General features: G+C 63.5%; 69 protein-coding genes (2 of these 69 cut by a window edge). 14 read left to right on the top strand and 55 right to left on the bottom strand.

All coding sequences use genetic code 11. From position 1 onward, the window contains the following. From BcanWU425_RS16160 to BcanWU425_RS37710, 13 genes are all read right to left on the bottom strand, one after another. Positions 1 to 3695 carry the 5' portion of a host specificity factor TipJ family phage tail protein gene (locus BcanWU425_RS16160; protein WP_231190672.1) on the bottom strand. Its footprint begins 94 nt before the window's first position, so 3695 of the gene's 3789 nt are visible here — the first part of the coding sequence; the start codon lies at positions 3693 to 3695; the stop codon falls past the left edge of the window. Positions 3696 to 3781: 86 nt separating this feature from the next. Beyond that, positions 3782 to 4195 (bottom strand): hypothetical protein, encoded by a 414-nt coding sequence (locus BcanWU425_RS16155; protein ID WP_231190671.1) that lies wholly within the window; start codon positions 4193 to 4195, stop codon positions 3782 to 3784. Further along, complete coding sequence (locus tag BcanWU425_RS16150; RefSeq protein WP_231190670.1) at positions 4195 to 4722, bottom strand: DUF1833 family protein; 528 nt, start codon at positions 4720 to 4722, stop codon at positions 4195 to 4197. The genes BcanWU425_RS16155 and BcanWU425_RS16150 overlap by 1 nt, the downstream gene beginning before the upstream one ends. Continuing rightward, positions 4722 to 5096, bottom strand: a complete 375-nt coding sequence (locus BcanWU425_RS16145) for a hypothetical protein (RefSeq protein WP_231190669.1) — start codon at positions 5094 to 5096, stop codon at positions 4722 to 4724. The genes BcanWU425_RS16150 and BcanWU425_RS16145 overlap by 1 nt, the downstream gene beginning before the upstream one ends. 3 nt (positions 5097 to 5099) lie before the next feature. Next, on the bottom strand, positions 5100 to 7694 hold the full coding sequence (locus BcanWU425_RS16140) for a hypothetical protein (RefSeq protein WP_231190668.1): 2595 nt from the start codon (positions 7692 to 7694) through the stop codon (positions 5100 to 5102). Continuing rightward, on the bottom strand, positions 7694 to 8404 hold the full coding sequence (locus tag BcanWU425_RS16135) for a hypothetical protein (protein ID WP_231190667.1): 711 nt from the start codon (positions 8402 to 8404) through the stop codon (positions 7694 to 7696). Before BcanWU425_RS16135 ends, BcanWU425_RS16140 begins: the two co-directional genes overlap by 1 nt. Then, positions 8382 to 8612: a hypothetical protein gene (locus tag BcanWU425_RS16130; protein WP_445818656.1), complete on the bottom strand. Its 231-nt coding sequence runs from the start codon at positions 8610 to 8612 to the stop codon at positions 8382 to 8384. Before BcanWU425_RS16130 ends, BcanWU425_RS16135 begins: the two co-directional genes overlap by 23 nt. Positions 8613 to 8725: 113 nt before the next feature. Beyond that, the gene (locus BcanWU425_RS16125; protein ID WP_231190659.1) at positions 8726 to 9199 is read right to left on the bottom strand and encodes a hypothetical protein; all 474 of its coding nucleotides are present in this window, start codon (positions 9197 to 9199) and stop codon (positions 8726 to 8728) included. Positions 9200 to 9339: 140 nt separating this feature from the next. Beyond that, positions 9340 to 10590, bottom strand: a complete 1251-nt coding sequence (locus BcanWU425_RS16120; protein ID WP_231190657.1) for a phage tail tube protein — start codon at positions 10588 to 10590, stop codon at positions 9340 to 9342. Between the two features lie 56 nt (positions 10591 to 10646). Next, positions 10647 to 11105 carry a hypothetical protein gene (locus BcanWU425_RS16115; protein ID WP_231190656.1) on the bottom strand — a complete coding sequence of 153 codons (459 nt, stop codon included), beginning with the start codon at positions 11103 to 11105 and terminating at the stop codon, positions 10647 to 10649. 9 nt (positions 11106 to 11114) lie between these two features. Beyond that, the gene (locus BcanWU425_RS16110) at positions 11115 to 11465 is read right to left on the bottom strand and encodes a hypothetical protein (protein ID WP_231190655.1); all 351 of its coding nucleotides are present in this window, start codon (positions 11463 to 11465) and stop codon (positions 11115 to 11117) included. 492 nt (positions 11466 to 11957) lie between these two features. Beyond that, complete coding sequence (locus BcanWU425_RS16105; RefSeq protein ID WP_231190654.1) at positions 11958 to 13157, bottom strand: hypothetical protein; 1200 nt, start codon at positions 13155 to 13157, stop codon at positions 11958 to 11960. A 661-nt stretch (positions 13158 to 13818) separates the two neighbouring features. Beyond that, positions 13819 to 13992 carry a hypothetical protein gene (locus BcanWU425_RS37710; RefSeq protein ID WP_445818655.1) on the bottom strand — a complete coding sequence of 58 codons (174 nt, stop codon included), beginning with the start codon at positions 13990 to 13992 and terminating at the stop codon, positions 13819 to 13821. A gap of 216 nt (positions 13993 to 14208) precedes the next feature. Here BcanWU425_RS37710 and BcanWU425_RS16100 point away from each other — a divergent pair, with 216 nt between their 5' ends. The 3 genes from BcanWU425_RS16100 to BcanWU425_RS16090 all read left to right on the top strand — a co-directional run bounded on the left by BcanWU425_RS16100 (position 14209) and on the right by BcanWU425_RS16090 (position 15957). Beyond that, positions 14209 to 14418 (top strand): hypothetical protein, encoded by a 210-nt coding sequence (locus BcanWU425_RS16100; RefSeq protein ID WP_231190653.1) that lies wholly within the window; start codon positions 14209 to 14211, stop codon positions 14416 to 14418. A 121-nt stretch (positions 14419 to 14539) separates the two neighbouring features. Further along, positions 14540 to 15145, top strand: a complete 606-nt coding sequence (locus BcanWU425_RS16095) for a hypothetical protein (RefSeq protein WP_231190652.1) — start codon at positions 14540 to 14542, stop codon at positions 15143 to 15145. An 89-nt stretch (positions 15146 to 15234) separates the two neighbouring features. Then, positions 15235 to 15957 carry a class I SAM-dependent methyltransferase gene (locus tag BcanWU425_RS16090; RefSeq protein WP_231190651.1) on the top strand — a complete coding sequence of 241 codons (723 nt, stop codon included), beginning with the start codon at positions 15235 to 15237 and terminating at the stop codon, positions 15955 to 15957. Between the two features lie 335 nt (positions 15958 to 16292). On the opposite strand, the gene BcanWU425_RS16085 is transcribed toward BcanWU425_RS16090, so the two are convergent. The 39 genes from BcanWU425_RS16085 to BcanWU425_RS15895 form a co-directional block, all read right to left on the bottom strand. After that, a complete protein-coding gene (locus tag BcanWU425_RS16085; RefSeq protein WP_231190650.1) occupies positions 16293 to 17645 on the bottom strand; it encodes a hypothetical protein in 1353 nt (450 codons plus the stop codon). Next, positions 17642 to 18439: a hypothetical protein gene (locus BcanWU425_RS16080; protein ID WP_231190649.1), complete on the bottom strand. Its 798-nt coding sequence runs from the start codon at positions 18437 to 18439 to the stop codon at positions 17642 to 17644. Before BcanWU425_RS16080 ends, BcanWU425_RS16085 begins: the two co-directional genes overlap by 4 nt. A gap of 12 nt (positions 18440 to 18451) precedes the next feature. Next, entirely contained in the window at positions 18452 to 18901 is a 450-nt protein-coding gene (locus BcanWU425_RS16075) for a hypothetical protein (RefSeq protein WP_231190648.1), read from the bottom strand. Positions 18902 to 18903: 2 nt separating this feature from the next. After that, positions 18904 to 19551: a hypothetical protein gene (locus BcanWU425_RS16070; protein ID WP_231190647.1), complete on the bottom strand. Its 648-nt coding sequence runs from the start codon at positions 19549 to 19551 to the stop codon at positions 18904 to 18906. Beyond that, positions 19548 to 20168, bottom strand: coding sequence for a hypothetical protein (locus tag BcanWU425_RS16065; RefSeq protein WP_231190646.1), 621 nt, complete (start codon positions 20166 to 20168; stop codon positions 19548 to 19550). The genes BcanWU425_RS16070 and BcanWU425_RS16065 overlap by 4 nt, the downstream gene beginning before the upstream one ends. Beyond that, complete coding sequence (locus BcanWU425_RS16060; protein ID WP_231190644.1) at positions 20162 to 20704, bottom strand: DapH/DapD/GlmU-related protein; 543 nt, start codon at positions 20702 to 20704, stop codon at positions 20162 to 20164. The genes BcanWU425_RS16065 and BcanWU425_RS16060 overlap by 7 nt, the downstream gene beginning before the upstream one ends. 3 nt (positions 20705 to 20707) lie before the next feature. Continuing rightward, positions 20708 to 20965: a hypothetical protein gene (locus tag BcanWU425_RS16055; protein WP_156948876.1), complete on the bottom strand. Its 258-nt coding sequence runs from the start codon at positions 20963 to 20965 to the stop codon at positions 20708 to 20710. 77 nt (positions 20966 to 21042) lie between these two features. After that, positions 21043 to 21423 carry a hypothetical protein gene (locus tag BcanWU425_RS16050; protein ID WP_231190642.1) on the bottom strand — a complete coding sequence of 127 codons (381 nt, stop codon included), beginning with the start codon at positions 21421 to 21423 and terminating at the stop codon, positions 21043 to 21045. 101 nt (positions 21424 to 21524) lie between these two features. Next, positions 21525 to 22067 carry a hypothetical protein gene (locus BcanWU425_RS16045; RefSeq protein WP_231190640.1) on the bottom strand — a complete coding sequence of 181 codons (543 nt, stop codon included), beginning with the start codon at positions 22065 to 22067 and terminating at the stop codon, positions 21525 to 21527. Positions 22068 to 22164: 97 nt separating this feature from the next. After that, complete coding sequence (locus tag BcanWU425_RS16040) at positions 22165 to 23643, bottom strand: phage major capsid protein (protein WP_231190638.1); 1479 nt, start codon at positions 23641 to 23643, stop codon at positions 22165 to 22167. 127 nt (positions 23644 to 23770) lie between these two features. Beyond that, entirely contained in the window at positions 23771 to 24508 is a 738-nt protein-coding gene (locus BcanWU425_RS16035; protein WP_231190636.1) for a head maturation protease, ClpP-related, read from the bottom strand. 8 nt (positions 24509 to 24516) lie between these two features. Then, the gene (locus tag BcanWU425_RS16030) at positions 24517 to 25494 is read right to left on the bottom strand and encodes a hypothetical protein (RefSeq protein ID WP_231190634.1); all 978 of its coding nucleotides are present in this window, start codon (positions 25492 to 25494) and stop codon (positions 24517 to 24519) included. Next, positions 25487 to 26869, bottom strand: coding sequence for a phage portal protein (locus BcanWU425_RS16025; protein WP_231190633.1), 1383 nt, complete (start codon positions 26867 to 26869; stop codon positions 25487 to 25489). The genes BcanWU425_RS16030 and BcanWU425_RS16025 overlap by 8 nt, the downstream gene beginning before the upstream one ends. Position 26870: 1 nt before the next feature. Then, positions 26871 to 27074 (bottom strand): hypothetical protein, encoded by a 204-nt coding sequence (locus tag BcanWU425_RS16020; RefSeq protein WP_231190632.1) that lies wholly within the window; start codon positions 27072 to 27074, stop codon positions 26871 to 26873. Then, a complete protein-coding gene (locus BcanWU425_RS16015; protein WP_231190884.1) occupies positions 27067 to 29004 on the bottom strand; it encodes a terminase large subunit domain-containing protein in 1938 nt (645 codons plus the stop codon). Before BcanWU425_RS16015 ends, BcanWU425_RS16020 begins: the two co-directional genes overlap by 8 nt. Before the next feature lie 2 nt (positions 29005 to 29006). Then, positions 29007 to 29636 (bottom strand): hypothetical protein, encoded by a 630-nt coding sequence (locus BcanWU425_RS16010; RefSeq protein WP_231190631.1) that lies wholly within the window; start codon positions 29634 to 29636, stop codon positions 29007 to 29009. A 94-nt stretch (positions 29637 to 29730) separates the two neighbouring features. After that, on the bottom strand, positions 29731 to 30090 hold the full coding sequence (locus tag BcanWU425_RS16005; RefSeq protein ID WP_231190630.1) for an HNH endonuclease signature motif containing protein: 360 nt from the start codon (positions 30088 to 30090) through the stop codon (positions 29731 to 29733). Between the two features lie 320 nt (positions 30091 to 30410). After that, complete coding sequence (nusG, locus tag BcanWU425_RS16000; protein ID WP_231190629.1) at positions 30411 to 31073, bottom strand: transcription termination/antitermination protein NusG; 663 nt, start codon at positions 31071 to 31073, stop codon at positions 30411 to 30413. 504 nt (positions 31074 to 31577) lie between these two features. Beyond that, on the bottom strand, positions 31578 to 33851 hold the full coding sequence (locus tag BcanWU425_RS15995; protein ID WP_231190628.1) for a DNA primase family protein: 2274 nt from the start codon (positions 33849 to 33851) through the stop codon (positions 31578 to 31580). After that, positions 33848 to 35047: a DUF7146 domain-containing protein gene (locus tag BcanWU425_RS15990; protein WP_231190627.1), complete on the bottom strand. Its 1200-nt coding sequence runs from the start codon at positions 35045 to 35047 to the stop codon at positions 33848 to 33850. The genes BcanWU425_RS15995 and BcanWU425_RS15990 overlap by 4 nt, the downstream gene beginning before the upstream one ends. Continuing rightward, the gene (locus BcanWU425_RS15985; RefSeq protein ID WP_231190625.1) at positions 35047 to 35349 is read right to left on the bottom strand and encodes a hypothetical protein; all 303 of its coding nucleotides are present in this window, start codon (positions 35347 to 35349) and stop codon (positions 35047 to 35049) included. Before BcanWU425_RS15985 ends, BcanWU425_RS15990 begins: the two co-directional genes overlap by 1 nt. Further along, complete coding sequence (locus BcanWU425_RS15980) at positions 35346 to 35816, bottom strand: hypothetical protein (protein ID WP_231190623.1); 471 nt, start codon at positions 35814 to 35816, stop codon at positions 35346 to 35348. Before BcanWU425_RS15980 ends, BcanWU425_RS15985 begins: the two co-directional genes overlap by 4 nt. Next, positions 35816 to 36100, bottom strand: coding sequence for a hypothetical protein (locus tag BcanWU425_RS15975; RefSeq protein ID WP_231190621.1), 285 nt, complete (start codon positions 36098 to 36100; stop codon positions 35816 to 35818). Before BcanWU425_RS15975 ends, BcanWU425_RS15980 begins: the two co-directional genes overlap by 1 nt. A 5-nt stretch (positions 36101 to 36105) precedes the next feature. Beyond that, positions 36106 to 38013 (bottom strand): ParB N-terminal domain-containing protein, encoded by a 1908-nt coding sequence (locus BcanWU425_RS15970; RefSeq protein WP_231190619.1) that lies wholly within the window; start codon positions 38011 to 38013, stop codon positions 36106 to 36108. A 15-nt stretch (positions 38014 to 38028) separates the two neighbouring features. Next, the gene (locus BcanWU425_RS15965) at positions 38029 to 38190 is read right to left on the bottom strand and encodes a hypothetical protein (RefSeq protein ID WP_231190617.1); all 162 of its coding nucleotides are present in this window, start codon (positions 38188 to 38190) and stop codon (positions 38029 to 38031) included. Further along, on the bottom strand, positions 38183 to 38533 hold the full coding sequence (locus BcanWU425_RS15960; protein WP_231190615.1) for a hypothetical protein: 351 nt from the start codon (positions 38531 to 38533) through the stop codon (positions 38183 to 38185). The genes BcanWU425_RS15965 and BcanWU425_RS15960 overlap by 8 nt, the downstream gene beginning before the upstream one ends. Continuing rightward, a complete protein-coding gene (locus BcanWU425_RS15955; protein ID WP_231190613.1) occupies positions 38530 to 38805 on the bottom strand; it encodes a hypothetical protein in 276 nt (91 codons plus the stop codon). Before BcanWU425_RS15955 ends, BcanWU425_RS15960 begins: the two co-directional genes overlap by 4 nt. Further along, on the bottom strand, positions 38802 to 39122 hold the full coding sequence (locus BcanWU425_RS15950; protein ID WP_231190612.1) for a hypothetical protein: 321 nt from the start codon (positions 39120 to 39122) through the stop codon (positions 38802 to 38804). Before BcanWU425_RS15950 ends, BcanWU425_RS15955 begins: the two co-directional genes overlap by 4 nt. Then, positions 39119 to 40174, bottom strand: coding sequence for an MT-A70 family methyltransferase (locus BcanWU425_RS15945; protein WP_231190610.1), 1056 nt, complete (start codon positions 40172 to 40174; stop codon positions 39119 to 39121). Before BcanWU425_RS15945 ends, BcanWU425_RS15950 begins: the two co-directional genes overlap by 4 nt. 3 nt (positions 40175 to 40177) lie before the next feature. Next, positions 40178 to 40909: a hypothetical protein gene (locus BcanWU425_RS15940; protein WP_231190609.1), complete on the bottom strand. Its 732-nt coding sequence runs from the start codon at positions 40907 to 40909 to the stop codon at positions 40178 to 40180. Then, entirely contained in the window at positions 40899 to 41909 is a 1011-nt protein-coding gene (locus tag BcanWU425_RS15935; protein WP_231190608.1) for a DUF5131 family protein, read from the bottom strand. The genes BcanWU425_RS15940 and BcanWU425_RS15935 overlap by 11 nt, the downstream gene beginning before the upstream one ends. Continuing rightward, positions 41909 to 42523 carry a J domain-containing protein gene (locus BcanWU425_RS15930; protein ID WP_231190607.1) on the bottom strand — a complete coding sequence of 205 codons (615 nt, stop codon included), beginning with the start codon at positions 42521 to 42523 and terminating at the stop codon, positions 41909 to 41911. Before BcanWU425_RS15930 ends, BcanWU425_RS15935 begins: the two co-directional genes overlap by 1 nt. 2 nt (positions 42524 to 42525) lie before the next feature. Beyond that, positions 42526 to 42699 (bottom strand): hypothetical protein, encoded by a 174-nt coding sequence (locus BcanWU425_RS15925; protein WP_231190606.1) that lies wholly within the window; start codon positions 42697 to 42699, stop codon positions 42526 to 42528. Beyond that, positions 42696 to 43025, bottom strand: coding sequence for a hypothetical protein (locus BcanWU425_RS15920; RefSeq protein WP_231190605.1), 330 nt, complete (start codon positions 43023 to 43025; stop codon positions 42696 to 42698). The genes BcanWU425_RS15925 and BcanWU425_RS15920 overlap by 4 nt, the downstream gene beginning before the upstream one ends. Further along, positions 43022 to 43360, bottom strand: a complete 339-nt coding sequence (locus tag BcanWU425_RS15915) for a hypothetical protein (RefSeq protein WP_231190604.1) — start codon at positions 43358 to 43360, stop codon at positions 43022 to 43024. Before BcanWU425_RS15915 ends, BcanWU425_RS15920 begins: the two co-directional genes overlap by 4 nt. Then, entirely contained in the window at positions 43360 to 43785 is a 426-nt protein-coding gene (locus BcanWU425_RS15910) for a hypothetical protein (RefSeq protein ID WP_231190603.1), read from the bottom strand. Before BcanWU425_RS15910 ends, BcanWU425_RS15915 begins: the two co-directional genes overlap by 1 nt. After that, the gene (locus BcanWU425_RS15905; RefSeq protein WP_231190602.1) at positions 43782 to 44024 is read right to left on the bottom strand and encodes a hypothetical protein; all 243 of its coding nucleotides are present in this window, start codon (positions 44022 to 44024) and stop codon (positions 43782 to 43784) included. The genes BcanWU425_RS15910 and BcanWU425_RS15905 overlap by 4 nt, the downstream gene beginning before the upstream one ends. A gap of 119 nt (positions 44025 to 44143) precedes the next feature. Further along, complete coding sequence (locus BcanWU425_RS15900; RefSeq protein WP_231190601.1) at positions 44144 to 44317, bottom strand: hypothetical protein; 174 nt, start codon at positions 44315 to 44317, stop codon at positions 44144 to 44146. A gap of 259 nt (positions 44318 to 44576) precedes the next feature. After that, entirely contained in the window at positions 44577 to 44771 is a 195-nt protein-coding gene (locus BcanWU425_RS15895) for a hypothetical protein (RefSeq protein WP_231190599.1), read from the bottom strand. A gap of 247 nt (positions 44772 to 45018) precedes the next feature. On the opposite strand from BcanWU425_RS15895, the gene BcanWU425_RS15890 reads away from it, so the two are divergent. Then, complete coding sequence (locus tag BcanWU425_RS15890) at positions 45019 to 45384, top strand: DUF4145 domain-containing protein (RefSeq protein ID WP_231190597.1); 366 nt, start codon at positions 45019 to 45021, stop codon at positions 45382 to 45384. Positions 45385 to 45388: 4 nt separating this feature from the next. Here BcanWU425_RS15890 and BcanWU425_RS15885 read toward each other — a convergent pair whose 3' ends face one another. Together BcanWU425_RS15885 and BcanWU425_RS15880 are read right to left on the bottom strand one after the other, a co-directional pair. Further along, the gene (locus BcanWU425_RS15885) at positions 45389 to 45571 is read right to left on the bottom strand and encodes a hypothetical protein (RefSeq protein ID WP_231190595.1); all 183 of its coding nucleotides are present in this window, start codon (positions 45569 to 45571) and stop codon (positions 45389 to 45391) included. Between the two features lie 724 nt (positions 45572 to 46295). Then, entirely contained in the window at positions 46296 to 46583 is a 288-nt protein-coding gene (locus tag BcanWU425_RS15880; protein WP_231190594.1) for a hypothetical protein, read from the bottom strand. A 40-nt stretch (positions 46584 to 46623) separates the two neighbouring features. On the opposite strand from BcanWU425_RS15880, the gene BcanWU425_RS15875 reads away from it, so the two are divergent. The 9 genes from BcanWU425_RS15875 to BcanWU425_RS15835 all read left to right on the top strand — a co-directional run bounded on the left by BcanWU425_RS15875 (position 46624) and on the right by BcanWU425_RS15835 (position 50853). Next, positions 46624 to 46932 (top strand): hypothetical protein, encoded by a 309-nt coding sequence (locus BcanWU425_RS15875; RefSeq protein WP_231190592.1) that lies wholly within the window; start codon positions 46624 to 46626, stop codon positions 46930 to 46932. Between the two features lie 56 nt (positions 46933 to 46988). After that, the gene (locus BcanWU425_RS15870; protein WP_231190590.1) at positions 46989 to 47405 is read left to right on the top strand and encodes a hypothetical protein; all 417 of its coding nucleotides are present in this window, start codon (positions 46989 to 46991) and stop codon (positions 47403 to 47405) included. Positions 47406 to 47493: 88 nt separating this feature from the next. After that, the gene (locus BcanWU425_RS15865; RefSeq protein WP_231190588.1) at positions 47494 to 47910 is read left to right on the top strand and encodes a hypothetical protein; all 417 of its coding nucleotides are present in this window, start codon (positions 47494 to 47496) and stop codon (positions 47908 to 47910) included. Between the two features lie 4 nt (positions 47911 to 47914). Continuing rightward, positions 47915 to 48337, top strand: coding sequence for a hypothetical protein (locus tag BcanWU425_RS15860; RefSeq protein WP_231190586.1), 423 nt, complete (start codon positions 47915 to 47917; stop codon positions 48335 to 48337). 83 nt (positions 48338 to 48420) lie between these two features. Then, complete coding sequence (locus BcanWU425_RS15855; RefSeq protein ID WP_231190585.1) at positions 48421 to 48636, top strand: hypothetical protein; 216 nt, start codon at positions 48421 to 48423, stop codon at positions 48634 to 48636. A gap of 4 nt (positions 48637 to 48640) precedes the next feature. Further along, the gene (locus BcanWU425_RS15850; RefSeq protein ID WP_231190584.1) at positions 48641 to 48892 is read left to right on the top strand and encodes a hypothetical protein; all 252 of its coding nucleotides are present in this window, start codon (positions 48641 to 48643) and stop codon (positions 48890 to 48892) included. 212 nt (positions 48893 to 49104) lie between these two features. Continuing rightward, positions 49105 to 49338 carry a hypothetical protein gene (locus BcanWU425_RS15845; protein ID WP_231190583.1) on the top strand — a complete coding sequence of 78 codons (234 nt, stop codon included), beginning with the start codon at positions 49105 to 49107 and terminating at the stop codon, positions 49336 to 49338. Further along, a complete protein-coding gene (locus BcanWU425_RS15840) occupies positions 49335 to 49586 on the top strand; it encodes a hypothetical protein (RefSeq protein WP_231190582.1) in 252 nt (83 codons plus the stop codon). Before BcanWU425_RS15845 ends, BcanWU425_RS15840 begins: the two co-directional genes overlap by 4 nt. A 190-nt stretch (positions 49587 to 49776) precedes the next feature. Continuing rightward, complete coding sequence (locus tag BcanWU425_RS15835) at positions 49777 to 50853, top strand: tyrosine-type recombinase/integrase (RefSeq protein ID WP_231190581.1); 1077 nt, start codon at positions 49777 to 49779, stop codon at positions 50851 to 50853. A gap of 75 nt (positions 50854 to 50928) precedes the next feature. Here the strand turns inward: BcanWU425_RS15835 and BcanWU425_RS15830 are convergent, their stop codons facing one another. Continuing rightward, positions 50929 to 52680: a CYTH and CHAD domain-containing protein gene (locus BcanWU425_RS15830; protein WP_204511597.1), complete on the bottom strand. Its 1752-nt coding sequence runs from the start codon at positions 52678 to 52680 to the stop codon at positions 50929 to 50931. Positions 52681 to 53012: 332 nt separating this feature from the next. Here BcanWU425_RS15830 and BcanWU425_RS15825 point away from each other — a divergent pair, with 332 nt between their 5' ends. After that, a protein-coding gene (locus tag BcanWU425_RS15825) for a helix-turn-helix domain-containing protein (RefSeq protein ID WP_018455343.1) crosses the window boundary here: on the top strand, positions 53013 to 53754 show its 5' portion. Its footprint extends 71 nt past the window's final position; the window shows 742 of its 813 coding nt (coding positions 1-742); it begins with the start codon at positions 53013 to 53015; the stop codon falls past the right edge of the window.

Genomic DNA, 53754 nt, shown 5'->3' with positions numbered 1-53754 from the left:
ACCGTGCCGCCCGTGCCCGTGATCGTCCGCGCGCCCGCCATCGACAGAATGTAATTGCCGGGTCCGGACTGCGCGCTGAAGCCGTCGACCTGAGTGCCGTTGACCGATAGCGCCCATGTCGTGGTGATGGTGGACGGCGTGGACTGCGTATACTTGAACGTGACGTTGGCATAGATCGCGATCGTCTTACCCGACAGGCCGGTTGTGTCGACCGAGAGGTTGAAGCTAAAGAAATTTGTGCCGCTATTGGAAATCGACAGGTCAGACCCGAGAACCTGCACGGATGGCACGGTCACCGCATTGTCAGCAATGCTCAACGATTTGACGCTGGTCGCACCGAATACGCCGGAGTCGGAGGTAAGCTCCCCCGCGCCGATCTTCACCGCCGTGATCGAGCCCGCCACGATTGCACGCGCGTTGAGCGTGCCATCGAGGTACATGTTGGCGCTGGCACCGATGGCCGCCACACCATTGACGGTTCCGACTGTGAAGACACCAAGGGGCGCATTGCCATTGTAGCCGGGCAACTGGATCTGGAACTTGTCGGCCACGATGGTGAACGTGGAAAAGCCGGGACCACCGTTGAGAAGATTGAAGCCGGTCGCGTAGCCATTGACGTTGAGCGTCACAGCGTATTGTGCGGCGGCGTAACCGTTGATGGTCGCGATTGCCGTCGCGCTGTTCTCGACAAAAGCGGTCGTCGATCCCCATGTCGCTGTTGCTGTGGTCGAGAAGGAAGCGAACGCCGCCTCGGTCGTGACGGCGACAATGCGAACATCGTCGATCTGCGCCAGTGCATCGTCGGACCGCGCCGAGATTTGCGTTCGCAATTCCTGCTTGTCGATCGGCGCCCGCGCAGCGACATCGGAGGCGATCGAGGCAATAAGATTGACGGCAGTCTTGATTTCGTCCTGCAACTGATCGCGCAGCGTCGTGACCTGGTATTTGATACCCTCGATCAGTGACTCCAGCCCAACCGTACCGTTCGCAATCGTGATCACCGGTGCTTGGATATCGACGACCGCGTAAGGACCTCGCAGCCTGCCAGGCGTCACCCCCTGCACCCGAAGGCGCAGGGCCGCCAACGTCACGACGACGTTGAAGCCGTTGTCGATTCCCTCGTAGATTTGCGCCCAGGTCTCGCCATCGTCATAAGACACGTCCGCAACGTAGAACTCGGCGCCGGCCGCCGGAAACCAGCTCGCCGAGAGCTTCGGTTCGGCGACACCCTGGCCATAGGACGCATTGAGGCCGACGATCAGAGGCACCTTACTGTCTGACGGGAATTGCGGCCCCGGCAGCAGCGGCGGATCACCGAGGTCGGTGGCGTGCACCCGCTCGTCGTCAACCACCAGCGACAGCGTGCAGAACTCGCCGTTCGGCACGCCGCCGAGCACGACACAAAGCCTGGACTCGCTGACGCCGCTGCCGAGCTCGAACGACGGATATTCGGCGCCGTCTTCGCGTGCGAGCACCGCCGCCAGCGTGGTCGATTGCGCGGCCTCCGCGGCGCTGAGGCTCGCTGCGTTCAGCACGGCCTCGCCAGCATCACCGCCCTCGGTGCAGAGCACAGGGCCGAATGAAGTTCCGTTGGGCTGCCGCAGCCGGATATAGAACGGGCCACTGTCCCAGACCGGCGCCGGCTCGAGGGTCAGGTTGCGGCCGGCGACAGCGACCACGGCGCCGCCATAACCATAGGTCTGCGGCAATTCGGACTGGACGCGAACCACCTGCCCGAAAGTGATTGCCCTCCCCTCGTATTCCACGCCGATCTCGACATTCTCGCGCCGGTAGATCGATTGCAGATAATAGAACGCGCACTCGCGAAAGGCCTGATCGGCATTGCAGATGCCGTCGACCCTTTTGGTCTCGGCGTTAAGAGCCGTGAAGGTCTCGTCATTGGGTGGATATTGCACCTGCGCCGGAAGCCAGGTGCGCTCGTCGATATATTCGAGGATCACCGCATCCGGATCCTCGTCGCCGAGCATCGAGAACGAGACCCCGGTCGACCCCCGCACGATCTCGCGATCGGTCAGCAGCATGGTCGGGATGTCGCGCCATTCGTCGCGAACGATCGACACGGTGTCACCGAGCCAAAAGTGCCGCGTCCGCGAGGCGGTCAGGATCTTGTCGAAGGCGTCCGGCACAGCAACCGCTGTCGCAATACGATAATCAAAGGTATCGCCGCGCGTTGTGCAGCCGGTGGCATGGTTGACCACGGCGTTGAAGTCGACCTTGGCGATCGACAGGCCGGAGCCGTACTGCGAATTCGTCGCCGCGTCCAGGAACGCCCAGGCCGGGTTGCGCGTGGCCTGCAGCTCGAACACGGATCCGGTCCAGACCTGCAGCTTGCGGGTGCCGAGCACGCCGAACTTGTAGGAGCCTTGCGTCGATTGCGAGGCCTTGAGCCGGATCGCAACCGTGGAGACGTCGGGAAAGGAATTGGCACCCTTGAGGAACGATCGCAAGCCGGCCCAGACGGCCACCGTGACGCCGCGAGTATCCTGCAGGCTGTGATCATGACGGCGCAGCTGCACCGCGTACCGCCCCGGCGTCACGTCGACCTTGACCGTGTCGCGCACCGGCGTGCGGCTGCCATACTGCCTGACCACCGAGAACAGCGTCGTCATCGGCCCGGTCGGCACACCGGCGTCGTCGATCGGACAATATTCGGCGGTCAGACCGAAGTTGGAATAACCGATGATGTCCGCATTGTCCCGATCGGCCGTGTAGCAGCCGCCCGGAAACACGAAGTCGATCGCCAGCGACTGTGCCAGCGTGCCGGACGGGTTGGCTGCGAACGGACCAAGCCATGCGCCAGGCGTGGCGCCGCCGCCCGCCACATACTTGCCGCCGAGAATATTGCCTCCCTCCGGCATCTCCTGCCCGGAGACCTCGGAGGACTGGTCCACATTGGTCGGAAACAGCGTGACGTCCGCGCCCGGCTCATAGAAGGCAACTTGCGCACCGGGAAAGGAGGCGGATATGCCGTCATCAGGATCCCAGAACAGCGTGTCATCGAGATATAGCGCCTCGTACTCCATGCTGCCCATGGTCGTCGACAGCAGTACGTTCAGATATTGATCGTTGCCGACGAACTCGCCCCACGGCGTCGCAGCGAAATCGGGATAGGCCTTCAGCCGCCCGTACCATACCGGCAGCGGCTGGCCGAGCCTTGCGGTGTTGCCCTGCGCCTGGACGGAATAGATCTGGTCTTGCGTTGCGCTCGGCGCGTTGGTCGCGCCGGCTTTCGGCGACACCAGGGCATTGATCAGCAGCGAACCGCCGATCCCGATCGCAGCGCCGAGCGCGTAGGCACCAAAGTGCCCCGCCGCAAATGCCGCGCCGAGCAGCCCAGCCGCTGCGCCACCCGTCACGGCCGCTGCGAATGCCGCTACCGCAACCAGCGCAACCAGCCCGATGACCTGCTTCGCGCCGCCATTGCCGCCCCCACCCAGCGGATAGGATACGAAGCGCACATTGTCGTTCGCGGCAATGCGCCGGCGCGCCCATGACTTGCGCAGCACCGCCTCGCCGTTGATTTCGAGGACGGTTGGCAATCCCTTCCTAAACTGCCATCCGTAAACGCGGTCGCGCTTCGCCCATCCCATCCGGCGCAGGAACGCCGATATGGTCTCTCGCGGCCGCGGCTCTGCGCGCGCGACCTCGAGGCCGGGCATGACCAGATGCAGCACCGGGCTTCGCCCAGGCTTCGCCCGGCGCTGCCGACGCGTGCCCGCTCCGGTGCAAGGGGTCGTCCGCCGCTTTGCTGTGCCGTGCATCAGGATCTCGGCTCTAAAAACATCAGATGTTTCCAACCCATCTGCCGCAACGCGAGCGGCGTCTCACAGGCAACACCGGTCTTGCCGTCGCAATGGATCACGCGGCCTTCAGGCCTCAGCCAGACGCCGATATGTGCGGGGAAGCGCGCATGGGCCATCAGCACCAACGCGCCGTCTGAAGCCATCACCAGGCCGCCAGGGCCGTCAGCGACCGCCTGCCACCGGGCCCGCTCCGGATTGCGGTTGAATTCGGCGAGAACCCATCGGCGTGAAAAATCAGAGGGCACGACGAGCCCAGGAAGGTCTCGACCAAACAGCGCCCGCTGGACGTGACACGCGAAGTCCCAGCAGTTGCGTGACTGCCAAGCCCATGGTTCGCCTATCAAAGGCGAGAGAAATTCGGAACGCGACATCAGCCGGGCAGCAAGCTCGGAAACTGCACGTAGTCATAATTTTTGGTGATGCGCGGAAATCGCTTGTTCTGCAGGTTCTTCACCATCACCGTGCCGGACAGCGACGCCCCCACCATCTTGACCCCGCGCAGCTCGAACTCGACGGGCCCGTACGCCGGCTCGGTCAAATCGCTGCCGAGGTACTCGCGGTACAGCACCGAGATATATTCGCGCACGCCTTGCGCGGCGCGGATCTTCGGCACCAGCTCGCGGCCGACATTGTCGATCTTGATCGTCGTCGACGGCGGCTGGCCTTCGCGCTGTTCCGGATAGGCCGCTTCGAACGGGCACGCGATGAAGGTCACGGTCTCGCCGCTGTTGCGAGGCGCACCTAGCTCTATCCCGAAATCCATGTCGTCGAGAACGTTCGCGACAACGCGCGCCGGCACATCGAAAGACGATTGCCAGATTTCCAGCGTGTAGAAGATCCGCGCCGACGGCGGACAGGAGGCATAGGCCTCCATCATGGCTTCGTTGTGGGTCGGCATCAGAGATTGCTCACCCGCAGCTTCATCGAAACAGCGACCGCATCGTTCACCTTGAAGCTATCCTGCGGCTTGCCGTCGGGAGCGAACATGCACGTCTTCGTCACATAGGCCGTCCCGGACCAGACGGGCGCCGTGAACCTTGCGGTCCCGAGATTCAAAGTGTCCTTCCACCACGTCGTGAAGGTCGCGAACTGGGCATTCGTCATCACGATCGTCTGGGAGATCGTCGAAATGTCATCACCAGGCCGCGGCCGCTGGCGCTGGTTGCCGCCCTCCATCTCGGTTGCGACCGGAGGCAACGCCCGCTGGATTGGGCTGCCGCCATCGTCCTGAAACGCGTATGGAACGTCGCTGGGCCAGCTCGGAAGAGGCATGTCTCATTGTCCGGTGAATTGATTGACGCCATACTGGCCTCGGAGAACGCGTCGCCCGGTGCCGGTCGACAGGCTCTTTCCGACCGCTTCATCCATCGCCTTGTTCAGGATGACATCAACGCGCGTGTTGCCGTTGGCGTCGGTTTGCGATGTCTGCGATTTCACGCCGGCCGGGGCGTTGACCACGTTCACGGTCACCTGCGGCGCCCCGCCACCGCCAGCGCCGCGGCCCAAAGCCGCCATCTGGCCCTGCGTGAACACGCCCTCGCCCTTGCGCGCGATGATCGGGACTTCATCGCCAGCGATGCCACCGGTGTGGAAGCGGCTGGCATCGTCGAAATGGGCCGGATGGACGTAGCGGTGAAACGTTGCCTCGGCGCCGACGATACCACCGCTGTGCAGCCCGACCAGCGGCGCACCACCCACTGAGGTCGCCCCGACAGCCCCGGCGATGGATCCGTTGGCGTTGATCGATGGTGTGCCTCCAAACAAGCTGGAGAGATCGAAGCCGCCGCCGAGCCCGCCAAGGCTTCCCTTTAGCGCATTAATGAGCGGACCGACGATCAGGAGTTTGACAATCGCCTCCTCGATGGCCCGAATGATCATCTTGCTCATGTCCTGGAAGCCCTGTCCTATTGACTTGGTCCCATCCAAAATGTCGGTGATCCCGGTCGTCAGCGTACTGGACATTGACGAGGCTATGCCGTTGAGCGCCTCGGTATAGAGATCGGCCTGCGTCTTGACCTTCGCATAGGCATCGGCTGAAGCCCTGATCTGCTTGATCTGGTCTTCATTGAGCGGCTCGCCCGCCTGCAGTTTCTTATTGATGATGTCCTGTGACGTCGCATAGGACAGCGCCGCTTCCGAGCCCATGAACAGCGTTCTGATGCGTAGCTCTTCGGCGGCAGTTGCAGCATCGATCTGGTAGGTTCCGAGCGCCTGCGCCGCGGTCACCTCCTTGATCTTTGCAATCTGCTGATCGGTAAGGCTGGCGCCCTGTTGTTGGGCCTTGGCAAGTTCCAGCGTCTTTGCCCGGAGAATATCCGCCTGCGACGCGGCCGCGCCTAGCGCAGAATTGTGGGCGTTCTGGCGCGCAATCGCGTCGTCCAGCTTCAGTCCGGCAATGCCGCGCGCCAACACGTCGGCGCCGACGCCCGCCTCTTTCGCCTTGACCCCCAGTTCCGAGATCGCGGCATTGAGTCGTTCGCTCGGCGTGGCCGCGGTACCCAGCACTGACACGTAGTTCCGCCATTTGGCCGCTAGCGACTCCGGCGTTTCCGTGCTGCCTCCCGCGGATGGTCGGGTTCGTGGAACGGCATCCGAAATGGCCAGAGCCTCAGCCATCGATGCCTGCCGGTGGGCGTCGTCGATCGATGTGCTTGGACGTCCACCGCCCGAACCGGCCAGGCCAAGCCCGGCCGAGACCGCGAGACCAACGACCGGAATCGGCGCTGTTGCGATCCGCAGATAAATCTGGAGATACCGCTTCAAATCCTCCGACATGGAGAAGTTCTTCGCGATCTCCGAGAGGCTGAGGAAGGCTTTCGCAAACGCCAGCTCGGCCTCCAGCACCGGTCCTGCGAAGATCGACGAAAAATTTTCCCTGGCCTTGCCGGTCGTCTTGGCAATCTGGAGATCCAACTCCGACAGCTTGTCGATCATGTTCCTCTGCAGGCCCTTACCGGCCGCGTCGTAGGCATCAGCCAACGCTTTGACGTCGCCCACCTTGCCGAGGAATTCCGCGACCGTCGGGCCGCCCTTGCCGAGGCCCGCGCGCGCCAGCGCGTTTCGCTCGAAGATGTTGGTGGTCTGTGCGACCGCCTGGCCGTACAGCGTAAAGGCCGTGGCGGTATCGGTTGCGAGTGCCATCTGATCGGCCAGGGCCGGATTGATGCGACGAACCTGCGTGAGCAAGTCGCCGGTGCCGAGCCGGAGCTCCTGAAACCCCGTCGTAAACTTCTGCAGGCCTGCCTGCAGCGTATCGGAGTCGACCCCGAACTTGGTTGCCTCGGAGCGCAGCGCCTGCACCTGGTTGACCGTCAGACCCGTCGCTTCGCTGAAATCCTTCAGCTCGCGCGCCTTCGCCGCAAGATCATGGGCACCCGCAGACGCCAGATAGAACGCCGCAGCCAAACTGCCAAGGGTAGCCGCCGTCGCGAGACCCGCCGGACCTAACGCCGTCAGTGCCTGCCCCACCACACCGAACGAGCCTGCCTGCGCCTGCAGCCGGCCATTGAGGTCGGCCGCGATCACGTTCAACGACCGTTGCGAGCCCGCAAGCTGATCATGCCGCTCACGTGCCGCAGCCAGGACCACATTCGCCCGCTCCTGCAGCGCGGGATTTTGCGATACTGCTGCATTTACCTGACGTTGGATCTTCTCATAATCCTGTTGGGCGCGCACTTGGGCGACATACTTGCGCTCGATCGAGGAAAAGCTCTTGTCAAGCGACAGCGTCGCCTTCTCGGTGTTCGCAGATGCCACGGCAACGCCGCCTTGCGCCCTGGCAAGGTCGTTCAGTTTTTTTGTTGCGTCGGCCGTACCGGTCTCTGTCGTCTGGATCGACAGACGCCGGACGGCCTCTTGCACATCAGCCATTATGCAGCCTTCAGTGTGACAGTGATGGCGGGATAGGTGATCGCGCTGCCCCGCACGCGATCGGGACGCTGACGCTTACTGATGCGGAGCTTGCCGCCGGCGAACGAGCGTGAGACCTGGTCGTTCTTCAGTGTGTATGGATTGGCAAGCGATATCCAGACCGACCTGATCTTGGCAATATTGCCGAACCTCGCCGTTGCATCCTTGGCCGTGCGCTCCGCAATCCTGTTCGGAACCTGAACGACGAAGTCCCGCCCCGAAGTCGTCTTGCCGACCTCGATCTTCCGCGCATACGGCACGACGTTGACGAAGGTGTACACGTCCGCCGGGGGGATCTGTCCGCCCAGCTCGACAACCTGACCGTCGGCCAGAAGCATCCATCCCTCACGGAAGTCGCCGGAGACAAACGGCGAGCGAGCCCTCAGCGTATCGCCGATCCATGCCAGGACGTTGCTGACGATTTCCCACTCGGTGATGATCGACCCACCGTTTGGCCGGACATCTTCAAGCTGACCGCCCTTGCGCCCGTCGACCGTAATCACCTTGGGCGGGACGCGGCCCAAGATACGCTTGTTCTTTTCGTCGGCGCGGGCAATTTCAGTCCGCGCGTAGTCGGCGATCGCGCGGCTCTGGCCTGTCGGCGAAAGATCGCGGCTGACGATCAGATTGATGTCGGTCGCAATCGAATCAATTCTTGTTCTGACCGCCACGCTGCGCCTTTTTTGCCTGCTCTTCGTCTGCGATCACGGCCCGCCGGTATCCAAGCGTGACCAGTACCTTCGCTTCCCACGGCTCCAGGCTCACAGCCATGAACTCGGACCACGCCCGCAATGCTTCCCACGTCACCAGCGCTGGACCAAAGCCGTTCGACGCCAGCCCCATCGATAGCTCGGAGAAAAAGCGCCAGAGATAGGCCAGCGCCTCCGGGCATTCGGCGGCATCATCGATCGCGGCAACCTTGACCTTCTTGCCGAGGGCGGCGAACTGACGCGCCGCCGACTCGGCGTGATCGCCGACTGTCGCGCCGTCGCTCAGCTTTCGCTGGTTGCGGAATTCGTGCTCGGCGAAGGCGTAGAGTTCCTCGACGAGCTCCGAATAAAATTTGCGGCATCATTGAGCGCCACCCACGGCTGGATGAACAGCCAGTGCATGCCCGGCGCCGAATATAGCTCCAGCGCGTTGGCGCGGGTGCAGTCGACGCCGATCTTCTCGCGCGTCACTGGATCGACCAGGTACCAGCCCTTGGTCAGCGCAGCGCACTTGGCGACGTTCTCCTCGAGCTGATCAAAGTCCGGCATGCCGCCCCGGGTGCGTGCGGCCTTCTTGCGGAATACCTGCTGACGATCGCGATCGAAGGCCCGGCCCTCGACACTGTCGGCGGCGAGCACCTCGATGTAGGAGGCCTTGCCGTCCTTGTCGCGCAGCACCTCATCGGTGGTGGCGTCGATGATTTCGACCTTGAATACCTCGGACGTGTTCGCGGCGAGATTGCCGAACTTGCTCATGCTGATTTCCTTTGGCGGAAGGGTGAACGGCCTCGCCCGCCAGCGAGGCCGCTCGGTGACGTCACCGCCCGGTCAGGGCGCATCACTGCGGCCCGCCCGTGCGAGGATCCCCGTGTGCGGCGGGGAACTGTGGATATCGGTTAGGTCGCCTGGGTGTCGACGATCCGGATCGTCGTCGCCTCGTCGCCAGGATTCGTGCCATCGGCCTTCAACGCCTGGAACGGCATCGTGATGGCCTGGCCGCCCTCGCCCGAGGTCGCAACGTCGGCATCGCCGAACTTGACCCGCGGCAGATAGACCGAGATCGCCGGCGAATTCACCGCCGACGTCGTCGTCAGATAGGCGAGGATCGACACCTGGCTTTCGTTGATGAAGTCGTTGATCAACGTGGTGTCCTGGAAGAATGCCGTGGCCTGGCCGGTCACGTTGGCCCGGCCAAGGAAGATCTCGGGCACGAAGTTCTGTCCGACCACCGCATCGCCGGACGGACTCAGCTCCATCTTGATGTTGAGGCCGGTGACGACGCCGACGGCCGCGCCCGACACCATCAGTAAGCCGTTGACCGCCGCGATCAGGCCGGTCGTGGTCTCGGCCGTGGGCGAGGTGTAGAACGGCGCCGAGGCGCCGGAGCCGACAACCATGTTGCGGCCCATGAACGGCACTTCCATCGTCGCCATGCCGCTGGCCGGAAGGTCCATGGTGAAGCCGGCCGCGCGACATTCCGTGAAGAGACGCGAGACGTCGATATCGGAGTTGTAGATCTCGATGCCCCATTTGCGCGACACGAAGCCCGAGGACGGCACGTAGACCGACTTGCCCGTGTTCGTCAGCGAGAAGGACGTATCCGCCGTCATCGTGTCCGGCGCGGGGTAGACCGAGATGTTGCGATTACTGGTGCCGCTAAAGGCGGTCACCAGGAAGTTCTTCGCATTGTTGTCGGGATCCGACAGGTTGGTCGCGCGCAGGATGTCGCCGATCCGCCAGCCGAGTGCCACCGGGTCACCGCCGGCGGCGACAAACTTGCTGGTGGCGTTGTCGGCCGCGATGCTGGTCAGCGCTGACGGCCCCAGCGCAATCAACGCGGCTGACTTCGTGCCCCGGCACGACGCCTCGATGAAGTCGAACCAGGTCGCCGGCGAGAGCTCGCCCGTGATCGATCCCGTGACGCTGCGCTTGCCGTGACGAAAATCCGCGATCTGTCGATCGGTGCGGACTTCGTTCGACTGATAGGTGTCCTTGGCGAGCTTGAGCGACGACGAGACGCGCCGCATGATCTGGCCGCCTGTGACGGCCGGGTCGACCGCCGGCACCGGTTCGACGTTCGATGTGATGACGCCGGTCGAATAGGGTTTGTAGCGGATACTGGCTGATACGCCTTCGGCCAAGCTCATGGCAGATTCCTTTCGGGATGGAATGCGCCGTCGTCACGACGGTGCGGGTTGCGGCTCTAGCCGATCTGGTCGAATGTCAGCACGATCTCGGCGACCGCGCACTGGTAGTTGTTCGGCGCCGTCACGCCGGGCACCGAGATCGATGACCCGGGCCCGACGAAGATCACATCGGCGCTGAACACGCTGATATCGTTGTCGCGAAAGCCGCGCAGCCGTGATGCGATCTGTTCAGCCCGGCCTGATGCCGCATCGGCGCCAGTCTCCGAGCCGATCGGCGAGAACACATAAGCTTCGACAAGCGCGCGGTTGCGAAAAAGATTGCGGCCGCGGCCGCCGCCGAAAGCCGCCGGGCGCCCGCCGGAGCCCTCATTGTTGAAGACGATGAACGCGAACGCTGCGGGCGTATCCGGCAAGGTCGGCGCATCGTCGCCCTGCCAATAGATCGGGAACGCAAACGCGCTGCCGGGCAGCTGGGCTCGGACCGCAGCGCGGGCCTGGGCTTCCGTGGTGCTCATCCCCTTAGCTCAGCCCCTTACCTGCAGCACATAGGCCACCAGAACGTCGCCAAACCGGCGCGTCTTGTCGTCGATTCCCGCAATGGTCAGCTCCTTGCCGCGCACGATGGCCTTGTCGCTCGACAGCAGCGGCAGGCTGACGGCGCCGCTCTCGAGATCCTCGGCGAGCAGGATGAGCTTCCAGTCGCCCTGCAGGATGGGCCCGACGATCTCGTTTGGCGCATACTGTAGTTCGCGGCCGCGGCAGATCTTCTCATAGTGCGCCCGCGGACTGCCCGCACCGTAATACCGGCGGATCGTCACCTGGCTGAAGCGGCTGAGCGCGATCGCGTAGCGCTGCCTTGCCATCTCCGGCGTCATGCGATCGCCCTGCGGAACGGCGCCAGCTTGGCGACGATATCGGGCGGCAGCTCGCCGTCTTCGCCGACGGCGCCGACCCAGTACGTCGCGCTGATCAGATCCGGAATCTCTTCGGAGCGCAGCGTCGGATCCCGCCCCCGCGCCGCCCAGAAGCTCGACACCAGCGCCACGCACGCGCCCTCGATCCCCTTCGGCAAAGTCCGGTTGCTCGCCGGCGGCAGGATATAGCCACCGCCATAAGTCACGACGATGCTCTGCAAGAACACCCAGACGCTCGGATAGCCGTTGCAGAGCGCAAACAGCTCACCCGTGTTCGGATCGATGCGCCAGGTCGAGGCGTCGATCGCGACCCCGTCGACCACCACGCTCGTGATCGAGGCCACCGGCGTCCGGTCCAGGATGAGCTTCTCCGGCGCACTGTCATACTGCTCGTGCCAGAAGGTCTCGACCGCGCTCTCCCGCACCAGGCGAAAGCCGAGCGCCGCCTCGATGTCATCCGAGGCTTCTTCGATCTTTTCCTGCAGGATCGGGTCGCTGGTCGTGGTTCCGCTCGGGATGCCGAGCTCGAGCTTGACGCGTTCCAGCGTCGTGAGCGCTGTATCGCTGGCTGGATTGGCGACGGTCACGACCGATCTCATTCCTGTGCCCTCCCCGGGCTCGTTCCTTGAGCGCGCGCCGAGACGTGGTCCCGGTCAGCGCTGCGAATGGCCGCGTGGCGATGCGCGCCGTTGCGACCTTGCGCGACCGCGCCAGCTCGTCGCCGCGGTTGTACCCTTGCGTGGTCGCGAGCTCGCTGTGCGTCGCCGCCGTCCGGATGGAGTCCGGATCGGCCTCGGCGTCGAAAGCCTCGGTAATGCCGCCGGCGCGGCTATCCATATTGAACACGTTGTCGGGAACGCCGGCGCCGCGGGCGATTGCGCGCCAGATCCGGCGAAAATCAAACGCAGGATACGGAAGCCCCGAGGTCTCGCTGACGATCACGGGCCCGGAGAGCCGCTGGACCAGGCGAAGCTTGCCCCGCTTCGAAACGACGCCGAGACGCCTGAGATCCGCGATCACCATCGGAGCAAGCTTCAGGTCGACCACGACCGGCTTGTTCGTCTTCGATGTCTGGTGCCGCAGGATCAGGTCATCGTCGATCTCCGACCAGAGCAGCCCCCTTACCCACTTCTCGTCACCGACCTCGACGCCAGGACCGCCTTCAGCGAGCTTGCGCGGCAGATATTCGCCGATAGTATCCTTTTGCCGCAGCATGACCTCGAACTGGAAGGCCTGCGCCAGCGCCACCGAGCCTCGCCCGATGTGCCAGGCGCCAGAGCGGATCGAAGCCGCCTGCTCGGCAGTGACGCGCTGCTTGCGCCTTGGCGCGCCCGGAAAGCGCATCGCGGACATCACCTGCCGGATGCGCTTGCACTCCTCGTCATCCAGGATCGCCAAGCCAAAGCCGAACAACACGCGGATCTTCTTGGTGAAGGCGCGGGCTGCCGAGTACTTGGTGCCGTCGAGCCATTGCGCATGCCACTTCAGCAGCGTCCGGCCCTTGATCTTCCTCAGTTTGACGTTGCCGTAGCGCCCGTCGATCTGCCGCAGCAGGTTGCGTTGGTTCTGGCGAGTGGCATAGCGAAGCCTGTGCCAGCCTGACAGCGGGTCGCTCTGATATCGGCGGATGAGCTTACGCAACCTCACTGCCATTCCCTCTCCGACAAGGGAATCAGCGCAGACTCAGCGGGTCAACCTCGGCGTGCGCGCGTCTGGCGGCGGTTGATTCAGAACGGCACAGCGGAGCGACGGAACTGCAAACAAGGTAAACGCAGGTCGCGCACCGGTTCCGAGCGGGTTTGCCTCAACATTCTGGACCGCGCCGAAGCAGCGACAACCTGAGGCAGTACGCCTGACATATTGAAATCCGTTATTTGCCGGTGATAGTCTTCCACTTTTACTCGCGCTTTTGCTCTGACGCTGTCCAGAGAGTGTTTTTTGTGCTGGGGAGGAGATTTATGCGAGGCTCTCGCGCAATCGTTTACGTCGAACAACTTATCGAACTCACTTCTCAGCTCTCAGAATTGGAATATCTTCGAGATCTGGTCGAAGAAGCAGAGCGAAGCGCCCGCGGTGTGCCTCCATTACGCTTGACACATCCTCCGTCGCGCCGCGTTCGAAGTCGCAAAGCAGGCGCCATGTCTGTTCGCCTCCGTCGCCACGCGCCACTAAGCAGGAATGCAGAAGCTAGCAGTCCCCCTGACAACGACAACCAAGTCGATTGGACTTTGCTGGAGCCATTCCCCGACGGATGGTGGGCCTCCTTCTAAGCGCTGGCTTACCGCGCCTTGAGACTGTCCTTCTTACCTCATCGTCACTCACTTGCCTCCACCGCGTTCCCCTTAACTCCATACCGCGCGATCTCAGCACCCGAGGTGTCGACTACGATTACGACGGTGCCGCTAGCGTGGTCGTAGTCAGGATCGCTGCCGATCTCCCAAGCAACACGGGCGCCGTACTGCGCCGCCAGAGCGGCTGAGCTAAACATCTCCCCCGCGTCATCGGCCTGTGTCTCTCCGTTGTGAATGATGGGAAAAAAGTAGCGCTGCACAACAATGCCTCCGTCCTTTAGCCGCGATCATGCCCACATCTCGGGACGGTCGGCACCTGTCTAAAACGACAGGGTTCGTCAAACAGCGCCATAGACCATGGATGGCCCACACATTTAAAGCCCTAGAGACTTTGGTGCGCTCCCCCTGAGGGTGTGGACGGCTACCGCCCTTTTCGCTATCTCGGGCTCATGAGCCAAGAGGACGCAAGACGCTTCCGCGAGCAGGCGAACGAGTGCCGGCAACTGGCGGAGAAAGCCATCAGCCAGGACGCCGCTGAAGCATGGTTGCGGCTCGCCGGGGACTGGATGAAGCTCGCCGAAGCCGCCGAAAAACGCCAAAGTCGGTTCGACAGAGATTTCTGAGCGATCTCGGACAGCTTGCCTGCTGCAGCTAGCTGCCTGAGGAGTGGACACGGAAATACCCAAACGGCTGTGAACTCGTCACAGATGAGGTATGGTCAACCTTTCTATAAAAGGTCACACGATGACAGCGCCGCCCGATCATGCCAAAGACCTCGCGAGCATCTTTCATAAGCTTTTTGGCGGTGATCCCAGGACGCTCGCGATCCTGGCGGCATCCTACATTGAGACCCACCTAGTCGAACTGATCGTCCGTCGGCTACCTGGAATTGATGCGGAAATTCGAAAGCGTCTTTTTGACCCAATTCGAGGGTCAGTTTCGACTTTTGGCGCCAAAATCGACTTGGCGAGAGCGCTAAACGTCCTCACAGATCGCGGCCGTTCTTCAGCGTTGCTTGTCGCGAAGGTTCGGAACAGTTTTGCTCACAACCTTAGGCTATCGAGCTTCGATCATGCGGAAGTCGCCAAATACATCGATAAGATGGAGTACCACAGAGCGATTCAAATGACTCCAGATGGCTCACACGATATCGATAACAAAAACATGACAAGGGAAGAGGTTTTCAGCTATCTGGTTCGCCAGTTTTGCCTCGACATTAGCTTCTCCCTTGGAGGTGGAAACTGGGCAGTGAGCGACCTAGAAGACATCGAGCCCAAGTTGAGGCCGCGGCCGTCGCCTTCCCCAACCCCAACCCCAACAACAGCACCAGAGGGGTTTCTCTATCGTTAACAGATCGACGTAGCGGTTATTGGCTATGTCGGGACTTGCGTTACTCTCCATCTCTGCAACAATGCAACCATTGCGCGATGGAGGTTGCCGTGGCATTTTCAAGTCGTTTTAAGGTGTCAGCCTATAATGAGCATTACGAAGGTGAATATCCCGAGCGCGAGATCGTTTGGCGGAAGATTTGCGCCAGAGACAAGTCCTCGAACCTGAAAACGCTGTTGGGTGACCGGCCCGTCGAGAATGTCCTTGAGGTCGGGTGCGGGACCGGAGCGGTTCTGGCCGCGGTCAAGGAGCTTGGAGTCGGCAGCTCACATATTGGCGTCGATTATGCCGACCCGTCAAAACATCTGGACCCGCAGGCACGTGATCTAGACCTTAAACAGTATGACGGAAAACGGCTGCCATTTCCGGACCGCTCCTTTGATCTCGTGTTTGCAAGCCATGTCGTCGAGCATGTTCCGGAACCGCGCGGGTTCATTGAGGAGATGGCGCGGGTCTCTCGGAAGTTCGTCTATACGGAGGTGCCGTGCGAACTGCATCTGCGAACGTCCTTCCCGGCCATGCAGCGCTCCTTAAATATCGGGCACATCAACGCATACTCGCCCGAGTCCTTCTTGCTGCTCCTCCAGACCAGCGGCCTCGACGTCGAGAAACTCGACATCTTCGATCACTCGTCAGAGGTTCACGCTTTCCAGAAGGGGAAAGCCAAGGCTGCAATTTCGCAGACGCTGCGACGATCCCTGCTGTCCATCGACCGGGCCTTGGCTTCCAGGGTTTTCACCTATCACTGCGGAGCGTTGGCGACAGTCTCCTGAGGGGGAGTAAAAATACCTTTGGATCGCGCCGAGCAACCGTCAGCGTGAACGGCCATTGACAACGGAACTCGCCCATGGGTAGCTGTGGCATTTCAACTATCCCTTTGGTCGAGTTATGCTGTTTCTCGCGGGAATGCTGGTCGGCTCGCTGATAGTTCACGCCCTCCATTACGCCAGGTGCTTCCACGAGAACGTCCGCCGTGTCGAGCGCGGGGATCACTCAGTTCGACTTTTCCCTGACTGGCTCGGCCGAACGGTCGCGAGCGGCCTTTCTGACGAAAGTCGCGAGAGTGCTAGAACACCAATGGGTGAAGAGTTTCGATCTGCACGCTCTGCTAAGGTTGGATCTGAATCAGCGCCGCACAGCAAGGCGGGATCGTAACGGTCTGCCCGAAGTTGATCGGGGTTGGCGCCCCGCCCCATGTCCCGCCCACGCCAATGGAAGCGCCGCCGAGGGTCGGCGCCGCGTCATAGGGTCCGCTCCCCGACAGCATCAGCACGTTCGCGCTAGTCCAAACCGACGTCTGATCTGGCGTCACGACCAGGGAGTTCACCGTGTCATTGTTGGCAATGAGAATATTGGCGCTGCCGTTCGGACCGAGCGTGGCCAACGACGTGTGGTTGGCATTACTGTCAGTCTGCGCCTTGAGGATCTGTTGCCCCAAAACCTTCGAGAACAGGTAAATGCCGTAGAAGATGGCACCTGGCGCGCAGCTGATCAGATCAGGCTGGACCAGCAGCGCGCCATAGGCATTCGGCTTCACCGCACCGACGACAGGTCCGTTTGCCCAGCCGCTGCTTCCGTCCCACGCGAGGTTGTTATGCGTACAGAGGCCGGCAAAGCCACCTTTCGCAAACACCATTGCCTGATTCAGATACCAAATCGCCGCACAGAGGCGGTCACTCACGCCCGGCAATCCTCCGCCTGAAAAGCTGTTGCTTTCGGTCACCACTTGCGGGACCGAGCCGGCCCACTCGTTGTTGTTGAAGAAGCCCGTGGTGTTGGTCACGCTCAAGATGTTGGCGCGAATGGTAGCGATCAATCCCTCGGCCGTGTGCGGCGTGCCGAGGGCAACGTACCAATGCATCGTGATCGCCGCGAGCCCGTTCTTCGTGGGCGTAAGCCCGTTAACCAGGGTCGGGACCGGACTGAACGACAACTCGTCCGGCGCCATCAGAGCCGCAGCGGGCAGCGCCGCTATGAGCGAGCTGTAATAAGAGTTCCACCGGGCCGCATAGTTGCCGGTATTGAGATAGCCGCTCGCCATAGGCTCGTTTCCGAAATGAAACGAGACTTTGCTGCCCATGACCGCGTCGAGATAGCCGGCCTGCGTCGCAGCAAGTGCGGGGTCGTTGATGGCAAGGTCGAGACCGTAGAGACACTTCCATCCAGCGCCAAGAGCGGTCACGAAGGCGCCGAGATCACTGGCAAGCTGAGGCGTGAGGTTTGGAGCGGGCGACCAATCCTGATCGCTACCGCCCACCCTCAGCCTGCCGCTTGATCCGACCATCTTCGCAAGATTGATCAGCGAAGTGGCGGAGCCATTGAGCAAACCCTTCAACATCGTCGTCGTGTTGAAGCTGTAGCCGATGAAATCCGACGGGATCGTCAGACCGCCGGCCGCGAGGTTTGCCTTGATCGACAGTGCCCGCTGCGACGGCGCGGCCTGCGTATGGCTCAACATCATGCGGAATAACGGATACGGACCATCCCCGGACCGCCGGGGCCACCATTCGCGTTCGCGCCGCCGCCGGCGCCGCCACCGCCCCAACCAGACCAGGTTGGGCTTGAAGTAGCGTTGACGCCATTGGCGCTGCCCGGTTGTCCAGAGCCCCACCAGCCACCACTTCCGCCGCCGCCGCCGCCGTTTGCGGCGCCGGCCGCGCTCGGCCACATGATTGAGCTGCCGCCCGCACCACCGGTCGCGCCGGTGCTACCGCCGCCACCGCCGCCCGAGGACGGTAGCGCAAGGCCATAAGCCGTCGCAACGCTACTGCCGTTCGTATTGGCCGCACCGGATGCGCCGGCACCTGATCCTCGCCCGATGCCGCCTGCACCACCGACGCCCGCCGCGCCAGGACTTCCCGCGACACCCCCATTGATGATCGGAAACGCACTCGGATTGCCATTTTGCGTCGTAGCGCCAGAGATGGTGATCGTTCCGCCGTTCGTTGCGGGAGCGCCACCCGTCACTCCGCCAGCACCGGGACTTCCGATCGTGATAGTGAGCACGTCGCCAGGTGAAACCGACAGAGGAAAGCCGTTGACGGCGATCCCGGCGCTTCCACCACCACCCCCGGCGGTGTTTGCCGAATTCTGCCCGGCGCCGCCACCGCCACCCGGCGCGGCGCCGTCGATCCAGATCATATTTCCGACCAACGTCGACGGGATCGTAAGCGAATAGGTGCCAGCGCCCTCATACATGCGACTGGTCAGGCTGGCGAGAGTGGTCGCGACGCCAGGAACGGTGATCTGCGTCATTCGTAGTGCTCCTTAAGGCAGCGGCGCGTACATGGCGAAGTAATTGCCGCTGGCGTCTTGATAGAGGATGAGTTGATTGTTGCCGTTGCCGTCGACCCAATATCGATAGCCGTAGCCGGGCGGCAGCGCGGCGAGCCACACGTTCGCTCCCCCAAGGAGTGTGTACAGCTCCGTGAAGTCGGCCTGCGCCACCGCCCGGAGCTGCCGCTGCGACAGCCCCACATTGAGATATTGCGGCGACGAGGCCACGCCTTGTGACGTCAGCGCGGCATAGAGCTGGATAAAGTTGGCCCTGACGATCGCCAGGATCCTATCCGACGACAGCCCCGTGTTGAGATTGAGCGGCGACAGGCTCAATCCATATGCGGTGTTCAACAGCCCGTAGAGCTCGACGAAATTCGCCTGCGCTGCCGCGCGCAATTGCTCGGCCGAGAGACCGTCATTCAGGTTTTTCTGTGCCATGCTTAAGCTTCGAGCCTGTCCAGCGTGGCGAAACGGAATTCCTTCAGCGCACTGCCTTCGGTCGCGTTGACGACGTCGACGCCGACGGCAGCCGCGGCCTCATTCCAGCCGGCGAAGCCCGGCACGAATTCGCGCTGATAGATCTCGATGTCGCGCGGGCCCTTGTACTCCCCGTGACAGTGCTCCCGGCCACCGACGAAGCGCATGTCATAGCCTAGCAGCACCACACGAGCGGCGCCGAGCGCGATCGCTAGGCTGACGGCCGTATGTCCACTGGAGCGGCCCTGCTGGATCACGTGCGGGCCGCGGCTGAAGCCTGGCAGCGCCTGCGGATCGCCCTCGCCCTGCACGCGCTTGACCTTGTCCGGCAGCTCGCGCTTGGCGGTCCGCGACATCGAGATCACCAGCCCGGCCCAGTTCGCCACTAGCTCGCGCCGCGGCTCATACCAGCCGGAATCGGTGAAGAACAACACACTGGCCCAAGGCGCCAACACAGCGCTGGAATTGATAGCGATGGACCGGTGCCCGCGGATCCGGTCGCAGATTTCCGCCGTCAGGCTCGGGCCCGACGCCAGGCAGAAGATCGTCTCACCCTTGAACAGGGCTTGCGGCGACCAGAATTCGAGTTCGCGGGTGGCAGCTGCGATCAATGCCAGTGCTCCTTCACCCACTGCGCATGTGCGCCGGTGAGCTCGTGCGGCTTGTCGTTGCCGTGGAAATAAACGATGCGAGCATCGCCAAGCCCGCGATCGCGGACATGGCCCTTGAAGCTGACGACTTGGCCCGGGAACAGGTCGTCGATGAAGACGTGATCCTGCGCCCTCATCCATTCCATATCGTTTTCGCCGCGATGGTTGCGCCAGACGTGCTGCTGCCCGTCCGGGATTAGCGCGACGCCGTTGCATGCACGCGCCGGAAAGAAGGGATCGCGCGGCAGCGCGATGGTATCTGCGTTCAGGCAGTAGTCGGCCAAGTGGTCTATGCTGCCCGTGACGACCGTATCGAGCCCGACCAGCATCATCGGCACGCCAAAACGATATGGCTCGATGCAGGACGAATAATCGGGCGACTTCGACTTCATCCGGACCTGCTCGATGTGAGCCGGCAGGGGCCGCTCCCGATCAGTAAACAGCACGAAGCGGAACGGCTGCTTCAGGTTTCGGTCGAAGCCGTCATGGAGCTTGCGCACCCAGGACTCGTCATAGCACCGCGAGAACGGCAGCGAGGCGTCGTTCGCATCCCACAACAACGTCGCGACCGTCAGCATTTGAGCGCCTCGCGCATCCGCGCCCGCGCGTAACGTGTCTCATGCTTCTCGGACAGCGGCAGCATCTTGCCCTCGCGGGTATAGAGACAATCCGCCGGCACATTGCGGTCGACCACGGCGCCGGCGGCGACCATCACGCGCTTTCCGAGCACGACGCCCGGCAGGATGACGGCATTGGCGCCGATGCTCACCCAATTGTGGATCCGCACCGTGACGAAGCCGGACTGAAACTTCTTGAGGTCGAAGCCCGTTTTGTAGGTCCGTGGCCAGCGGTCGTTGCAGACCGTGACGTTCGGGCCGATGAAGACGTCGGCGCCGATCAGAAACCCCGGCCCCATCGCCACACCCTGCGAGATGATGCAGCGATCCCCGAACACCGGCCCGTCGAGCGTGGCGCTGGACGCCACGGTACAGTCCTCACCGAGCACGGCCCCGCGGATCACACTGGCGAACTGCCAGACGCGACTGCGCGCACCAATACTGACGCTCGCATCGGCGAGCGCCCGCTCATGAATGAACGCAGACGGGTCGATCATGGATCAGGAGCCCGGCGTCGAACCGGGCGGCTTCTCGGAGCCGTCCCCATCCGGCAAAGGGACGTTGCTGATCTGGTTCAGATTATCGAGCGCCTCTTTCGAAGCCTGCGAGACCTGCTTGGCGAAGGCCGAATAGCGCTTCGCGACGCTGGCCTGCTCGGCATAGGCGGCCTCGAGCTCGGACGCCGCGGCATCAGCCTCGGCGTCCGCTTGCTTCATCAGATTGCCTGCCGCGTTGGCCAGCCGCTGAATGCCGCGCATGGTCGGTTGCTCGCTCGGTTTGGAGAGCTCGGTAATCGAGGTCCGGAGGTGGCGATCGAGACGATCGCCTTCCGGCGTCACGTAGGGTTGCGGCGAGCCTTCTCGGTCTCGATCGCCTTCAGCGCCTCGTCCTTGGACTGAACCTGGTCGTCGCTCAGCGATTGGCCGAGTTTGATCAGATCACCATCGGCAACCTTCGACAGATCGTCCGGAATCGTGATCTTGCCGCGGGTCTCGAGCCTGGCAGCGGCCCTCGCGGCCTCCGCATTGGCCTTCGCGCGACCCCTCTCGGCGGTTTCGTCGAGCTCAACGGCATAGCCGCGATCGATGTACGCCTGCGCATAGCTGTTCTCGACGCGGTCCTTGCCGAAGTCGACAACCTGATCTTTCTCAAAGACCACGTCCTTATCGCGCGTTTCGCCGCGGAGGATGTGCTGCTGAACGAACTGGATCTTCATGACCGGCTCCGGTTTTCAAAAACTGCCCTATACCCTAGACGCGAAAAAGCCCCGCACGAGGGCGGGGCTTTCTAGCGACTACTGATCGAGAGAGTGAGCAGTCAGTCGACAATCATCGAGTCGAGGGCATCCTTCGGGTAGCGCGGCTCGTGTCCGAAATACATTGCGGAGCCGAGCTGGGCGTTGGTGCCGATGTCGGCGATCGAGACCTGGATGCAATCGAAGCCGCCGTTGACGTCCAGATCTTCGGCCTTGATGTCGATCACGATGATGGCGGCCTGCTCGGCGAGGTCCGTATTGATCCAGGTGCCGTTGGTGGTGTTGAAAGTGTCGTTGGTCGCCGGCGATGCCGACGTCGACTTGGTGAACTGATCGACAGCCAGCAGGTTGGTCGCGGCCTGCTTCTTGCGGACCTCGGTGAAGCCGAGCGCTTTCGAGCCGGTACCGGACACGTCGGTCGCCTGCTTAACACTGATGGTCGGATCGTCACCGGGGGTACCGACCGCCTTGAAGATCACGATCGCCATGCGGCCGTAGCCCTTCATGCTGACCCAGTCGCCGGTGTTGGCGGCGGTGTTCATCGCGACCGGCAGGAAGCCCTGCGCGATCTGGTTTTTCTCACAGAAATGCTGGTTGAAGTCCATGTCGGGTGTTCCCTTCGAGAATGGCGCCGCGTGGCGCGCGAGGAAAAACTTTGGGGAGAGCGAGGCCTGCGCCGGTTAAGGCGCAGGCTCAGTCGGATCAGCGCGCCTGCAGCGTGACGGCCCAGGACAGCGTGTTGCTGCCGTTCTGGCGCGCGATCGGCGCGGACCAGGCCGGCTGGCCGTTGACGCGGAAGATGAACCGGAACGCCGTCAACGCCTGGTCGAAGAACAGGTGGATCGAGGTGTCGGTCTGGACCCCACCACCCGCCTTGGTCAGAGCCCAATACTGGCTCAGGTCGCACAGGATGATGTCGCCGAGACTGCCGAGCGCGGAGCAGGCCTCGATCGGCACGACCGGACGGCCCTTCAGGCGGGCGTACGGCGCATCGTTGAGACCGCCGGGCGGCAGGTAGACCGGCGTCGACGACGCGGCCGTCGGCGTGAGACCGTTGCCGACGAACGCCATGCCTTCGAGCTGGGGCTCGACATCCTGGTTGACCAGCCAGATGGCGTTGCTGCGCCAGCCGGCATACATCCGCGCCCACATCTTGTTGATGTTGGCGAACCACACGGTACCGGCCGGCTGCGAGGTCTCCTTCGAAACCTGAATGACCGACGCGCCCACCGCGGCGTAACCGGGGATCATGCCCAGCGGCTGACCGGCGCCGGTGCCGGCGACGATCGCGGTGTTGATCTTCGACGTCATCTTCTGCGGCGCCTTGGCATTAAGCCAGGACTCGAGGCCCGCGGCGTCCTGCATCATCTCCTCGCTGATCGGCACCAGCGCCGACAATTTGGAGAGACGCAGCTGGCCCATCTCGAACAGGCCCTTGGACTGCGGGATCTGCTGGCCCTCGCCCTCCCAATAGACCTGCACGCCCTTGGTGGTGTCCCAAGGCGTGACCTCGTCCTTGGGAATCGTCAAGCTGTTGCCGTCCGTGGTCAGAGGCGTGCAGCGCGACAGCAGGCTTTCGATGCCGTTGACCTTCTGCCAGATGTTGGCGGAGAACGAGGGCGGGATCAGGAAGCCACCGTCGGCACCGACGCCTTCGTTGCCGAAGGTGGTCGCGGCGTTGCGCAGGCGGGTCACGTGGTCGGTCACGTTGCCGCGGTAGTGGTTTTGCACGGTTTGCGCGAACTCGCCGAACGAGCGGAAGCCCATGCGCTGGGCGTCCTGCCGCGGCTCGGCGGGCACGGTGCGACGGCCGCCGCCGGCAGGCTCGGTTCGCGCTTCTGCCGAAGAGCGCCGGCCCTGGCCGGTCGGCTGCAGCAGCTTCAGCGCCTTGATCTTCTTGGTGAGCTTCTCGAGCTCACTGGTGTGAGCCTCGATCTCGTCGGTCTCCTCGTCGGTGAGGTCCTCGCCGGCGTCTGCACGGACGCGGAAGGCGTCCATCGCGGCATTGATCTCGGTGACGCGCGCCTCGAGATCGGCGAGCACCGGCGCGTCCATCCGGATGTCGTGGATCGACATCGCACCGAACGAGATCGCGCCGGCCGCAGCACATACGGCCAGGCGCGAGAACGAGGACAATGCGAGCAGCTTCGTTTCGCCCAGAAGGGCGTTCTTCATGGTCATAGAATTCTGTCCTTCTATGGGCTGTCTCGTCTCACGACGGGACCTATGATGCGGCCGATCTCACATCGGTCGCGATTGACGCGGCGCATCACTGCGGCGCGTATCCGTCTGCAGACGGAATCTCGTATCAGGTGGTCAGCGCCGCGATCCGCGCGAAGGCGGCAGCGGCGCGGCGGTTGTTCAGCTTCAGCGCCGAAGGGACCTTCTTGAAAGTCTCCAGCGCCTTCGGATTGCTGACGCAGGCGGCGATCTTCAGATTCTCGACCATGCGGTCGGCGAAGCCGTTCTCGACGGCTTCGGCGCCGGTCATCCAGGTCTCGTCGTCCATCATCTGCGTGATCTTCTTGCGATCGCCCTTGGTGCGCGCCGCATAGACGTCGATGATGGTGTTATTGACGGTGTCGAGCATCTCGGCGGAGCGGCGCAGCTCGCGCGCATCGCCCATGGCGATGGTGTAGGCGTTGTGGATCATCACGAAGGCACCCTCGGCGATCTCGATCTCATCGCCGGCCATCGCCAGAAACGATGCAGCCGACGCCGCCAGCCCGTCGATGTGGACGATCTTCTTGGCCTTGTGCTCATTGAGAAGCGAATACATCGCCTTGCCGTCGAACACTGAACCGCCTTCGGAGTTGATCCGAAGGTCGATGGTCTTGACGTTGCCGAGCGCCTTGAGATCGTCGGCAAACTGCTTGGCGGTCACGCCCTCTCCGAACCAGTCGCCGCCGATCACGCCGTAGACGTAGATCTCGGCGCTATTGGTCGCCTTGTTGGCGACGACGCGATAGCCGCTCGGCTTGGCGCCGGCGGTTGGCTTGGCCTTGATCGGCACCACGGCGTTGAAGATCGGAAAGCGCTTGCTCATCTCAGACCTCAATTCGGAACGAGGACCTGGAAGGTCTCGCCATTGACGGTGATCTCCCGGACCATCAACCGGTCCAGATCCTTCGACGTGATGCCGGCGCGGAACACGTCGCCGATCTCGATGTTCGCCCCGGGCTCTCCGCGCGGGCCGATAGGACCGACATCGCCGCGCGGACCTTGCTTGCCGATCAGGCCCTGCAATCCCTGCTCGCCACGGGGACCGGCCTCGCCGCGCTCACCGCGCGGGCCCGGAAGTCCTTGATCACCTTGCGGGCCCATCGGGCCGCCTTCGCCGCGCGGGCCAGGCTCACCGGTTTCACCGCGCGGGCCGGCGTCTCCTTGCGGGCCGATCGTGCCGGCCTCGCCCTGAGGACCGCGCTCGCCCTGGACGCCGGGCAAACCATCGCGACCGTCGCGGCCGATCGGGCCTTCCGGACCCTGCTCGCCGCGCGGCCCAACTTCTCCCGCCGGACCTCGCTCGCCGACAGATCCAATCTCGCCTCGCGGTCCGATCTCGCCACGCTCGCCTTGCGGCCCTGCTTCACCTTGCGGACCAGCCTCGCCGCGTGCCCCGGCCACCCCGGGCTCACCCTGCGGGCCGGCCTCACCACGCTCGCCTGGCGCACCGCGCTCGCCCTGGGGACCAACTTCGCCACGTTCGCCAGCTGGGCCCTGCTCGCCCTGCGGACCAGCCTCGCCGCGCTCGCCAGCCTGACCCTGTTCGCCGGCTGGACCGGCCTCGCCGCGCGGCCCTTGCTCGCCCCGCTCGCCGATCGGCCCGACCTCGCCGCGCGGGCCTGCTTCGCCCGCAGCGCCGTGTTCGCCCTGGATACCATCGCGACCATCGCGGCCGAGCGGCTTCTGCTCGAGCGCGCTGACGCGGCCGACGAGCCGCTCGACCAGCGCGATGGTGCGCTCCAGCAGCGAGACCGGCTTTTCCGGCGGCGGCGTTTCGCCGCGCGCGAGCATGACGGGAGACTTAGACATGCGCGGGATCGCCCATCAGCTGCTCGATCGCGTAAAGCCTTCGGGCGATCCGCGCCTGCGTCTCTTCGTCCTCGCCGACTTCCGGCGGGGTGACGGGCTCGGCACCATCGCTCTGGGCCGGCGCCGGCGTCGCGCCAGGCGCGGTGTCAACCTTGCCTTCGGCGATCTGCTTCAGCGTGACGTTCTGGCCCTGCATGGTGTGGATGTCGCCCTCGGGACCGAGCGTGTTCTCGTCCTCGAGCTCGAGGATGCGGTTCGGCGAATAGGCGCCTACCGACGACATGCCCTTGTAGTAAGCGATGCGCGCGGCCATATCGCCGCGCATCAGGCCGCGCATGTCGATCTTGGTGTAGAGCTTCTGTCGGTTCTGGCCGAACAGCTTAAATTCTGCCTCGTCTTCGAAGCGCTTCACCCAGGGCGAGATGCTGTCGACGACGACTTCGATGCCCTGCGACTCGATGTTCGTAAACGTGGCGCGCAACAGGTGCATAACCTTGTGCGGCGGCGCGCCGGTCCAGCGACACTGCTCCTCGATCAGGAACTGGTGCACCTCGATCAGCTGCGAGTTGATCGCGTTGAAGCCGATCGGCTTCCAGTCGGCATCGTTGTCGAGGAAAGCGGTCCGGTGGGCATTGTTTGGACCCTTGTAAAGCTGATCGAATTCCGCCTTCTGCCGCTTTAATCCATCTGGCTTCAGCGGCTTCTTGTTGATGACGACGCCGGCGGGATTCATGCCGTTGCCAAAGAAGGCGGCACCAAACAGCTGCGCGGCGCGAGCCCAGCCGAGCGACTGTGCCGCGTAGGAAATCACGTTAACGCCGACAGGACCTTCCCCGAAGCCGCGGACGTGAAACATATTGGCGGCCGCGAGAATGGTCTTGCCGCCCTCCGTCGTCCCGCGCTGATCGATCTCGTAATAGAGATCACCGGCCTCGATGACCGTACCATACGCATCTTCGGCAGGCTCAATCGCGCGGCAGACCATGACCCGCTCGGGATGGATCGGCCACATCGCAAACGGACGCCCGAGTTGATCGGGCTCGATCTCGGCATAGCCGTTGCCCCAGCGCAAGGCCCAATGCATCAGCGTCTCGCGGAACTGGAATGAGGACCACTCCTTGCTCGGCCGTTTCCAGAGCAGGTAGTCGACGCCGTGCGACGACTGAATCTCGGGCCCGCTCTTGCCGTCCTTTTTGACGTGCCAAGGCAGCACAGCAGTCGTCTGCGAAAGATAGCGGAATGCTGCCCAGACCGCAGACAACGTCATCGCCAAATCCGGCGTCATGCCGACGCCAGCGAGCGTGCGAACCGGATTGGAGACGCGGGCAGCACCAGGATGGCGCTGGTCGGACGTCACACGCGCGAGGATTCCCATGTCAGCCCTCCCCTGCGCTGCCGTTGATGCGCCCGGCGAAGATCGCCACCGCGGAAACGATCGCACCTGGCACGATGAAGGCCGCCGGCGGCCAGACCTGCCAGAGGCCGACAGCCAAGAGCACCAGACCGGACACCAGCATGACATCGCGCGCGTCGATGTTCGCACGGGCCCAGACGGCGATCGCTGCAAATGCCTTACGCATACAGATCGTCCCGATCGTTAGCGGCCAAACGCGCGTTGAAATGCTCGCGCATCTCTTCGAAGCGAGGATGCTGCGGATCACGGAGGATCGCCGCCTCTTCAGCAAGCGATGCCGCGGATTCAGCATCCGATTGCGGGTCTTCGCCGTCGTCCATGGTGTCGAACACCGAGCGGCCACCGGACTCGGGATTGAGCGTCATCAGGTGTGCCGCATTGAAGAGCGCGATCAACGGGTCGATCTTTCCGAAGCCGGCTTCCTCGCGCGCGATGCGTGAGGCTGTCGTTGTCAGGACCACGCGCGCATTGCCGACGCACCAGTTCAGGAGCTCGGACCCGCAGTGGAGGAAGGTCCGGTCGCCGAGCTTGCGCTCCACCGTCTTGTAGGCCCCCATCAGACCGATGCCCTGTCGCACTGCGTCGAGCGTCTCGGCATCTTGCGTGATGTCGATGCCCGCGAGCGCGTCCACAATGGCGCCGATGCCGGCGGCGTCGACGCCGACCTGCGCCAGCAACCCGCCGTCCCGCACCCGCTCGACCAGATCGACCACGAACCTGATGTCGAACGGCAGCTCGCCTTCGATGCTGATCTGCGGCGGAAACTCCGCGAGCAGCGCCGCGACATCGGGATCGCTCTCGGCCTCTTCAGCGTCCTTGTTGTGAAAGCGGAAGATCGTGAGATCGCCCGCTGCGAGAAACTTGCGGTACTCGTTGATGTTCGCCTTGCGGCGATAGAGCCCGATGGTCGAGATCAGCGCATGGGACCAGCCCAGCCAGCGCTTGCGTCCCTTCTCGCGTCCGACAACGCCGATGCCGAGCAGGTCGTCCAGGCCGCCGCCGTCCAGCCCCATCGTGACGACTTCGCTGCGGTCTAGGATCGCCTCGAGTGTGAGCGATGGATCGCTGCCGCGGTCCCAGAGCTCGGCGCCGGCCCAACCGTCGGCACGCTGTGACATGCCGGCCTGGACGTTGAGAAACTTCGCATCCCAGTCGATCAGCGAGGCCTTGCCGCTGCGAGCAGCCTCGGCACGCTTGCCGATCAGGAAGTTCGGATCGACCGACTTGCCCCAATTTGGATTCGGGATGAACCAGTTCTCCGGCTTCTCGTAAGCCTTCGACTTGATCATCTCCTCGGGAAATTCGTAGATGATCGGGAGACTCTGCGGATCGACCAGCTTGCCGTCGCGGATGTTGCGGAAGTCCTTCAGCTTCTGATCGAAGATGCCGGCGGGCGGCTTCGGCGATTGCGTCGTCAGATAGATCACGAAGCCCTCGGGTCGCGAGTTGAGACCGCCCTCGGCCTCACGGATCATCGATTCAGCATTGGCGCGTTGGCCGAACAGCCAGAGCTCGTCGATCAGGAGCCCGATCGTCTTCTTGCCCGACACCGTTTCGCTGTCGGCCGCGGCGACCTTCAGAAAAGCGCCCGTCGTCCTATGCGTGATCAGCCGTTGGCTGTCCTGGACGTGTAGCAGCTTGAGCAGCTCCTCGTCAGCGCGGATCATGTCGCGTGCCGGGAAGAACGAATTGTCCGCGATTTCCTTGGTCGGTGCCAGGATGTAGAACTCGCCACTCTCTCGCCAGTTGCGCAGCAGCGCGGTGACCATCACGCCAGCGGCCAGCGTCGACTTGGTGTTCTTCTTCGCAACGTGAAGAAGGAAATACCGGATCAGCCTGCGGCCGAGATTGGCGGGGTCGGAGATGCCCTCTGCATCGTACGAGCCAAACAGGATGCGCGGGAGATCATAGACCCACGGCAGGCAGCATTCGGCTATCGTGGGCCGGCCGGGCACGTCGACCAGGATCAGATCCCGGAAGATCGACAGAGCCGCTTCCGCTTCATCCGGAAAGAGCGCGTCGAACGTGACCAGCGATTGCCGGTTGACGATGCGTTCCTTCCAGTCGAGGCACGCGGTCGACCATTTGGGCATCATGTTCACTGGACGGTCTCAAGCCTACGCGAACCAGGCGCCGCCGGCGGCGCGTACTTGCCGGCGGCAGCATTGCGGGCGGCGACGGCGGCTTCTTCCTTCTTGCCCATTGCCTTCGGCTGCAACCCTTCCGGCACCTTCGCCACCTGCACCGTTCCCACTCCTCGATCGAGGAGCGACTTCGCGGCCGAAACCCTCGCGCCCTCGGTCTCGCCGCGGGTCGCGATCGCGCCGAGCACCTCGATCGCCAGGTTGGCGTACTTGCGGGCCTCGACCCGGATCTCATCGCCGACCACCGCTGCCGGCCGGATGCCGCCGAACAGCGACAGCTGCGAGAGGCCGCCGACGTCGACCGAGGGCTTGCCGTAGCCGCGGTCGAGGATGGCGTTGGCGGCGTTCACCTTCGCCGTCTCGCTCTTGCCGTGGCAGAGCTGCTTCACTAGCGAGGCGATCGCGCCGCGGGAGTAGGCCTGCGCTGTCGACTCGATGTCATCGGGCGCCGGCGCCGCCAGGGCCGCCTCGAGATCGATCGCCGGCAACGCCGACGTCGCCTTGTGCCCCTTCGGCTTCCGGCCAGCGCCAGGGCGTTTGCCGCCGCGCTTGGACCTCGGAGCCGTGTCGTCGCCAAAACTCATGGGCCGTTTGATTTCTTTGATTCAGTTCGATTAATTCAACGCTCTGGGCCCAGAAAAAATTTCTGCACATGACGAACCATGCGGTTCCCGCTCCTTAGGCGCCAGAGATTGAAGGCCCCCCTCGCCCTCGGGCGCGAGCGGCCCTGGCTTCGGCCGTCTTGCGACCGTGGCACGGCGCACAACGCAACAGCACGTTCGATGGATCGAGCTTGGGTCCACCATCAGCGATCTCGATGATGTGGTCACCGTAGAGCCGAACGCCATCGCGCGGCTTGGCTATGTCGTGCTGTGGATCCTCACATCGCCTGCCCCGAACCTTGATGATCTGCCTCATCAAGGCCTTCCACTCGGGCGACAGGTAGAACGGCAGCGCGTCCTTCGGCCTGACCGAGATGCGCACATTGCGCGCGGGCGGTCTCAGCTTATGGCCCAACACCCGCAACTTGCCGGCCACATCAATCACCGTGAAAGGGCTGCCGCCTGCATGATGCAGTCAATGCAGGCGGCGCGGCCAAGTCTAGGGAGGAAACGCCCAAGGAGGGCAGCGGCAACGCAAGCGCTACCGCACACCCTATGCAAACGCAGAAGCCCGGCACGTTTCCGTGTCCGGGCTTCAGGTAGATTGCCAGCTGTCCGCTCCAGCGATCGTTTCTGTCATGACGCGCCTGTCGGACAGCGCGCTCTGGTATTGCTTTGGGCACATTGATGGCTGGGGAAGAACGCTTTCGTTCTTCGATGTGTTGTCCGTTCCAGCATTCCGTGATGCGGTTGGTACTAGGACAGCCCCAAGGCGCGCATCAAGGTCTGATTCCGTCCCTCGCTGTCAAGCTGTAGTATGTCGTCGAACGCCGACCATGCACGGGTTGTTATGATCTCCGCTCGCAGATCAGCCTCGGTGATCACCTTCGGCTTGGCCACCACTTTGGCTTTGGCACCCTTCCGGTTTTTCCAACGGCGTTTCTTCTTGGACTTAGATCGCTTGACCGGCGCTGGCTCAGGCTCAGGTTCGGGCTCGATATCGATGATCACGGGGCGCTTCAGGTTCTCCATAGCGCGCACCACATCGATCTCGGCATCGGTCAAGGCGCCGACGATCTCAACAACACCAGGAATGCCCGTGATGCACTGCCAGTGCTGGTCGCTGTACCACATGAACACGAAGAGATAGCCCGAGAACATCGGAACGCGGCGATCGAGCTTGCGGCCGCGCCTGACAACGGTTTCATCTACTTCCGGCACATAGACGCCGAAACGATGCTGGGCGAGAGCTTCGGCGACTTCCACCTGCGCAGACGCGAAGACTTCAACGACGTGCCATCGCGGGTCCAACCCTTCGACCATTTCGGCAAACCGCGGATCACGCGATTGCGCAGGCCGGAGCAATTCAGCACGCACGTCCGGCGACAGGTTCTCGAACGCTTCCGCGATCGGTTTCATTCGATAGCTCCAACATCTCGATTTTCCCTGTCGATTTGCTGGCAGTCTGGAAACTGTACCCGATCGGTACAGTTTCTCGGTCTAGTCGTTCGAAAGCTTGCCCAGAGCTTCCAATAGTCAAAAACGCTTAGTTGTTAATCCATTCTGTTTCTTTCGAGGGTTTGCGAGGGTTAGAGAGGGTTTGAGTAGAGGGTTTAAGACGCAGAATAATAAATGATCTTCGATGGTTAGAGAGAGAGTGCGAGGGTAGAGAGGGTTTGTCCGTGTAACGCCTGAGTCATCTTGTTTGCTGTGCCTGCCCATGAGCACCACGCCATGTGCGTCCGCTTCTCCTCTCGCATGTGTATGCGCGCGCGAGACCCTCGCAACCCTCGACGGAAACGCAAACGCCGTTGCGGCACAGGCACATGTCGAATGTCGAGGGTTTTTGATTGACCCTCGACAAACCCTCGCAAAAGCCGCGACCCTCGGTGATCTATTTGCAACAGCGACGCCCTCTCATCGTCAGATTTCCTCATCGCCGGGATACTTGGATGGCGGTTGATAGCCATCATCGGGTGGTGAGGATGGTGAGCTCTGCTGATGCGGGCTTTCGGGCACGTCGTGCAGCGCGACGTCGACGTAGCGATGGATGCGGCCGCTGTCGTCGCGTTTGAACTTCTTCTTCATCGTGCGGCCGAACCGGGTTTCGTGCATGTGCGCCTTGCCGTTGGCTTCGCTCCACGCCTTGTAGGCAAGGAACATCGCGCGCGCGGGCACGCCTGGTCCGCCGGCATCAGGCTTCACATGCGCGTCGGCGAACTGGCCGACCGGGTCCATCTCGGCGAAGTGCTCGGCTGTCGTCTGCAGCACGTCCTCGGAGAGGATGAAACCGTTGTTGAGAAAATCCAGCGCGCCGCCGATTAGCCAGTTGAGGATGCCGGAGCCTTCGGCAACGATCTCCGAGACGACGTCCTCGAAGTCGCGGTGTCTTTCCGGAGGAAGCGTCACCGACCATTCCACGATGGCCAGGCGTCGCTTCATGCCGCCGTCCGAGCCGTCGAACTTCGGCTCGCCGTTGCCGCTCATGTGGGGCTTGGCCGTCGGCTTGAATTCGAAATAGCCCTTGTACATCGTCCGCACCGGCCAGCGTTCGCCGCCGGTCAGCTTCTTGATGGTCTCCATCTTGAGCGGAGCATCCTTCGGCAGCTCGGCGATGCGCAGGTAGCGCTTGGCGTAGCAGCGCGCGATGTCGGGCGTCGGTGCGCTCGGATTGTTCGCGACCACGCCCGAGACCGTTTCCGCCGGCACGCCGACCGACAGCCCGTCGCCGAACACGCGCGCCAGCACCTCGAGGAAGACGCTTTTGCCGTTGCCGCCGGTGCCGGTGTGGAACATGACGCGCTGCACCGGCTGCGCCGTAAGGCTCATCCCGGAGTATTGCTGCACGGTGCGGCGCTTCTTGGCCTCCGGCTGGAACAGATCGAGGAAGACGTTGAACTCGCGAGCGGTCGCACCCTTCTTGTAGGCGTAGGGAATGACGGCGGTCAGCAGGTCCTCGCGATCGTGGCCGGGCTTGGCGACCATCTCGTACTGGACGCGGCCGTCGACGACGAGCGAGCGCTTGCCGTCCGGGTCCGGATTTTCCGGGTCCAGCTTCGGCACGAACGATAGCGTGTGGGTCAGGGTCGCGACCTTGAGCGGATCCGCGTTGAAGGCGTCGGGATGCCGGCGAAGATGCGGCGCGGCGCATTTGATCATGGCGGCGATGCGGCCGGCGTTCTTGGTGGCGATGCCCCATTTCTTGCGATTGGCGCGCCGCGTCGAGAGCGCTGTCCGCGCCTTTTTCCCCGCAGCGACGATCGCGCCGAGCTCCTCAACCCTCGCAAATTGCTCGATCGTATCCGAAACGAGGTCTTTGAGCTCCTTGGCCGCCGCCTCGGCCGCGTTGACCGCGCGCGCCTCCGAATTCGAGAACTCGATGTAGGCCGCTTCCAGCTTGATCAGGTCGCCGACGCGCTGGCCGATCAGATGCGCCAGCGCTTCGCCGCCGGCGAGATCCCAGTGCGTGCCGGTCCATGCCAGCATTTGCCCGGCTGCAACGTCGTCTTCCTGCCGCACCATGAGGTCGCGGCCGAAATAGGCGATCAAGCGCTTGCCGTTGTCGACGTCGGACTGATCCAGCTCCGCGCATTCGCGGAATGTCTCGTCGCTGATCTCGTCGGTCGGAGGGCCTTGGTCCTCGTCTTGGTTTGCGAGGGTTTCGTCCTGCTCCTCTTTTTCCCCCGAGGGGGTGCGGGGGGAGGATGAAGCGAAAGAAGAAGTCGAAGACAAAAACGCAGGGTCCGGCCGATCGGCCGGGAAAGAGATCACATTGTCGCCCGCCTCTCGCGGGCGCCCATGCATATGAGGTGCTCCAAGCGCCGCTGAAGCGGCGCGTCGCACCTCGGTCAGATCCCGGGGCGACTTCCTGCCAAGCTTCAGGCCGGCGGCGATCGCGCTCTTGACGGCCTTCGCGCCCAGGTCGCGGATCAGGCCGACGCCGGCGGCCGCGTCCTCAAGCGAGGCCTTGGCGAAGCGTTCGTCGATCGCGCCGGCGGCCGTGAGCTGGCCGAGCTGCTCGGCGATCGCAGACAGCATCGGCGCGCGGTCGTCGCCCTCGGCCGCGCGGATCTGTGCTAGGCCGGCGTTCAGCTGCTCCAGCCCGAACTTGCGTTCGGCCTGTGCGAGAGTTGAGGGATCGACGTCGACGAACGCGGGCGCGTTGTCGACCAGGTCGAGGACGGCCTCAAGGGTCATGCAGCGGCCGCCTTCAGCAGGTCATTGAAATCGAGCCCGGATGGCGCAAAGGCGATCCGGATCACGCGCCCTTGCCGCGCGTAGCGTCGCGCTGCGCGTTCCATGGCGTTTTCGGTCAGTACCTTCTCGCTGTCGCCATCCCCGAGCAGGATCAGTTCCTCGACGGACTCAGGGATCGACAATCCGGCATCGTCGAGGTCAGGGAAGCGATCGGGCACCTTCTGAGGCTGGCCGTTCGGCCGCTTCAAGGTCGGGTGATTGATCGTCTTGTTCGCCCGGCCGGCGAGATTGCCGAGATCGCCGGCGGCCCAGAAGGCCATGTCGTCTAGATCGCGTCCGGCCTGGTGCATCGCGGTCCAGACCGACAGCACGGTCTCGATCCCCTCACCGATCACCAGGCGCCGCGGCGCGTCGTGCATCACGATGGCGATATAGGCGCCGGTCTTGGAGCCGCGCATCTTCTTCGAGTTGAGGACCTCGCCGGAATCGGGATCGAGGATCTCGGCTTTCACCGGCGCCGGCGCGGTTACGTCATCAGGCGACGTAACGACGTTCAGCCAGGTCAGGTGCAGCCCGCCGAACTTGCCATCGGGCCGGATGAAGGCGCCGCACATCGCCGGACCCGAATAGATCTGCCGCGGTGACTTGCGGCCGCGCTCGTCGATCGTCTCGCCGTGCCAGTAGGACATCGTGGGCAGGAAGCGCAGACCGGGACAATGTTCGGGCAGCACCAAGCAGCGGCCCTCGAGATAACGGGCGGCGATGGTGTCGTTGATCGGCATCGCGCTCTTCCACGTCCGGAACAGCCGCTTGCGCTCGGCCTCACGGTAGTCGGCCGAGGTCTTTTCCCGCGCCAGGCGCTTACGCTCGCGTTCCTCGAACAGCTCCTTCGCGCGGGCAGCATCGATCTCGGTACGGCCGCCGAGCTTCTCGATGGCGGCGCGGAAGTCGCAGCCCTCGACCTGCTGCACCAGGCTGATCACATCGCCGCCCGTGTTGCAGTGGGCATAGCAGGCCCAGCTGTTGTCCTTTTCAAATACCTCGAAACGGCCCGACATCACCTTGCCGCCGCACATGGGACAGGCACCGAGCAGCTTTCCGCCCGATCGACGCAGCTTGGTGTAACCCGATGCCACGTCAAAGATCGGGTTGCGGGCGCGGATGTCGTCGAGTTCGTCGTCGGTGATGCGGGCCATCAGTCGGAGGCCTCGCTGTCGCCCGCGGCATCATCTTCTGCCGCGGCCGGCGCCGGCGCACTCTCGGCCGCCAGAGCCGCCATGCGCCGCTTCAGGCGCTCGAGCAGATCCTGGTCGCTGTTGATGGCGTCGATCAATCGAACCATGCCGGCGAAGTCATCGCGGCGCTCTACCAGGTGAGGCCCCGGCTCCTTGATGCGGCCATCCTTGACCCAGTAGTCCTGGGTGATCTCGATGCGCTCCGCTTCCAGCATGGCAGTGCGCTGCATGCGGATGAGCGTGGTTTTGCCCGGCGGTTTCACAGCGGCTCCCATTTGATCAAGACGCCGACGAACGGGCCGAGGCGCTTGCCGTCATGCTCCTCGAGCCAGAAGGTGCGCATCGCGGCCCAGTCGTCGAAGCCATCCTTGGCGGCAAACCCGTCGAGATGCTTTGCATTCAGCCGCGCGCTGTAGACGATCTCATGATCGCAATCCGGGTTGATGACGATCCGATCGCCGTGGACGAATACCCTGATGGCGTGGACTGATTTGCACCTGCCGTCGCCGACCTTGAAACACTTCGTCGTCCGCATGGCGTAATAGAGCTGGAGCGTCTCACCAGGCCGGGCATGCCGGCGCCGGCCGTTAGCGCGGATGGTCTGGCGTTTCGGGCGGATCGGCTGGCCCGGCAGATAGCCGCCGAGCTCATAGTACAGATCAAGCACCGGCAGCCCGAGGCCGACGCGGATCGGGGCGACGAAGCGAGCTTTGTAGGAATAGGCAACCATCAGGCCTCGCCCTCCGGCGGACTGGCGCCGATCGGCACGACACCTGCGGCATTGAGCCAATCGTTGATCTTGATGAGGGTAAGGCGCTTGGCGTCGTCAATGTCGCTTGCTGGGCGCCAGCTGGTGGCCGAGGCCTCGGGCAGGCTCAGTCGGAAGCAAGCCCGATACCGGCTGCCGTCGAGCGGGCTGATCTCGCCGACCCGCACCTTGCCCAGCATCACAGCCTCGCGGCCGAGCGTCAACGGCTCGAACGACACCACGCCCTCATGCCCCTCGCCCGCCATCACCGCTACTTCTTCTTCGCCGGCTTTTTGGCGACCTTCTTGGCGGGCTTCTTGGCCGCCGCCTTGGCAGGCTTCTTCGGCCGCGCCGAGGCGAGTTTTCCGGTCGCCTTCTTCACCGGCGGCCCGTCATAGCCCTTGATGCGTAGTGATTCCGGCAGCCATCCCGTTGGCGGTACGTTGGCGATTGCAAAAGCCGCGATCTCCGGCGTCTTGTTCTTTTCCTGCTGGCGCGCAATGTCGGCGCCCAGGGCTTCCTTGATCGCGGCGAGAGAGAGCGCTTTCGGGACGCTGCTAAAGTAATCCTTGGAGTCGAACGCTCCTCTCAGGGCGGAGTTCATGGCCTCGGGTTTGATGGCGTCGCAGATCAGACCAGGATTGCCCTTCAGCAGATTGTCGTCATTGCTGGAGAAGCGCTGGAAATTGAGCGCGGCGCCAGCGACCAGCACCAGCAGTTCGACCCGTGCGGCGGGCTTCAAGGCCCGTGCCAATTCCAGATTGTCGGCGAACTTCTTCGCGCCGAGCAAATCGAGCTTCGAGGCACCGAGGCCGTTGACACTGGCCTGGATGCCGTCGGTGTTCATGTTGGAGGCAAACTTTGCCAGCAGGACTGAGATCGCGAGATCCGGATCCTGAATCAGTGCGGTCTCTGCCGCGATGGTCAGTTGGACCGAAAGGCGCTGGATCAACGCCTGAGACAGATCCGGCTCGGCCGCTTTGCCGGTCTTTTTAGCGGGAGACTTGATCTCGGGTGGCTCGCCAGCCGTCGGCGACCGCGCTGCGGCTTCCGAGGCCGATGCCGCCGGCGGACGGTTGATGCCGTACTGAACCTCGAGATTGCCGTCGCCGTCGACCGCGACCACGCACCCGAGTTTTGCTTTCTGCTTGTCGCTGAACGCCCGCGGCATGACCGAGGCCTTCAAGGCATCGATCTGGGCGCCTATCGCCTGTTCGGCCTCCCAATCATAGTCCTCGGCCTTCTCGATCGCATCCGCTCGCTTCGCCAATTCCTTGGCGCGGACCTCTTCCTCCGGCGTGAAGAATTTTTCGACATCGACGCGCGTCGTCGGCCAGCTGCGCCAGGACTTCGGGAGATCAGCCTCGACCGCCGCCCACTGCCAACCGTGGTCGACAACCAGGCGATCGCATTCCTTCGCGAGGCGCTCGCCAACCATGGCCTTCAGCAGCACGTCGTCGGATACGATGTGCTGTTCTTTGAACAGATCCTCGGCGACGTGACCCCCGCGCGCGCGGTACGCATCCATCCCGACGAAGTTGACCAGGACGCCGATATCCTCATTCGGCTTGACGCCGAGCTCGGCCCGGATGCTGTGCCGATCGAGGTCGTTTTCCTTCACGAGCTTCTTGAACAGCTTGTCCTGGCTCTGGTGGTCGGCGGCCAGCGTGAACGCCTGGGCCACCTCGGCCTTGATCTCGCCCTTGCGCCAGGCGTTCCGGATCATGGGCGAAAGACGTCCGAGTGCGAGCGCCTGGCGGACCTGCTTGTGCGCCATGCCATACTGCTGGGCGATCTCCTCCTCGGTCTTGCCGTGTTCCTCGAGGCGGGCGAAGGCCTCGTACTGGTCGACGGGGTGGAGCTGCTCGGCGGTGATGGCGGTGGTCAGCGAATATTCGAAGGCCTTGTCGTTATCGACCTGGTGCAGGGTGCAGCCGATCGGCTGGTCCGCGCCCTCGCCGTACATCATGCGGAACGCCGCGAGGCGCCGGTTGCCGTTGGCGACCGAGAAGAAGCCGTCGCCGGCATCCTTGACGACGAGGTTTTCGATCTGGCCGTTGGCGTTGAGGTTGGCGGCAAGAGCGGCAATGCCGTCGTCGCGGCCGGCGACGCGGGCGTTGATGCCCTCGCCGTCTTCGTGGCCGAACTTGAGCATCTTCAGCGGGACCTTGATATCCATGGCGGCGGAATCCCTTCAGGTTTTCGGGGGTGAATGTTGACGGACGAGTTCGGCACTCTCGCGGTATCGACGGCGGAGGATTTCGCGCGTGCCTTCAGGACCGCTCGATCCGAGCGGGATCAGGACCTCGAGCATGGCGATCTGGTTGAGCAGGATCTGGCGCTCGACGTCAGTCATGGCCGACCTCGACTAGGAAAGCCGCGGCGCGGCCGAGCGGCGACGCCGGCGAACCGTCCGGATTGCGCTTCATGGCGTGGAAGATATCCGCAGGCGGGCAGCCGTACTGCAGCAGCATCGACATTAAAATGGCGCTGTCGGAGACCAGCACGTCGATTGGCGAGTTGACCTTCTGGGCATTGAAAAAGACTTCCGCGATCGGACCGAAGCGCATCGCCGTAGCGCCGCAGCTACCGTCGCACAGGACCTCTCGGCCGAGCCCGACCTTGTAGCGCTGGCCTTCGTGCTCCATCGCGATGGTTTCGTGGCGGCGTCGGGTCGCGAGGCGGTGACGTTGGGTCATTGCGCTTTGACCTCGATGTCGGTCGCACTGTCCTGCCGATTCCAATTTGCTTGAATGCTCAGCCACAGCAGCTGCGAGATCTCTCCGGCGTAAGCTTGCGTCTCATCAATCGTCAGCCCTTCGCTCTTCGCCACGAAGCCGATCGCGGCGGAAAGCATGTGCAATGAGGCATTGAGAACCGTGATCGCCTCCGATCCATCGGCGACGCGGTTGAATGCGGACATAAGCTGCCCGACTTCGGGCGGAACACCAGCGTCGCGGGTGATGGTCATGACTGCACTCCCGCCACCGATATCGACCGGTTCGAGGCTTCGGCTCCTCGGCGATCGAGGGCGCTGCGGCCCGGAAGCGGGTCGCCGAAGAACGCGGCCGTCAGGGATTGGTGCTCTGCAGGCACCGGCCGTACAGCGCGGGCCGCGATATCCGGGCGAACGCGTTCTTTGCCGCGTTCATTCTCCCATTTCGAACGCGAGCTTTTGGGCTGGCGCCCCAGCACCTCATCGATGGCCGTCCAGAGAGCGCCCTCAGCGCGCATGCGCTTGAGAGTGGCCCATTCTTCCTCGGTCCAGACTTTCCGATTGACGCTCATGCTACGGCCCCCGTCCATTGGAGTTCGTCACCCCAGCTCGTCCATCCCTTGCGCGGACGCCTTGCTTGGAGCTCGAGGTAATCGCCTTCGGTGAGGCGTTCGATGCGATCGAGCCATTCGTCGGGCTTGCGGGAATGCTCCATCACCGGAGCGACGATCAGCTGGCGCACGTCGGCGTAGAGGCGTTTCGGGTTGCCCTTGGTGGCGAGCCAGCACTGCTCTGGATTGGCGCGGGTCCAGTAGCCCTGCCCCATGTGCCAGCCCTCGCCGGACGCGTTTTGCTTGACCCAGGTGAAGGCCGTGGTGACGTGCTTGAGGCCCCAATGCGCGAGCAGATCGAGCGCATCCTGCGGGCACCAATCGACCATCCACATATAGAAGGCGCCGTCGTCGGCGAGCAGCTCGTTGACCGGGAGGTCCTTGATCTTGTCGACCTCTTCGGTCTTGTAGTGGATGTTGGCGGACCGGCCCTCGCCGGCGGCCGAGCGGGTCAGGAATTTCCACTGCGGGTCGGCGCCGATTGAGCCGAAGCGCTTACCCGTCAGCGCCAGCGCTCCGAGATCTGCGACGCAGCCGCCGTTCTCAGTACGCGCCGCGTGCTGGGCACGCCGATGGGCAATCTCGGCTTCTTTGTTCGCGGCGCTAACGGGGTCGACCAGGATGGCGCCGCCGCCGCGGACCTTCTCGCGTGTGTGCTCGATCAGACGCTCGAAGTGCTCGTCATCGAGCGCGGCGGCCTTCTGCGCCCTCGCCGACAGCTTGCGGTCGACGCCGATCTCCGTCAGCGTGACGCGCTCGCCTTCCGTGTCGTCTTTGCGCTTGCGGCCTTCCGCGATCTGGCCGGCTTCCTTGGCCGCCGCGAGCAGGACACCCAGGCGGCGTTCGGTTCGGGTCTGCAACACGATCGCGTCCTCGAGCAAGGCCTTGTCCTGGATCTGCCGGGCATAGAGCTTGACGTGCTGCATCTCGTCGCGGATCGACAGCACCTCGTTGACCTGGGTGGCCTCGGCAAGCGCGACGCGGGCGCGATCGTAGGCGGCGAGCTGCGTCATCGGCTAGACGTTGTCCTTGAGCTGATAGCCGACGCCCTTGACGTGATTGACCGTGAGTCCAATCGACGGCAGCGACTTCTTCAGATCGGTCGCCAACGCGATCACCATCACCTGGGCGCTCGAAGGCGCCCGGCCGTCCCACAGCTTGTCGATGATGAAGGGGAGCCCGACGGCATTCGGCCTTGGCTTCGCCAGGATCTTCAGGAACTTGGCTTCACGCGCGGAAATCGCGACCGTCTTGCCTTTGAAAGTGATGCTCTCTTCATCGTCGCCCGCGTTGATGACGACGTTGCCAAACGTCTCGCCGGCGGATGTCTTCGGCGCGGCCGGTTTTGTTGGCGCCTGCGACGATTTCGCGGGCGCCGCCAGCAGCTTCGGGCCATCATCCGGCGGGATATCGACTTCAATGCCGCCGTCGACCAGGCGGGCAGCCGTCCTCTGCTGCTTGCGCTGCAGCGTGCCGATGGCCGGCACCATGCCGAGCTTGAAGAAGAACGCCCCCGTGCGCTTGAACTCGCGTGCGCACTGCACGCCATCCTTGTCGTGCACGATGCGGAGCTTGCCTGCGTCATCCTCCGTACCGAGCAGAACGGCAAAGGATGCGTTGGCCTTGAAACCGGCCTCCTTGATCAGCTCGGCCGAGACTGCAACAACGGTGTTGCCGCGCGCGCTGATCGACAGACCGGCCGGTTGCTTGGTTTTGCCGACAGCAATCGTGATGCGCTCAAAAGCCATGGCGAGTCTCCGTGGTTGGAAATGAGTTGTGCTCAATGCCGTCGAGAAGACGACCGGCGGCTTTCTTGCCGACGCGGGCGACGAACTTCGCTCCCGCCTCCGGATAGAGCTCGGCGGCTTGGGCGACATGCGGATGCGCGGCGATCGCCTGCCATCCGGACCGCAGGTTGCCCTGCGCCTCCTCCGGCGTCGACGGGGCCCATTCGCCCCACTGCTTGAACAAGAATGCCGTGCCGGCCGCGGCGCATTGGTCACGGAGCGATCGAGCCCAGTCGGGATGCATCGTTCGCGCTTCGCGGCCGCTCTCTCCGCCGACGATCACCCAGTCGACCTTACCTAGTCCGCGATCGATCAACGCATTATGACCGCCGACGACCCCCTTGTGGTTGAAATCGGCAAGGTTGATCGGACCTAGCAACGGTTCGCAGCTCAGCCCGACCCAGGGAATGCCGAGCTTGGCCTTCAGCGCCAGCAGCCGCGGGACGTCGCGATCGGCTTCGTCCTGGTTGACCACGGTGATCATCAGTCCGGCATGCTTCGGCCATTCGGTCTCGCCGATCTCCGCAAGACGCTTCTCGACGGCGCTGATGCGCTTGGTGACGATCTGGATCTCGATGCGTTCGCAAACCTTGATCAGGCCCCACGCCTCGGCGAACCAATCGACCGGCACTTCCAGATCGAAGAGATCGGACATCGACTGAATGAAAACGCGACGTGTCGAGCCGGGCCGCGGGCGCGGTAGGCCGAAGGCTTGCGCATTGCCGTCGGCCACGTGCCAGTCAGCGGCAAAATCCGCATAGCCATTGTCGAGGCGATGGATCAGCGCCCGTGCGCCGGCGATCTTCCGTCGCGGCACGCCGACGCCCCAATGCGCGCCGCCGCCACGGAATCGATCAAGAGTCTCTGCGTAGCAAAAGTCACAACCGGGCCCGACCTTGGTGCAGCCCCACCAGAAATTGACCGTGGCATCCGTCCATTCAATCGCAGAATGTTGGGCCATCACCCGATCTCCGCGATGGCCGCATCACGCGCGGCGTTGAGCTCGGACATCTTCTCGATCGAGCCGCCGGCGCGGTCGGGGTGATAGTCCTGCGCCAGGCGCTTGTAGTTGGCCTCGACCACGGCCCTGGTGGGGTTGCCGCCGACCTGCAGGATGTCGCGCCAATGCTTGCCCTTCGGCGCCGGCAGCGCCTGGAAACCGGAGAAGGTCGCGCGCACCAGGGCGAGCGTACCGTGGCGGAGCTCGACTCGGCGCGCCTCGATGATGTGATGGATCGCCTGCAGGTTCGCAGCCGGCGTATCATAGCGGTCGACGGGAATGCAGACCTGCAGGCCGTCCCAGGCGAACCAGACCGCGACGCCGGGATCGGCGGGGCGATTGCCGGTGTTGATGGTCAGCGGGTTGAAGTCGATGTTGCTCGACAGCACCGGGAATTCGATCTTCTTGCCGCTGTCCTTGGCAAAGAGTTCGAGGCTTTTCTTGACGTTGCGCAAGGCCGTCTCGAAATTGGTCTTGAACGAGCCCGAGACGCGGCCCTGCTTCCATCGCGGGAAGCCGGACGGCCATTGCAAGGGATAGGCCTGTGCCTGGGGCGCGGAGCGATCGGTCGTCACGGTCACACCCCCTCTTTCAGGAAGAGCGCGAGATCGGCGCGTTCGAGCATGGCCTTGAAGGAGTCGACGGAGCCCGGCATGCCGAGCGCGCTGCCGGCCGCATCGCGCAGCGCGGCGGCTAGGCGCCGATCGACCTCGCGGCGGATCTCTTCAGGCGGCAGATTCTTGGCGCTCATCGCCGCGTCTCCTCGGACACCGCCCGCTCATTGCGGAGCGCCTGCCAGGCCGCGCGGCGCAGCAGCGGCAGCGTCGCGCCGATCAGCATCTGCCAGTAGTCTTGCGAGGCAGGCTCGGCGAAATAGGCCTCGATCGCCGTGCACATCACGACACCGGGCCGCGTGGCGCGTATGCCGTCGCAGGGCGAATTGTCGGCGTGTTTGATGGCGGCTGCGACCTCGGAGAAGCCGGCCGGCAGGTGCGTCGGGATCTGATGGACCGGCCGCCGCATCATGTCCTCGGCGGTCGCAATCAGCACGGTCATGTGCTCGGAGAGCGGCTTCATGCTCCATCCTTTGCGGCTTGGCGGCTTTCGTGGCAGACGAGCTCAACCAGCGAGGCCATGACGGCGTGCCAGCGCTCTGCTCGCGTGTCGGTATCGAGCGATTCCGGGATCTTGCGTCGGGCAGCCCGCATCATGGTGATGGCGAGCAGCTGGACTGGAACCAGGAACGTGCTGGTCTCGGGTGTCTCGACCACCAGGAGATCAAGAAAGAGCCGATCGGCATTGTCGGCGAGCTGCTGCGCGGTGTGGCGGCCGTCGAGATAGGCGGTCGCGTAGGCGACGGCGTGGCCGGCGATCAGATTGGCCTGCTCGGCGCGGGTGAGATGTTGCTGCATCACACATCCCTCTGTACGGAGCCGCCGAAGACGCGCGCGATCTCCTCAAGCTGGCGCTCTTGCGCTGCTTTGATCACTTCGATGTCCTGCGACTTCAGCATGCGTGGAAACGTGAGAACGACGGCCGTCCCCGACAGGGATTGGAGAGCAGGACGGCCGCCGCCCTCATTCCGCTGGTGGGCAACCGCGGCGGAATGCGAACGAAGTGGAATGCCCCAGGCGCGGAAGTCGCGCGCCACCAGGTGGCGCTCGCGCGGGACCGTCGGCATCTCGCCGAACGGATAAAGGAACGGATCACCCGCCTCCGCCCCGAGGCGACAAGGACGGCCCCTCTGGCGGGTGACCCGTAGCGCGCCAGCCAGCAGCAGCGCGATCACGATGAAGGCGATAGGAAGCACCACCATCATGTTGTCGATGTTCTTCACCGGCGTGCCCTCCGCTGCCGGGTCCAATGCAGGACGACACCGAGCATGCCGGGCCAGCCGAGGATCAGCGTCAGGGTGATGATGATGTTGGCGATGCCGTCGATCACCTCGCCGCTGCCCGAGGGCTCCTCATAGACGCGCGCCAGGTGGCCGTAGCTGTAGATCACCATCCACACCAGGGAACCGATCATGGTGTAGACGAACAGGCTGGTGATCAGGTGATGCGCGATCGGAGACATCGAACAGCTCCATGGTTCAGGGACGCAGAAGCTCGCGTCCGGAAATGACCGAACGGGTGCAGCTGCAGGTGATGTCGGGGTACGCTGGTGATGCTACTGGGAACTGGGACGCGAGGACTTCAGCTATCGGTGCTGGCTGCCCCCGCGGAATTCGAATTGATGTTCATCGGTGCCGGCGGTGCCGGGCGTTCAAGCTTTCCGCCGAAGGGCTTCCAGCGGCTGAGATCGTTGCGGCCGCCCTTGAAGGGAATATCGACATAGCCATCATGAAGAGAAGCATCTTCAGGTTTCACGCCGGCCTCCCCTGGCTGAACCGGGCGACGGCGGGGCATTTAGCGCGATCACGCGCCCTTCCCGACGCAGGTTGACGCTCAACCGCGAACCCACGTGTCATTGACCCGGGCTGATGGATGCCAAGGCCGTCGCCCGAACTGAAGAAAACGAGGCGCGCACTGAGTGCCGCGAGGGATCGGTCATCGGCACCGTGGTGCTTACGGCCTTTCCGCAGGGAGCCTTGCGGGCTGTACCTGACGCCTCTGGGGTATTCTTTGCTCAAGCCGCGCGATTGCGCGCCTCCGATAGGACGACACGGCCGACCAGGGCAGCCACAAAGGCCAGCTTTTCCGCTTCCGGTCGCATCTCGTAAAAGGATATCATTGCCGTCATTGCGTCCTTCGAGCGCAGCGCAATGCGGATATCGCGCTCGGCCTCCTGAATTTCGGATCTTTTTGACATGGCTACGTTCACCCATAAGTGCCCGCATTGCTTGACGGACCATATCGCTCTCAAGGTTAGACCTGCGCTCTATTGCAGCGTTCACCGGGTGATAGTTCATCTGGATTGCCCGAAATGCACTTTGCCTAGCTGCGCAGTGATGGCCCCACAGAGTGGGCTTGGTCAGAGCCCCGCAACCTGGGGGGATTATGATCTCACTGATGATCTGCAAGTTGAGGAGTTTTGGCCGCAACCACCCGGCCCGATCATGCCGGAGAGCATGCCGGCTGACGTCGAGCGCATCTACCTGCAGGCCGAACGCAACTTCCCGATTGAGGGAAATGAAGAAGCGGCAGGCACGATGTACCGAAAGGCTTTGGACGTCGGGCTGAAGAAGATCGATCCCGAGGCCACGGGTATGCTCGCGGTGCGTATCAAGAAGCTCGCCGCCAACGGTAAACTGACAGCCGACATCGCCGTGTGGGCGGGCCACATCAAGGACATGGGAAACGAAGCTGCGCACGAAGACGAGCCTCCGACACGGGACGAACTGAGCGATTTGCGCAACTTCACCGAAATGGTGATGCGCTACCTGTTTTCGTTGCCAGCGTTGGTCAAGGCTCGCGCCCCCGATATTTTCAACTAGCCGATTAAGCCCGCTTGCGGGGCCGCAGCTCGTCGAGCACAGCCATGAGGGCTTCGTAAGACGGCTCGCGATCGCCGGTGATGTAGAATTGCGCTGCGCGCTCCGAGCACCCGACGCGCTGCGCCAGGACGACGTCGGGCTTCTGGTCAGGCCAAAGCGTGAGGCAGACGCGTCCGAATTTCGACAATCGTTCGGCCTGCGGGTCTCTTCGAACACTTGTTCGAAGCGTTCTCCTAGGCCGCACCGGCGGCAACGTGCACGATTCGGTAATGGACACGACACCCCCCCTACACAACGCAACACTGTCGATCGAAATGGAAGCACGCTTACGCGATGCAGTGCTCTATCTGAGCCGCACCAGGATATCTGCAACGACTGCGCAGACCGCATCTCTGGATGCGCGGCTTCTGCCTGACAGCCAGCGCTTCGCAGTCGAACGTCCGCAACCGGTGCGTCGGGTGAGAAATTGTTCGGTGCGGCGGGGCACGGCGAACCTCGTAAGAGCGCCAAACGAGATTTTTTTCGGCCCATTTCTGGACCCGTTTTTGGCCATCGACGTTCCGCGGCGGGAACTGGATGGCACGATGCGCCGCCTTGAATCACGCCCCATAACGCAACACTCCTATCAAAAACGATTGGTTCAGTTACGAATCCAGCTACGCTACCTCGCGGCGCGTTGCACGCTACGTCCCGTGATGTTTCATCGCGGCACAGCGATGCACGATGATCAGCGTTTGCCGCACCACGTCTATGGCCCAATTGTGGACCCATGCATGTCGCGATTCCGTTTGCACTGTGTCGCCTTGTCGACACAAAATAGCCGCTCAACCGGCGGGTGCACGGAACGACATCCCGCCCTAGTGCGGGGGAAGTTGGGTAATGGGAATTGTGGTTCGTTTTCCGGTGCAGCGTCATGCCCGGGCCTCTTCGACTTGCTTGGCAGCCAAACGGGCCAAAAGGTCCGCATCAACACCAGCCGATTTAGCCGTTTCCGTCGCGCACACGCGGGTCCACCACTCCGAGGGAATGGCATCCCGCTTAAACCACTTGATCACTGACCAGTTTGAAGCGCCAACGTCGGCCGACATGGCTTCGCGGGTGGCCCATAAAGCAATGACCGAGCGGAATGACGTGAGTGGCGAATCAGTGACCATGCCCGGATTATTGGGACACAGCGTCCCGATTTGCAAGGGCATCATGGTCCGGGACTTCGAAACTCCTGTGGGACATTCTTGCCCCATGGGCAAAGACGACAAGAATTTGGCCGAAAGCGCTTGGCAAAAGGCCTTCCAGGAGCGTCTCGCCCGGATTCAGGGTAGCCGTTCCCATGAGGCAATGGCCGACCTTCTCGATATGCCCGTCGAGAGCTGGAAGAAGTGCGTCAACCGAGGCGACACATTCCCGCTGCGTAGACTGCCGAAGCTCGCTTCCCTTGCAGGCATTTCGATCGAGAGCCTCATCAAGGGCGATCGCGACGATGAACTTCCCGCCAAGGTCGAGAAATATCGGAAGCGTGTGCCCAAGACGGCCGCGCGTCGGGCAGGCTGAGGGTCGGAAGTCGCCAGATGCGTCGGGCTGGCGCATCCCTCCGAAAGACAGGGCCTTTGGGCACAGGCAACGCATCGGGGCGGGAAATGACTCTAGTCCTAATCATCATTTGGTTCGTGCTGTGCATATGTATCGCGGGCGCTGCGGCAGAGCGTGGCCGAGAGGGAGTCGGCTGGTTCTTCATCGCCTTTTTCCTGTCCCCGCTGATTGCCGTGGTCTTGCTGTTGGCATTCCCGAATCTCAAGCACGAGCAAATGTTGGTGAAGCTGGCGGACGCCGCCTCAGTGCGGCCGCCGGCGCTCCCGCCACCGCTACCGCAGGGGCCATTCGAGCCCGACGGAATCTATGCCGGCATTCCCTATCGCGTCACAGCCGACGCGGCGATTGAGGCGATCATTCAGGGAGCGACCGTGCGATTCAAAGACTTCGATCGCTTCACAAACGCCTTCAAAACCGACCTCTCTCGCGAATAGCTGAAATGAATATTGGGACGTATTGGCCTTGACATTGGGACGTAACGTCCCGATTATCTCCCGGTGAGACACCTCACTCGGAGCCTCCATGCCGTCCGCCAAGCCGAAACCTGCCCAGGCGATCGCTCCCAGGGTCGGCGACTTCGTGGTGCGTCCCGCCTATGACGGCACCTGCGGCGCCCGCGTTCATCGCAAGACCGGCGATCGCTATGACGACATCACGTTGCTCGGCACGTATTGCGAGACCGACGAGGGAGCAAAAGCCCTTGCATCCCTTTTGAACGAGGCGAAGCAGCTCGCCCGTCGTTTCCATCTCATCAGCACCAGCAAACCAACTCCCGGCCACCTGCCGGAAGAATGGGTCAAGCACCTGATCGTCAGGGCGGTTGCCCAGGCGATCGACGGGCCGCGCCCGCTTCCCTTCGGCAACGGCGAGGCGCGCGAATATGCCGAGCAGCTCGCCGGCCCCGACACCACCAAGTCTCAACCAGTGCAAGGAAAGTAGCGTCATGCGTACCATTGCCCACTTCACCAATTCTGTTGCCGCGAGCGTAGCGCCTCGTGGTTTCGGCCGAAGGGCCGTCGTGCCGACCAGCCCCGGCATGACGGCCCTGGTGCTGGTGCGCCACAGCGAGACGGCCAAGGCCTTCCTCGTCTCCGACTGCGGCATCGCGGCCAAGGCCGTCTGGGTGCCGAAGGCGATGATGACGATCGAGCAGCCGTCGGAGCGCGGCATCCTGATCGCGACAATGTCGAACTCGTTCGCGGAAGCGAAGAACCTGCATCCGCGCTTCATCGATCCCACGTTGTTCAACCAGGCCACGCGCGAGGTGCTCGATCGCGCCGTCGCGCGCGCGGCCACGAAGCGCAATTTCTACCGCGGGCATCGCAGCCCGCATGCCCGTCACGACAGCCAGAACCTACTCGCCTGACACCCGCGCGGCCGGGCGGCGGCACGTGGCGTAACGCCGCCGCCCACCTCGCGCTTCCCTTCACCCGCCAGAGGACCACCGCCATGCACATCGCACCCAAGCCGGCCCGCCACGCCGCGCAATCCGCAAAGGTCGTCAAGTTCGTCAGCGAGCGCGATATCGCCGCCATGATCGCCGCGGTCGAGGATCCCTTCGGCGCCGGCGAGCGCTGCGCGTTCAGTGCCGACGGACAGCACCACGCGATCGGTTCTTGCGGCGATGTCGTCTGCTGCAAGTGCGCCAAGATCTTCTGGGGTTGATCAGATGATCGTCGCCACCATTCATCCCCTGCCCGACGGCTCGCTCTCGCTCGATGCCGTCCGCGCCCAGCGTGTCGCCAAGGTCGCCGAGATGGCCTCGCGCCTGGTTGAGTCCGGCGCCTTCGTCGACCACGGCGATTCCATCATGACGCTGGTGTCGTTCGGCTACTCGCCCTTCGAGGTTCACGCGTTGCTCGCGGATGCCAGGCAGACGGCCGCCGAGCACGTGGTCGCGATGGAGATGTGTGAGCCGTGACGCTTTCCCGACCCCAACGCATTTCTCGCCCAGAGCCGCCAGGCTCGCTGCTCAAACGCATCAGCGCGGCCGCACCGCGGCGCGTGGAGGCAGTATCGAGAGGAGGTGACCCAACGTACCTTGCTGAGGTGCGGCAGCTGCCGTGCCTTTACTGCGGGGTCGAACCCTGTGGCGAGGCCGCCCACGTCAAATATTCCTGCGCCGCCTTCGGCATGAAGAACATGCTGGGCAAGCAGGTCTCGGATGATCGCGCCTTGCCTCTGTGCCGCGACGATCATCTGAACGCCAAGCACGCGCAGCACCGCGGCAGCGAGGAAGCCTTCTGGGCGAGGCTGGGGATCAACCCATATCGGGTGATTACGCGGCTCTACGCCCAGCGCGGCGACCTGGTCGCGATGCGCGCGGTCGTGATGGTGGCGATCGCCGAGCGGAGCAAGCAGCAATGAGCGGCGTCAGCATGATCATGGCCGGCGTGCTGATGCGCGACCTGCAGGCCCGCGGCATCCGGCAGGTCGAGCTCGGCGACTGCGAGGCGATGGTGGCGCGCATGCTCGATTGCACCCACGTCATCGAACGCCGCATCAGCGATGACGACGCGCCGCCGCGGCGCTGCCAGACCGACGAGGTCGACCTCGACGGCAGCTGCATGGCCTGCGGCGCGATCCAAGGCGAGACATGCCGGGGGCCCCGATGACACAGCGCTACACCCTCGCCGAAGCGGCCGCCGAGCTGAAGGCCCCGTCGCCCCGTTGGCTGACGGAATGGCTCCGTGCACACCCCCGGGATAAGTCCGGCGAGCCCTATTACACGCCCATGGGGCGGGATAAGGTGTTCCGCTCGGACGACATCGCCCGCATAGAGTTTGCGTTACGGGAGGAGTTGAAGTGCCGCTCAAGCTTAGGCCGCCGCGGAAGGGCAAGACGCCCAATTTCGAGATCCGAGGAACCTACCTCGGCTGCCGCGTGGAAGTTAGCAGCGGCACTCACAAACGATCCGTCGCTCGAGACAAGCTCGTCGAGATCGAAGAGTGCATCGAGAAGCACGGCCGATACCCGGCCCCGGAAGTTAAGCCTGATCCCGGGCGGCCGACCTTCCTGACAGCAGCCAACGCCTACATGCAGGACGGCGGCGAACGCCGCTACGTCCCGATGCTGCTGCGGCACTTCCGCGAGACGCCTATTGAGGAGATCGACCAGGTCGCGCTGGACGATGCCGCAGCCACCCTCCTCCCGCACGGCGCACCTGATTACAGAAATCGCGCGGTCTATGCGCCCGCCATCACCATCATCCGCCATGCGCTGGGCGACAAAGCGCCCGTCTTCCGACGCCCGAAGGGCTCGAAGGGTCGCCAGCGCAAGGACTTCATGTGGCCGGAGGATGCCAGTCTCATCCTGGCCGAGGCAGCCGCGATCGATGACGAATTCGAGCTCTATCTGCTGGTGCTGCTCTATAACGGCATCCGCAAGAGCGAGGGCCTGAATGCGCTGGCCGCCAATACGCGGCCCGAGGATCTGGCGCTGTGGCTGCCGACCACGAAGAATGGCGATCCGCGCATGCTGAAACTGCGCGGCGACGTCGCAACGCGGCTGCGAGCCCATCTGGAGGCCCATCCGGGCCGCGTGCGGCTATTCCGCTTCAAGGAGGGCGGCCACTTCAAGCACCTGCTGCTGCGCGCCACAATGGCCGCCTGCGGGCTTCCGTGCCCCAAGCGCCGGCCGACCGGCTGGAAGAAGCCGCAGTTCAGGCTGGGCTTCGTCACCTTCCATATCTTTCGGCACACATGGGCGACCTGGATGCGCATGTACGGCGGCGCCGACACCAAGGGTTTGGTCGCAACCGGCAACTGGCGCGACGAGCGCAGCGCCTCACGCTACGAGCACGTGGTCCCGCGCGCCGAGTGGGACCGCATCGACAGCTTGCCCACGCTGGGGACAGGACGGGGAAAAGCCGTCAACGACTGAAATTCACTCGTATATACAACAGGCGGCCAAAGCTCCCCCAATGGCTGGCCGCAACTTTTTTAGGGTGTACTTCGCTTAGTTCTGCGGCGCCTGCCGCGACCAGGGCACGCGCGCGACGGTGAAATCGCGCCATGTGCTTTGCAGGACGGGTTGCACCCCGATCGACGCGCGCGCCTGCCAGCCTGCGATCGCCGCCGCGGCGATGGTGCCGTCGGGCTCGGCATCAAGCCCGTCCAGCAATGATGCCGTAACCGCCATGTCGTTGACGGCGCCAAGCTGCTCCTGCAAGCCGGAGAGCCTTCGCGAGAATTTTCGCGTGGATTTGCGGTCTGCGAACAGCGGCAGCAGAAACTCGCTGAGATAGCGCAGCCGCTTGGTCGCGAGCCGCAGGCGGTGCAACTGTTCGGCGGAAAGCGACTTGAAGCGGCGGCCGCGCTTGAGCACCTTGGCGTATTGCGCCGATAGGATGCGTGCCGCGAAGTCGGCCGCGGGTTCGGCGAGCTGGCCGAGATCCTCGGTGGCGACGTCGTTGCGCCAGCCCCGCGCCTCGATCCAGTTGCCGAGGCCGAGCAGGAACATGGCGCAGCGGCGATCTTCGAGGGCGCCATGCGCCTTGCGATAGGCGTCGGACTGGCGCCCGGCCGCAGCCAGGCCCAGTGCATCGAAGCCCGCGACCGACGGACAGGCTGTTGCGATCTTCGGCAAGGTATCGAGCCGGAACACATCCCAGTCGCGCGCGGCGGAGAGCTCTTGCGCCAGCCATCTGGCTTCCAACCGTAGCGCATCGAGATTGCTGAGCGCGCCGACCGACCCCATCAGATCCAACGCCGATCGAAGCCGGCGCAGCGAGACGCGCAGCTGATGGATTCCTTCCGGATTGCGGCCATCCTCGGCCGCCGGCAGCGACTGAAGCAAATGGAGGAAGCAGGAACGCAGGATTGTCGCGAACGCCTCGTCCAATGTCACCGACGGATCGAGACGAAGTTTTCGCGGACGCCGCGCCGAGGGTGGCTTGTCGGCGGCAAGATCGAAGCCGCGTGCCGATTTGGAGCGAATGGACGGCTTTACGTCGCCGTGCTCCGCGAGCCGCAGCGCGATCTCGTAGAGCGCGCTCGCGCTGCCGCTCTTGAGCTCCAGCTCGATCTCGCTCACCGGCAGTGAACGGTCGCCGGCCGTCAACTCACCCTGGTCGAAGGCGATCTCGACCGTGCCTGACGGCAGTTCGATCGGCCGCGCATGGCGATGGACATCGGCAGTGAAGACCGATTCGAGCGGCTGCGCTTCCAGGTTGCCGCGAAGCTTCTCGGGAATGAACGGCATTGCCAAACCGAGATCGGGCGCAAGCGACAGTACCCTCATCTCCCACTCACCACGGCGGAGCGGATCGTCCACCGCATCGGTCTTCACGGTCTGCACGAAGCGCGCGCCGCTCTGACGAACGCGCAAGCTCAAGCCGTGGCGACGCAACGTCCGCTCCGGCGTGTCGTAATAGACGGACTTGAGATGTTTGCGCGCGCCCTTGTTGCGCGCGTTCATCGCGATCACAGGCGCGGCCTTGAAATGCGCCATGCGATCGGCATCGACGAAAAGCTTGAGCTCGATCTCACCGGCACCATGCGCGGCAGCGCTCGACCGCAGTGGTTCCGTTGCCGGTTCCGCGTCTTGCAATGGCGTCTGATCGATCACAGGTTCCGCGACGAGTTCGGCCGGCTCACGCTGCCTGAAGAAGCCAGCAACGACTTGCGTTCTCTTGTTTTCCCTTGCAACAGGATTTCCATCCCGCGCGCTCGGAGCCTTGCGAACCGGCGTTGCGTCTGACTTCAGCATTTACGGTAACATGACAGTTCGATGACAGAGCGCCATCCTATAGCCGGTGTGGCTCGCGAGGAATAGTCACGTGACGTCGCAGCGCCCTGCCGTCCACACGAGGCTGGGAGCGCACAATCCAGCTTGACCACAGGAACTAAATTGCCGCTGGGCACAGCAAGCGATCGAGTTGACTGCGAATCCCGCCCTTCTCGAAACCGAGATGAACGCGTCAGCGAGCTTGACTCATGCCAACCTTCCCGCAATCGGTGGCGATGGCGTCGAGCGCGCTGCCCTGTCCCTCCGGCCGTTGCTTCATCGGCTAGCGGCACAGGCAATCACAAGGAGTTGGCATGACGTCGTTCCGTCCCGTCATCGCGTTGTCCAGGGGCCTCGAAGTCCTTCGGGTGATCAATCAGGAACGGCAGTCGACCGTCGGCTCGCTGCACAAGGCGACGGGGCTGAACAAGTCAACGATCGTCCGCATGCTCGAGACGCTGGAACATGAAGGTTATGTGGTACGTCGTACCGAGCCGGCCAGCTACGCGCCGACGGGACGGGCGCTGCTGCTCAGCGCAGGCTATGATGAGCCGACCTGGATTGGCGGCATCGCCGAACCCATCCTGAACAAATTCCGCAAGCAGATCCATTGGCCGTCAGACATCGCGGTGCTCGATCAGGAGTCCATGGTCATCGCCCACACGACGCGCGTCGATGGATCGCTGCTGTTCAGCCGCCCGCCGGGTTTTCGCTTTCCCGTCCTCGGCACCTCGATGGGACGCGCCTATCTCGCCTTCTGCGAACCCGCCGAGCAGGAGCGCATTGCCGCACGGCTGGCCCTTGGTCCGGAGCCCTGGAACGATCTGGCGCGCAATCCCGGCAGACTTGCCAAAGTGCTGCGCACGATCCGTAGCGCGGGGTTCGCAGTCATGGACGAGACCTACAGCCGCCGCGTCTTCGGGGGCGCAGTGTGGGCGATCGGCGTACCCGTCGTTTTGCGGAATCGCCTGTTCGGCAGCATGAACGTGATGATGCTTCGCGAGGCGGTCGGTCTGGAGGACGGTGTGCGGCGCTTCGTACCGCCGATGAAGAAGG

The sequence above is a fragment of the Bradyrhizobium sp. WU425 genome, from assembly GCF_021052305.1.
GTDB lineage: Bacteria > Pseudomonadota > Alphaproteobacteria > Rhizobiales > Xanthobacteraceae > Bradyrhizobium > Bradyrhizobium canariense_D.
The sequence above is the reverse complement of the archived record's forward strand: the minus strand, read 5'-3'. Positions and strand labels throughout refer to the sequence as shown.

Coding starts and splice junctions, on each gene's coding strand:
- BcanWU425_RS16155 (WP_231190671.1), bottom strand. CDS start 4,195: ATGTCGCGTTCCGAATTTCTCTCGCCTTTGATAGGCGAACCATGGGCT.
- BcanWU425_RS16150 (WP_231190670.1), bottom strand. CDS start 4,722: ATGCCGACCCACAACGAAGCCATGATGGAGGCCTATGCCTCCTGTCCG.
- BcanWU425_RS16145 (WP_231190669.1), bottom strand. CDS start 5,096: ATGCCTCTTCCGAGCTGGCCCAGCGACGTTCCATACGCGTTTCAGGAC.
- BcanWU425_RS16140 (WP_231190668.1), bottom strand. CDS start 7,694: ATGGCTGATGTGCAAGAGGCCGTCCGGCGTCTGTCGATCCAGACGACA.
- BcanWU425_RS16125 (WP_231190659.1), bottom strand. CDS start 9,199: ATGAGCAAGTTCGGCAATCTCGCCGCGAACACGTCCGAGGTATTCAAG.
- BcanWU425_RS16120 (WP_231190657.1), bottom strand. CDS start 10,590: ATGAGCTTGGCCGAAGGCGTATCAGCCAGTATCCGCTACAAACCCTAT.
- BcanWU425_RS16115 (WP_231190656.1), bottom strand. CDS start 11,105: ATGAGCACCACGGAAGCCCAGGCCCGCGCTGCGGTCCGAGCCCAGCTG.
- BcanWU425_RS16110 (WP_231190655.1), bottom strand. CDS start 11,465: ATGACGCCGGAGATGGCAAGGCAGCGCTACGCGATCGCGCTCAGCCGC.
- BcanWU425_RS16105 (WP_231190654.1), bottom strand. CDS start 13,157: ATGGCAGTGAGGTTGCGTAAGCTCATCCGCCGATATCAGAGCGACCCG.
- BcanWU425_RS37710 (WP_445818655.1), bottom strand. CDS start 13,992: ATGTTTAGCTCAGCCGCTCTGGCGGCGCAGTACGGCGCCCGTGTTGCT.
- BcanWU425_RS16095 (WP_231190652.1), top strand. CDS start 14,540: ATGACAGCGCCGCCCGATCATGCCAAAGACCTCGCGAGCATCTTTCAT.
- BcanWU425_RS16085 (WP_231190650.1), bottom strand. CDS start 17,645: ATGATGTTGAGCCATACGCAGGCCGCGCCGTCGCAGCGGGCACTGTCG.
- BcanWU425_RS16080 (WP_231190649.1), bottom strand. CDS start 18,439: ATGACGCAGATCACCGTTCCTGGCGTCGCGACCACTCTCGCCAGCCTG.
- BcanWU425_RS16075 (WP_231190648.1), bottom strand. CDS start 18,901: ATGGCACAGAAAAACCTGAATGACGGTCTCTCGGCCGAGCAATTGCGC.
- BcanWU425_RS16065 (WP_231190646.1), bottom strand. CDS start 20,168: ATGCTGACGGTCGCGACGTTGTTGTGGGATGCGAACGACGCCTCGCTG.
- BcanWU425_RS16060 (WP_231190644.1), bottom strand. CDS start 20,704: ATGATCGACCCGTCTGCGTTCATTCATGAGCGGGCGCTCGCCGATGCG.
- BcanWU425_RS16055 (WP_156948876.1), bottom strand. CDS start 20,965: ATGCGCGGCATTCAGCGGCTGGCCAACGCGGCAGGCAATCTGATGAAG.
- BcanWU425_RS16050 (WP_231190642.1), bottom strand. CDS start 21,423: ATGAAGATCCAGTTCGTTCAGCAGCACATCCTCCGCGGCGAAACGCGC.
- BcanWU425_RS16045 (WP_231190640.1), bottom strand. CDS start 22,067: ATGGACTTCAACCAGCATTTCTGTGAGAAAAACCAGATCGCGCAGGGC.
- BcanWU425_RS16040 (WP_231190638.1), bottom strand. CDS start 23,643: ATGACCATGAAGAACGCCCTTCTGGGCGAAACGAAGCTGCTCGCATTG.
- BcanWU425_RS16035 (WP_231190636.1), bottom strand. CDS start 24,508: ATGAGCAAGCGCTTTCCGATCTTCAACGCCGTGGTGCCGATCAAGGCC.
- BcanWU425_RS16030 (WP_231190634.1), bottom strand. CDS start 25,494: ATGTCTAAGTCTCCCGTCATGCTCGCGCGCGGCGAAACGCCGCCGCCG.
- BcanWU425_RS16025 (WP_231190633.1), bottom strand. CDS start 26,869: ATGGGAATCCTCGCGCGTGTGACGTCCGACCAGCGCCATCCTGGTGCT.
- BcanWU425_RS16020 (WP_231190632.1), bottom strand. CDS start 27,074: ATGCGTAAGGCATTTGCAGCGATCGCCGTCTGGGCCCGTGCGAACATC.
- BcanWU425_RS16015 (WP_231190884.1), bottom strand. CDS start 29,004: ATGATGCCCAAATGGTCGACCGCGTGCCTCGACTGGAAGGAACGCATC.
- BcanWU425_RS16010 (WP_231190631.1), bottom strand. CDS start 29,636: ATGAGTTTTGGCGACGACACGGCTCCGAGGTCCAAGCGCGGCGGCAAA.
- nusG (WP_231190629.1), bottom strand. CDS start 31,073: ATGAAACCGATCGCGGAAGCGTTCGAGAACCTGTCGCCGGACGTGCGT.
- BcanWU425_RS15995 (WP_231190628.1), bottom strand. CDS start 33,851: ATGACCCTTGAGGCCGTCCTCGACCTGGTCGACAACGCGCCCGCGTTC.
- BcanWU425_RS15990 (WP_231190627.1), bottom strand. CDS start 35,047: ATGGCCCGCATCACCGACGACGAACTCGACGACATCCGCGCCCGCAAC.
- BcanWU425_RS15980 (WP_231190623.1), bottom strand. CDS start 35,816: ATGGTTGCCTATTCCTACAAAGCTCGCTTCGTCGCCCCGATCCGCGTC.
- BcanWU425_RS15975 (WP_231190621.1), bottom strand. CDS start 36,100: ATGGCGGGCGAGGGGCATGAGGGCGTGGTGTCGTTCGAGCCGTTGACG.
- BcanWU425_RS15970 (WP_231190619.1), bottom strand. CDS start 38,013: ATGGATATCAAGGTCCCGCTGAAGATGCTCAAGTTCGGCCACGAAGAC.
- BcanWU425_RS15965 (WP_231190617.1), bottom strand. CDS start 38,190: ATGACTGACGTCGAGCGCCAGATCCTGCTCAACCAGATCGCCATGCTC.
- BcanWU425_RS15960 (WP_231190615.1), bottom strand. CDS start 38,533: ATGACCCAACGTCACCGCCTCGCGACCCGACGCCGCCACGAAACCATC.
- BcanWU425_RS15955 (WP_231190613.1), bottom strand. CDS start 38,805: ATGACCATCACCCGCGACGCTGGTGTTCCGCCCGAAGTCGGGCAGCTT.
- BcanWU425_RS15950 (WP_231190612.1), bottom strand. CDS start 39,122: ATGAGCGTCAATCGGAAAGTCTGGACCGAGGAAGAATGGGCCACTCTC.
- BcanWU425_RS15945 (WP_231190610.1), bottom strand. CDS start 40,174: ATGACGCAGCTCGCCGCCTACGATCGCGCCCGCGTCGCGCTTGCCGAG.
- BcanWU425_RS15940 (WP_231190609.1), bottom strand. CDS start 40,909: ATGGCTTTTGAGCGCATCACGATTGCTGTCGGCAAAACCAAGCAACCG.
- BcanWU425_RS15935 (WP_231190608.1), bottom strand. CDS start 41,909: ATGGCCCAACATTCTGCGATTGAATGGACGGATGCCACGGTCAATTTC.
- BcanWU425_RS15925 (WP_231190606.1), bottom strand. CDS start 42,699: ATGAGCGCCAAGAATCTGCCGCCTGAAGAGATCCGCCGCGAGGTCGAT.
- BcanWU425_RS15920 (WP_231190605.1), bottom strand. CDS start 43,025: ATGAAGCCGCTCTCCGAGCACATGACCGTGCTGATTGCGACCGCCGAG.
- BcanWU425_RS15915 (WP_231190604.1), bottom strand. CDS start 43,360: ATGCAGCAACATCTCACCCGCGCCGAGCAGGCCAATCTGATCGCCGGC.
- BcanWU425_RS15905 (WP_231190602.1), bottom strand. CDS start 44,024: ATGTCTCCGATCGCGCATCACCTGATCACCAGCCTGTTCGTCTACACC.
- BcanWU425_RS15890 (WP_231190597.1), top strand. CDS start 45,019: ATGCCGGCTGACGTCGAGCGCATCTACCTGCAGGCCGAACGCAACTTC.
- BcanWU425_RS15880 (WP_231190594.1), bottom strand. CDS start 46,583: ATGATGCCCTTGCAAATCGGGACGCTGTGTCCCAATAATCCGGGCATG.
- BcanWU425_RS15875 (WP_231190592.1), top strand. CDS start 46,624: ATGGGCAAAGACGACAAGAATTTGGCCGAAAGCGCTTGGCAAAAGGCC.
- BcanWU425_RS15865 (WP_231190588.1), top strand. CDS start 47,494: ATGCCGTCCGCCAAGCCGAAACCTGCCCAGGCGATCGCTCCCAGGGTC.
- BcanWU425_RS15860 (WP_231190586.1), top strand. CDS start 47,915: ATGCGTACCATTGCCCACTTCACCAATTCTGTTGCCGCGAGCGTAGCG.
- BcanWU425_RS15855 (WP_231190585.1), top strand. CDS start 48,421: ATGCACATCGCACCCAAGCCGGCCCGCCACGCCGCGCAATCCGCAAAG.
- BcanWU425_RS15850 (WP_231190584.1), top strand. CDS start 48,641: ATGATCGTCGCCACCATTCATCCCCTGCCCGACGGCTCGCTCTCGCTC.
- BcanWU425_RS15845 (WP_231190583.1), top strand. CDS start 49,105: ATGAAGAACATGCTGGGCAAGCAGGTCTCGGATGATCGCGCCTTGCCT.
- BcanWU425_RS15840 (WP_231190582.1), top strand. CDS start 49,335: ATGAGCGGCGTCAGCATGATCATGGCCGGCGTGCTGATGCGCGACCTG.
- BcanWU425_RS15830 (WP_204511597.1), bottom strand. CDS start 52,680: ATGCTGAAGTCAGACGCAACGCCGGTTCGCAAGGCTCCGAGCGCGCGG.